This is a genomic window from Cellulophaga fucicola, assembly GCF_900119145.1.
Lineage (GTDB): Bacteria > Bacteroidota > Bacteroidia > Flavobacteriales > Flavobacteriaceae > Cellulophaga > Cellulophaga fucicola.
In genome coordinates, this window is record NZ_FPIY01000001.1 from 634,387 (window position 1) to 692,057 (window position 57,671).

The following is a 57,671-nucleotide window of genomic DNA, read 5'->3' on the forward strand; positions in this document are numbered from 1 at the left end:
GCTTATTATCTTTTAGAAGAAGGCCATCAAGTAACAATAATTGATAAATCTAATTTCTCAAGCGGTGCATCTTATGTTAATGCGGGCTATATAACACCTAGTCATTTTATTCCGTTAGCAGCTCCAGGAATGATTAATAAAGGGATTAAGTGGATGTTTAATCCAACTAGTCCTTTTTATATTAAACCGCGTTTAAATGCAGATTTTTTAAAATGGACTTGGGCATTTAAAAAATCGGCTACTGCGTCTAAAGTAGAAAAAGCAATTCCAGTAATTAAAGCTATTAATATTTTAAGTCGAGATTTATACGAAGCTATTAAAGCATCTAACGCGTTTAATTTTCATTATGAACGTAAAGGTTTATTAATGTGCTATCAATCTGATAAGGTTGGTGAAGCAGAATGGAAGATTGGTAAACGTGGAATTGAAGAAGGTTTAGGTGTTAAAAATTTAACTAAAAAAGAAGTCGATGTTCTAGAGCCAAATGCAAACCTGAATATTAAAGGCGCTATTTATTTTGATTCGGATGCACATATGACTCCAACAGATTTTATGCCAGAAATGGTAAAGTATTTAAAGACAAAAGGCGTTATTTTTTATGCTAATGAAGACGTAAAAGATATTGAAGTAACAAACGGAACAGTTTCAAAAATAATAACAAACAAACAAGAATTAAAAGCTGACGAAGTTGTTTTAGCAGCAGGAAGTTGGAGCCCATTATTGACTAAAAAACTAGGGTTACAAATTCCAATACAAGCAGGAAAAGGATACAGAATTAATGTAAACAGAGAAACAGGAATTACAATTCCCGCAATACTATGCGAAGCAAAAGTAGCAGTTACTCCAATGCAAGGATTTACACGTTTTGCTGGCACAATGGAAATCGCTGGAATCAATCATAATATTAATCCAATTAGAGTACAAACTATTGCCAATGCAGCAAAGAATTATTATACTAATTTGAATATTTCTGAAGTAGAAAAAGAAGCTGCAGATTGTGGTTTAAGACCTTGTTCTCCAGATGGATTACCTTACATTGGCAAATCATCTAAGTGTACTAATTTAACAATCGCAACAGGTCATGCAATGATGGGTTGGAGTTTAGGACCAGCAACAGGGAAGTTAGTTTCCGAAATAATTTCAGAAAAAAAGACTACTTTAGATTTAAGTCCATTTAATCCAGACAGAAAATTTTAATATGAGATACGACTCAATTCCGAATATTTTATTCCAAAACAATTCATGTTTGAACAATAGTTTTTTAAACACTAATTCTATATTTAAAAGTAATGTCGTGATGTTAGAGCATTTATCTAATTGAGAAATATATGTGTTTTAAAAAGTAATTCTTGAATTAAGTAAAAATGCTTTAGAGAATATGATTGACAAACTTTAATTGTTAGTTCTATATATTATGTAAAATAGAATTTCAGAAAAGCTTAATTGGAATTATAAATAGAACAAGTGTATGGAAATTTATTTTTCTTAAATTTTATACTCTTGTGGCAACTTAACGAGAATCTCGTGAAAAAAATTACAACTAACAATTTCCTCGAAAACGAGAATTTTAATAATAGTTAAAAGCTAGCTTTTTTTTGGCGCTGGCAATGCGGTTGAAAATTGTGTTTTAAAAAATTAATGCGATAGCATAATTATTTTAAAAAAGCAATCGAGCGCATTGGCAGAGGCAATTTTACATAGCGACTAATTATAGTACAAAACTTAGTAGTTCTAAACTTCCTCGTAAATCGCGTATTTAAAAATACTTCATTGTACAGAATATTCAATTTATACGATAAGTTAAATACAGATGTTTAATGACCCAAGTACAAACGTTTGTTATAAAACAACACATTGTGGGATATTTTACATAATATTGAATTATAGCTATCCAATTTTATTACATATAATTTGTATTATAATTTATATTATGTAAAATAGAATATTTAGAACCACTCTTACATTGTGGTTTCTTCTGTATTTATTTAAATTCTTCTGCGTAGTATGTTTCAGCATCTTTAAGTAACAACTGCATTTTTTCTCTTTCTAATACAACTCTAATAGTATCCCAATTTAAATACGAAACAAAATCATCTACAATACAATCTAGAAATGTAGAAATACTAGAGATATTAAAATACAAACGACCAGTTCTACGTACAAAGAAATCTGTAAGACTGTTTGTCATTTCAAAATGAATACAATACCAAAGTTCTGCCCTAATAAGATTCTCTAAAGCATTAGTACTTGTAAAAGATGCTGCTTTCTCTAAAATGGTTGATGCTTTTTTGCCATATGTAGTACACAAATACCAAGCATAATATGCATCTGTAATATGTAGTTTTTTCAATTCTATTTCTAATTCTTTTTGGTATGCAGCAACTTCTTCATCAGACGTCATTGCAGGTTCTACCAGTGGTAATTCTTCTGTAATAGAATCGCGCAAAGATTTTTTTTTATCGTCTGTAACAGTCTTTAATACAGTATCTATAACACGTTGCGCCATTTTTCTGTACCCTGTAAGTTTTCCGCCAGCAATAGAAATTAATCCGCTAGAAGAAACAAATATTTCATCTTTTCTAGATAATTCAGAAGGATCTTTATCTTCTTCGTGAATAAGTGGTCGTAAACCTGCCCAGTTAGATTCTATATCATCTACAGTTAAATTTAAGCCAGGAAATGTATGGTTTACGGCGTTTAATAAATAATCTGCATCATCTTCTGTAGCCACTACCCTTTCTAAATTACCAGAATAATTGGTGTCTGTTGTACCCACATAGGTAGATCTACCACGCGGTATAGCAAAGATCATACGGCCATCTTCTACATCAAAATAGACAGATTGCTTTATAGGTAATTTATCAAACGGAAAAACAAGATGTACACCCTTTGTTAAATGCAGGTGTTTTTTGCTCATAGACGCATCTTTTTTACGCAATGTATCTACCCAAGGTCCGGCTGCAGAAACATAGTTAATAGCGCTAATATTAAGCGTATTACCGGTGTTTTTATCTACACAATTAAGGCTTTCTATTATATGGTCTTTGTTGTATACAAAAGACTCCATTTCGCAATAGTTTACTATAGTAGCACCAAACTCCGTAGCTTTTTTAAGTATCTCTATGGTTAATCTAGCATCATCTGTCCTGTATTCTGCATAATAACCACTGCCAAGCACAACGGCATTATCTAACAAAGGTTCTTTATCTAAAGTTTCTTCTTTGTCTAACATTCTACGTCTGTCATCTCCCTCTACATTGGCAAGCATATCGTAGACTTTTAAACCAATGGCAGTCATCATTTTACCATACGTACCGCCTTCTATTAAAGGCAATAACATTTTTTCTGGAACCACTAAATGAGGCGCTAATTTGTGCACAATAGCACGCTCAGATCCAGATTCTCTAACCAATCCTATCTCTAATTGTTTTAAGTAACGTAAACCACCGTGTATTAACTTGGTTGACTTATTACTTGTGCCAGAGGCAAAATCTTTTTTCTCTACCAAACATACACTTAAGCCTCTAGAAGAAGCATCTAGCGCAATACCTGCACCAGTTACACCACCACCAATAATAATTAAATCGAATTTAGTAGATGCTATTTTTTTAAGTTGTTCTGGTCTGTCTAAAACAGAAAAACGAAGTGTGTTTGTATTAGAATTAGTGTTCTTATGCATAAAATTTTAACTTCTTTAATAATTATGAAAGAACAAATTACTTAATTGGTTTATTCTAACTACGGGTCTACAGCAAATAGTATACCTAACAATAAAGATACTTATTAGATTACTTAGAAAAACATAAACTTTAATTATTATGAAATACAATATTATGGGGTTCTAAAATTTTATTTTTCATAATTCTACTTTTTCCAAGATCCAAGAATTATATACAAAACGTAGATAGGATTTAACCCTTAAACAAAACAAAATGAGAACAATAAGTATTATATTATTTGCTTTAGCAACAGCCGTTGTATCTACATTTACAACAGAAACTTTTACAGGGAGCTACACTGGTTTAGAAAATGACATGTATGTTTTTACTACTGAAGAAGGAACAACTATGGAGTTTGATGATATTAGTCCGGAAGCATTAGAAAAATACAATATTATAGATGAGGCTTTGGTTGGCAAAACATTTACTGTTAGCTATGAGTCTTTAACCTATACAGATGAAGAAACTGAAGAGGATATTGTAAAGTATACCATAGTAGATTTAGAGTTATTAGAAGAATAGTTATAGGTATAACGCTCCAATTTTGCATATTAGCAATGCTACTACCTTATAATTAGCAATAATTTAAACATTTAACATAATTACATATAAAATACGCAATTCACTACTAATCAGTAAGTTATAAATCACAAATTGTTAAATTTGAAACAATTAAAGGTTAAAAATGCAAAAACTTAACTTTTTGTAACATCTAAAAAATTATTGGCTGCGTAGATATATCAGTTATTAACCCTAAATAAATTTGAACACTATGAAAACATTATCAATTGTATTATTCGCTTTAGCAACTGCAGTAACTTCTTTAGTTTCTACAGAAACAGTAACTGCTACTTATGCTGGTTTTGAAAACGAAGTTTATCAATTTACAGCAGAAGATGGTTCTACTTTAGAGTTTCAAGGCGCTAGCGCAGAAGCTTTAACACAGCACGATTTATCTGATGATTCTTTAAAAGGAAAAACATTTGTAATTACTTACGAAAGTGAGACTATTATAGATGAAGAAACAGAAGAGGAAATTACTACAAATATTATTGTAGGTCTAGAATTACAAGAAGAATAGATCTTATTTTTCTATTAAATTTTACGAGCGCAGCTGTTAAAGCTGCGCTTTTTTTGTTTTTCAATAAAAATGCAACCTATTAATTTAGAAAGTCTTAAATATGAACTTGGTAATAATGTTTTAACTTTAATATAATATTAGGTTTAAACATTTGATTTTTTCGTGTACTATATGTACCTTCAAACAAAGAAAACATTTGACCTATGAACATAAACTTTCACTACGACGGGGTTACAGCTAGTAACCGCTTAGAAATATTAATAGCTAAGAAAATTGACAAACTTTTTAATAAGTACGACTTTATTGTAAGTGCCGATGTGTTCTTTAAAAAAGAAAACACTAGCTCTCCAGAAAAAGGAAAAGTAATAGGTGTGCGTTTAAGTGCTCCTGGACCAAGATTGTTCTCGGAATCTAGTGAAGCATCATATGAAGCAGCTATTACATCTAGTGTAGATGATTTAAGCAGACAATTAGAAAAAAGAAAAGCTAAAATGAAAACGCATTAGTAATGTGTTTCCATTTTAGCTTTTAGCAACATTTAAATGTTGTTTAAAAAACTGTTAGTGTTTTAATACGCTAACAGTTTTTTTAGTTCTTGCTCAAATCGTTCTCTTGGTTGGTATTCTTTTTCTAAATCTTTAGCAAATGGTATTGGTGTTTCTATACTTGCTACACGCTTAACTGGTGCATCTAAATACTCAAAACAATTTTCCATAACCATTGCAGAAATATCACTTGCAATACCGCCAAACATACTATCTTCTTGCAAAATAATAAGTCGACCTGTTTTTTGCACAGATGCATATATAGCTTCTGTATCTAAAGGCGTTAATGATCTTAAATCTAAAAGGTCTGCACTAATCTCTATATTATTCTCTAAGGTTTCTAATGCCCAATGTACACCTGCACCATAGGTTACAATAGTAACTGCACTACCCTCTTTTAAAAGACTTGCTTTACCTAGGGGTAATGTATAGTAGTTTTCTGGTACATCTTGGTATATGCTTCTGTACAATGCTTTATGCTCAAAAAACAATACCGGATTTGGATCTTCTATTGCTGTTGCTAATAAACCTTTAGCGTCATAAGGAAAAGCAGGATAAACCACTTTTAAACCTGGTGTTTTTGTAAACCAAGCCTCATTTGTTTGCGAATGAAAAGGTCCTGCGCCAACGCCACCACCACAAGGCATACGAACTACAACGTCTGCATTTTCTGCCCAACGGTAATGAGATTTAGCAAGTAAATTTACAATGGGATTAAAACCACTACTTACAAAATCTGCAAATTGCATTTCCATAACAGCTTTGTACCCATTAATAGACAAGCCCATTGCGGTAGAAACTATAGCAGACTCACATATTGGTGTGTTACGCACACGTTCTGTACCAAATTCGGCCACAAAACCATCTGTAATTTTAAATACACCGCCATATTCGGCCACATCTTGTCCCATAATCACAAGATTTTCATACTTTTCCATAGCTTGTTTTAAGCCTTCAGAAATAGCATCAACCAAACGTATATTTTTTTCTATACCTACAGGTTTTATTTCTTCAAAATTAAATGGTTTAAAAACATCATATAACTCATTCTCTACAGTAGAGTTTATTTTAGGCTCATCAAAAGCAAGCTGTAAATTTTCGTTTATTTCGGTTTTAATAGCAGAGGTAATACTAGCAATTAAATCATCATCTAAAACTTTTTTACTTTTTAAAAAAGTTTCATAATTAGCTATAGGATCTTTTTTTGCCCATTCTTCTAATAAATTGTCTGGAACATAAGCTGTACCACTAGCCTCTTCATGACCACGCATTCTAAACGTTAAAAACTCTATTAATATAGGTCTAGGATTTTTTCTAATGCTCTCGCACAATTCATTTACCTTAGTATATACCTCTAAAATGTTATTACCGTCTATTTGGTAAGATTCTATACCGTAGCCAATACCTTTGTCTACCAAATGCTCGCAATAATATTGTTCTTTTGTAGGTGTAGACAAACCATAACCATTGTTTTCTATACAGAATAAAACAGGCAATTGCCATACTGCAGCAACGTTTAGTGCCTCGTGAAAATCGCCCTCACTAGTAGCGCCTTCACCAGTAAACACCGCTGTTACCTTACCATTGTCTTTTAATTTATTAGCCAAAGCAATACCGTCTGCAACTCCTAATTGCGGACCAAGGTGAGATATCATCCCAACAATATTAAACTCTTGCGTACCAAAATGAAAGCTACGGTCTCTACCTTTAGTAAATCCGTTTGCTTTTCCCTGCCATTGAGAAAACAATCTATATAAAGGAATGTCTCTTGTAGTAAAGACTCCTAAATTACGGTGCATTGGTAAAATATACTCATTATTTTGTAAAGCGCTAGTAACACCAACAGAAATAGCTTCTTGCCCTATGCCACTAAACCATTTAGAAATTTTGCCTTGACGTAATAAAATAAGCATTTTTTCTTCAATTAAACGTGGCTTTATCATACGTTTGTACAATAATAACTGCTCTTCTGAAGAAATAGTTTCGGTATTGAATTCCATTTAGCGGAAAATTTTATAAATTGAGAAATAAAAGTAACAAATAAGAAGAGATGTTGTTACAAAAATTAATAATTTATCAGAAAATGTTAGATTATTATTAAATTTGAACACGAAAAAAATATATTAAACGATGAGTTCTATTCCAAGTGTCAATTTGCAAGAATTTTTATCTAACGATAAAGATCAGAAGCAAAAATTTATTCAAGAAATAGGGAATGCTTTTGAAAACATAGGCTTTGTTGCCTTAAGTGGCCACTTTTTATCTGATGAGTTAGTGGCAGATTTATATGAAGAAATTAAAGTCTTTTTTAATCAGCCTCAAGAATTAAAAGATAGCTATGAGATTGAAGGTATTGGCGGACAACGCGGATATACTTCTTTTGGTAAAGAGCACGCAAAAGGTAAAAAAGAAGGAGATTTAAAAGAGTTTTGGCATTTTGGACAGTATGTAGAAAACGATCCAAAATTAGAAGCAGAATATCCTGATAATGTTTTAGTTAAAGAACAACCTAAGTTTAATGTTATTGGTGAAGAAACTTTTAAAATGTTAGAAAAAACGGCTAAGTATGTACTTAGAGCTTTAGCACTGCATTTAAATTTAGAAGAAACGTATTTTGATGATTATATTAAAAACGGAAACTCTATTTTAAGACCTATACATTACCCACCAATTAAAGATGAACCTAAAAATGCAGTACGTGCTGCTGCCCACGGAGATATTAACCTAATTACATTGTTAATGGGGGCACACGGTAAAGGTTTACAGGTTAAAAACCATAATGGTGACTGGGTAGATGCTATTGCACGTCCAGACCAACTTATGATTAATGTTGGTGATATGTTATCTAGATTAACAAACAACAAATTAAAATCTACGATACACCAAGTGGTTAACCCACCAAAAGAATTATGGGGAACTTCTCGTTATTCTATTCCGTTTTTTATGCATCCTGTTAGTGAGATGCCTCTAAATTGTTTAGAAAACTGTGTAGATGAAAATAACCCAAAACAGTTTGAAGATATTACAGCAGGTGAATTTTTACACGAAAGATTAATAGAATTAGGACTTATTAAAAAGTAATTCGTCTAAATACAATACATAAAAAACAACTAAATATATTGGTACAAATACATCAATAATTTAGTTGTTTTCTTTTTTTACAAAAGAGTTAAACATCATCCTAAATTAAAAGAACAACCAATACATATTAAAATGGATTTACAAGATCAGCTAAAAAACCTTTTTCCAGATCATGAACCTTCTAAAGAACAAGAGAAAAAAGCACCAAAAACTGACATTTGGCTGCAAGATGATCCTATAATTTGTAAGTACGAGAAAAGAAAAGGTAAACCAATTACCATATTAGAAGGGTACACTGGAGCAGACGCAGATTTTAAATTATTAGCCAAAGAATTAAAGCAAAAACTTAGTGTTGGCGGTAGTTTTAAAAATGATAGTATTATTATACAAGGAGACTATAGAGATCAAATAATGGCCATTTTAAAAGAGAAAGGTTTTAACGTAAAACGTGTTGGCGGTTAAAATTGTTAATTTCTTTTTGATTATTTAGATAAAAATGTAATTTTAAGAGTTCAAATCTAGAATACTACTATGGGTTCCATCTTACATATAACCAACGGAGATAGCTTTACAGATAGATTAAAAAACTTACCTATAAAAGGAGATATTATTACTTGGAATGAGATGTTGTGCGAAGGCCCAACATTAAACAACGTGGGTAGTGAGACTTTTTGGAAGACAAGGTTCGATTTTTTAAGCAAAAACTATAAAGTAACTAAAGCAAAATTTATAGATCGCACTTTAAAAGAGTACAGATCTTTATGTAACCACAAACAAGAAGATAAAATTGTTTTATGGTTCGAGTATGATTTGTTTTGTCAGATTAATATGCTTGCTGTAGTAAGTTGGTTAAAAATGCATCGCAGGTATGCAGAAATATCTATAGTCTGTAGCGGAAAAATTGACGGCGAAACAAAGTTGTATAGTTTAACTGAGTTAACAGACGAACAATTACTTGCCCATTATGAAGAACGTATATTTTTAAGGCAAGATGATATAGAATACGCAGATTACATTTGGCAGTTGTATTGTAGTGATAATCCTATTAGGTTAGAAAACTTAACAGATTTTTCTAAATACAGATTTCCATACTTAGAGCAAGCTATAGATCTTCATTTAAAACGCTTCCCTTCTATTAAAAATGGTTTAAATGCAGTAGAAAATAATCTTTTACAAGTTGCATCAACCAAAAAGCCAAAAACAAAAGACGAATTGTTAAGAGAGCTGCTTATAGCGAATAACAATTATGGTTTTGGCGATATACAATATAAAAAAATTATTACCTCTTTAAAACCTTTATTTGGCTCTTTTAATCCTGTTAAATTAACTAAAAAAGGAAAAGAAATATTAGACCAACAAACAAGTTATTATTCTTGTATACAGGATAATGACGTTTATTTAGGTGGTGCGTTAAAGTATAATTTTTTATACAATACTGCCACAGACAGAATCCTTAAATTATAATATGCAATTAAGTCCATCGGAGTTAATTTTAAATGCTGATAATAGCATTTATCACCTTAATATTTTACCAGAAGACATAGCAACTACCATTATTACTGTTGGTGATCCCGACCGTGTTGGCGAAGTTTCTAAATATTTTGATACCATTGAACTAAAGAAAGGCAAAAGAGAGTTTATTACGCATACTGGTGTACTAAACGGAAAACGCATTTCAGTAATTTCTACAGGTATTGGTACAGATAATATAGATATTGTTTTAAACGAGCTAGATGCTTTGGTAAACATAGATTTTACCACTAGAACAATTAAAGAAGAAAAAACAACTCTAGACATTATTAGAATTGGTACTTCTGGAGCAATACAAAAAGACATACCAATTAATACATTTTTATTAAGTGAGTATGCTATTGGTCTAGATAGTTTATTGCAATTTTACGATAGCAAGCACATACAAAATTCTGATTTACAAGATGCTTTTGTGGCACATACAGACTGGGCTAAAGACAAATCTACTCCTTATGTTGTTACTTGTGCTAAAAGTTTAGCAGACAAAGTGGCTTCAGATAAAATAAGAATGGGGTTTACAGCTACTAATGTTGGTTTTTATGGTCCTCAAGGAAGAATTTTGCGTTTAAATACACAAGATAATGCACTTAATAGCAAGTTGGCTTCTTTTAGATATAACGATTTAAAAATTACCAATTTAGAAATGGAAACTTCTGGAATTTATGGTTTAGCTAAGTTACTAGGACATAACGCTATTTCTTTAAATGCAATCTTAGCCAATAGAGCTACAGAAGAATTCTCTGTAACACCAGGAGAAACTGTAGAAGAGTTAATAAAATATACCCTTAACAAGCTAACATAATACTATTGAAAACAGTAAAAATTATTGGAGTTCCAGAACATTTTAATCTTCCTTGGCACTTAGCTTTAGAAGAAAATGCTTTTAAAGATCGTGGTATAGATTTAAAATGGTCAGACATTCCGGAAGGAACTGGCAGAATGTGCCAAATGTTAGCAGATAATGAAACAGATATTGCTATTATACTTACCGAGGGTTTGGTTAAAAGTATAACTGCTGGTACTAAAGCTAAAATAGTACAAGAATATATTGCTACTCCCCTTTTGTGGGGAATTCACGTTGGCGCCAATAGCAAACACCAAACCATTGAAGATCTAATAAATACCAAAGCTGCAATTAGTAGGTTTGGCAGTGGTAGTCATTTAATGGCTTATGTAAATGCACAAAATAATGGTTGGGATACAAACCAATTACAGTTTAAAATTATAAATAATTTAGATGGCGCAGTCACTGGTTTAACAGATGGTACTGCAGATTATTTTATGTGGGAACATTTTACAACAAAACCTTTAGTAGACAATGGGACTTTTAGACGAGTTGCAGATTGCCCTACGCCTTGGCCTTGTTTTGTAATTGCTGCTACAGATAATTTTATTGCAGAAAACCCAGGTACTTTAGAACATATTTTAGAAGTAATTAATTTATATTCTGAAGAGTTTAAAAGTATACCAAGCATAGACAGAACGTTAGCCAACAGATACGAGCAAAAGTTAGAAGATATACAAGAATGGTTGTCTAAAACACGCTGGAGTCAGTCGCAATTAAATACAACAACATTACATAAAGTACAAGACACTTTATTGTCTTTAGACTTAATTGATAAAAAACTAGATAGTAAGTCTATTTTATTATAAACAATACTATACAATTACCATTCTATTTCTTTACTATTGTTATTTTTTAGAATGGTATTTGTTTTACTAAAATGTTTGTTACCAAACCAATAACCTCTATTTGCACTTAAAGGTGATGGGTGTCCGGATGTTAAGATATGATGTTTTTTAGTATCAATTAATTTTGATTTTTTCTTAGCGTAACCACCCCAAAGTAAAAAGACAATACCTTCCTTTTCTTCAGATATTTTTTTAATTAATACATCTGTAAAAGTTTCCCATCCTTTTTTTTGATGACTACCAGCTTCGTGCGCTCTTACAGTTAAAGTAGCGTTTAAGAGTAGTACCCCTTGTTTTGCCCATCGTTCTAAATTACCACTTTCTGGATATGGTATAGCTACATCGGTTTCAATTTCTTTAAATATATTTAGTAATGATGGCGGATGTTTAATACCGTCTTTAACAGAAAAACACAATCCGTTAGCTTGGTTTGGGCCGTGATACGGGTCTTGCCCAAGTATTACCACCTTAATATCTTTAAAAGAACACCAGTCTAAAGCAGCGTAAATTTCGTTTTCAGCAGGATAACAAGTTTGTGTAGCATATTCTTTGGTAACAAAAGAAGTTAGTTCTTTAAAATATTCTTTTTTAAATTCTGGCTCAACTACAGGAGCCCAACTTTTGGGTATACTTGCTTTCATTCTATACTAAGGCTAATTAATCCACTAAAATAATACTATCTTTAAACCCTTGAAAAAATATACGCATTGAAAAAAATAAAATTCCCATCTGCTCAAACTATTTTATTAGTAATTGCTGCTGCTGTAGCCATACTTACATACCTGGTTCCTGCAGGAAAATATGATACTTTAACGTATAATACAACAGAAAATACGTTTACAAGAAGTAGTAACGAGACCACTACAACCATACCAGCTACACAAGAAGCGCTTACCACATTACATATTAATATTCCGTTAGAAAAATTTAAAAACGGAGATATTAGAAAGCCTATTGGTATACCAGATACTTATAAAGAAATTGAAGCACAGCCACAAGGTGTAATGGCTTTTTTTAAATCACCTATAAAAGGAATTATTGAAGCCGCAGATATTATTTTTTTGGTATTAATTATTGGTGGTTTAATAGCAATTATGAATGTTACTGGTGCTTTTGATGCCGGAATTGCTTGGTTAGCCAATAAATTACAAGGAAAGGAATATATTTTAATAATTTTAGTAACCTGTTTAATTGCTTTAGGCGGGACTACTTTTGGATTAGAAGAAGAAATTATAGCCTTCTACCCTATTTTAATTCCAATATTTTTAGCTGCTAAGTATGATGCAATGGTTGCGCTAGCATCTATATATATAGGTTCTTCTATAGGGACTTTGGCATCTACTATAAACCCGTTTAGTGTTATAATAGCATCTAATGCCGCAGGTATAAATTGGACATCTGGGATAGACGGAAGAATTATTACATTAGTATTGGGTCTGGTTATATGTATAGCCTACATTATAAGATATGCACAACGTGTTAAAAAAGATCCTACAAAGTCTATTTTATACGATCAAAAAGCAGAAATAGAACATTTATTTGGATCAGATTCTGCTAAAACAAACTTAAAACTAACAGGAAGATTACGTTTAATACTCCTTGTATTTACAGCGTGTTTTGTTGTTATGGTATATGGTGTATCTAGTTTAGATTGGTGGTTTATAGAAATGACAACTGTATTTTTAGTAGGGTCAATTGTTATTGCAATTATCGCAAAAATTAAGGAAACTCAGTTTATAGATACTTTTGTAAGAGGAGCCGGTGATCTTTTAGGTGTTGCTTTTATTATTGGTATAGCTAAAGGTGTAACGGTAATTATGCAAGATGGTGCCATTAGTGATACACTTCTTTATTACGCCTCTAGCGTAACTAATGGTATGGAAAAGGGAATATTTATTAATGCTGTAATGCTGGTCTATAGCGGACTTTCATTCTTTATTCCGTCTTCATCTGGTATGGCTGTTTTAAGTATGCCTATTATGTCGCCTTTAGCAGATACGGCTGGTATTGGTAGAGAAATGATTGTAAATGCCTATTTATACGGAATGGGATTATTTAAGTTTATAAACCCTACAGGTTTAATTTTAGCTTCTTTAGCTATTGTTAGAGTTGGATATAATAAATGGTTAAAATTTGTTTGGCCTTTAGTGGCTATTTTAACTGTGTTTGTTATGGTAGTACTTACAGTGTCGGTTTATATATAAGTTATTAAATAATTTTATGTAGAGATCTATTTTTTGAGATGTATACAAGAATCACTATTCATTTTTCTTATTTATAAAAAACACTCGAGATGGTAATTTATCTTAAAGAAGAATTATTTTTAATAGACAATGTTTATTACTGAAGCATCCAATTTATTAAACCAACGGGGTCTACTATAGACCAACTATGCGGATGTCTATCACCGTTTGTACGGTAACCTCTATTTTCAGTGGCTATATACTCAACAAACTTAAATTCAGATTTCTTTAACTTATCTGATAATTGTTTAATGTAATAGGCATTTGTCTGCTTTAAATCAGTTTTTCTATTCTCTTTCCACCACAACACATCTGGCTCAGTATAGAATCAGATCTTAGTGTTTTTAAGGCTACTTATATTTTTAAAGTACTTAGTACTATTTGTATAGATTGAAAAATTTTGGTAATTGGTAATATTTGTATTAGGGTTCCCAAATCTTTCTTCTAGAGATTTAATTAACCAAGTACTTTCTAGTACAGCATCTTTAGAAAAATTTACTTTTAAATTTGTTTCAGCAGTAGTAAATAAAGCACTTAAGTCTATAGGAGAATCTACTATAAAAACACCCTTAGGTTTTAAATTATATTTTTTTGTTTCTGTAATATAACTACTAATTAATAGCGCTACATTTCCTCCGCTTGAAAAGCCACCAACATATATATTGTCTGTTGGTAACTTATTGTTTAAAATAGCAGTCTGTAAGACTTCTGCTAACTGTACTTTTTCTTTATCCTCTAACCACAGTTTTTGATTTAAATTAGCATAAAGAATAGCAACTTCACTTTCTTTAGCAACTTCTAAAATCTTAAACTCTCGCTGAATATCTATTGCTGTTTCTGGGTAACCACCAAATAAAATTAAAACAGATTTAGGAGGTGTGTTGGGTCTAAATAGCTCATATTCAGGAGTAGTAAGCTTACTGTATTCTACTTTAACGTTAGTTTTTTCTTTACGAATCTTTTTACAAGAAATAGTAAAAATTAAACACCCTAAAAAAAGAAAAATATGGTTTTTCAAAATTAGAGATTTATAGTTTGATAAAAAAGTTGAAATTACAACTTCACAATCTGTGCAGAAGCCATAAATGAATCTTGCATACGTTGCATGCGATCATCAAACTTAGTCCCAAAAACTAAATACTGACATTTATCTATACTCTCTGGTGTTCTAATTACTTCAGAAAACAAGCTAGGCTTTATTAAAAACTCAGCATCTTCAACTATAAACAATTCTAGTCTGTTTAGGTTTATTCCGTTTGTATAAAAAATTCTATTTAATCTTTTAGGTGTAGCAATAACAACATCAACACCGTCATAAATATCATCTCTTTGGTCGTCCATACCTTGTTCTTCATAAGCACAATACGTACGTACAGACATTCTAAACGTAAACCTATCAAATTCAGCCTTTAAATCTAATGCAGCCTGTTTGTCTTTTACAAAGATTAAAGCTCGTGGTGCGTCTTCAAACTCCTCACAATTCAGTTTTTGCAACGTACTCATAACCAAAGCTGTTGACTTTCCAGAACCAGCTGGCGCTAAAGCAAAAAGGCTAGCTCCTCCTTTTATTTTAGAGAGAATTGTTTTTTGAAAAGGTAATGGTTCTGTAATTTTTAAGCGTTCTAATGCTTCTTTTAATTCTGGATGTATTTTTTTAAACGACATCTTATATTTTTTTAGCTGATTTCTCTTTTTTAAAATAGCCTTACAACTTAATTGCAAAGCTACACAACAATAAAAGTTATGTTAACAACATACATTTTATAAAAAGGCAAAGGTACTATACTTTAGCTGTGTTGTTAAAGAGTAAAAAATTTTCATTTTCATATAGTGTTCTCAAAAAAAGAGTCTTAGCTTAATTGGTAAGACTCTTTTTTATTTTACACACTTAAACCTTATTTTAAGGAATCCATTTATTTTTTCCGAAGTCTGGCTTACGTTTTTCTAAAAACGCATTACGTCCTTCTTTTGCTTCTTCTGTCATATATGCCAAACGTGTAGCTTCACCAGCAAATACTTGTTGGCCAACCATACCATCATCTGTTAAGTTCATTGCAAACTTTAGCATTTTTATAGATGTTGGCGACTTTTCTAATATTTCCTGAGCCCACTCGTAAGCAGTATCTTCTAATTCGTCATGAGGTATAACTGCATTTACCATACCCATATCTAGAGCTTCTTGAGCTGAATAATTACGACCTAAAAAGAAAATTTCTCTGGCCTTTTTTTGTCCAACCATTTTTGCCAAATAAGCAGAACCATAACCGCCGTCAAAACTAGTTACATCTGCATCTGTTTGCTTAAAAATTGCGTGTTCTTTACTAGCTAAAGTTAAATCGCACACCACGTGTAAACTATGACCACCACCAACAGCCCAACCAGGAACTACGGCTATAACCACTTTAGTCATAAAACGTATTAAACGTTGTACTTCTAAAATATTAAGTCTGTGCATACCATCTTCACCAACATAGCCTTGGTGTCCTCTTGCTTTTTGGTCTCCACCACTACAAAAAGAAAATACACCATCTTTAGTAGAAGGTCCTTCACCAGATAATAAAACAACACCTATAGATGTGTCTTCTTGTGCATCGTAAAATGCTTTGTATAATTCACTTGTAGTTTTAGGTCTAAATGCGTTACGTACATTTGGCCTATTAAACGCAATACGCGCTACTCCATTGCATTTTTTATACGTAATATCCTCAAACTCCTGAGCTACTTTCCACTCAATATTTTTCATCTTGTTCTTTTTTATTTAGGATTACACACCTTAAAATAGAATTTAAAAATGTGATAGATATCTTATTTGTTCTTTTCTTTTTCAGCTATCCATTTAGATAAATACTTTGTACTCGTCATACTATGGTGCTGTAACAAACTACCAATAAAGTTGGTATTTCTATGCTTTTCTAAATCTTTTTGCAAAGTACTAATTTTATTAGATAATTCTGTTTCTAAATTAGACTTAGCGTAATATGTTTTTAGAATTTCTTCTCCATTTTTTTGTGCTTGTAGCCATTTAGTTTCATTGGTGTACAAATCTACTGCTGCAGCTACAAGATTGGCAACAGTATCCGTAATTTCTCCGTTCCAAGGCAAATTACCGTGCATACCCTCTGCTCCTATTTTTGTGGTAACATTAGGAGTGCCGTTATACATTGCATCTATTAATTTACCTTTTATACCGGCTCCAAAACGCAAAGGTGCTAAGTTTACTTTAGCTTGTTGCATAATTTGGTTTACATCTTCTCCCCAACCCTGAACCAGAAATCCGGTTTTAGGATTGTGCTTTTCTGTAATTTGTTGTGGTAAATAGGCGCCGTAAATATGTAAGTTAGCATTAGGCAATGCTTTGTGTAATAATGGCCAAATCTCTTTGTGTAGCCATAAAACAGCGTCTATATTGGGTTTGTGTTTGCCATTACCTATACACACAAAGTCTTGTCTGTCTTTAAACTGCGGTAAATTAGTAGCAGTGTAATCTTCTAACATAAAAGGCAAACGAAGGAGTAAGTTATTATCTATCTTAAAGGTTTCTTTTAACAACTTTTCTTCATACATAGAAATTAGTAAAGAAAAGTCGCATCTGTAGATACTTGCTATTTCTCTTTTTGTTATTTCTTGTGATTTTAAATCTGATTCCGAAACCTGAATTGTACCATTCTTAAATGCTAATTCTCTTGCTTTGCGTAAAAAATGAAGATCCTCTGTATCTAATATGCGGATGGCATTAGGGATATTTTGCGCCACACGCCAGCCAAATTGTTCCTCGGTTAAAAACCGATCAAAAACTACAATATCTGGGTTTAATTCTGTTATAAAATCATCAAAACTAGTACTGTTTAATACTATTTGTTCTTCTAAAACATCAATCTCTTTAAAATTTACAGAGTAGATAGACTTTGCCGCTGTACTTGCAAATGTTACTTTGTAGTGTTGTTGCTTAAAAAAGTTTATTAATTGCATAATTCTGCTACCAGCAGCTGTGGTAGTAGGCTCTGGCCAAACAAAACCAATAAATAAAACATTTTTCACGCTTGAAGAATTTACATTTTAGAAGAGAATTTCTGCGAGATACTTAATCGTAATTTACGCTCATAATCTTCTTCTAACCACTCTTTATAGTTCTTTGTGTTATTCATGATGCAATACGAATATTGCCTAACACGGTATTGTATTTCTTCTTTTAGTTTTTTAGCTAAAATACGAGCATCAAAAACATCTTCGCTATTCTCTACACAAATTTTAGCGTGTTGCTCTATACTCTTTTCTAAGACCGATTTTGATTTTAATCCTTTAGCAAAAGCTATTTTGTATTCTTCTTTTATATCAAAAAATATATTTTCAGATTTAGAAAATTCATCTCGTAAGGACTGAGGCATTTCGTAAACAAAATCGCGCTCTATTTCTTCATCATTCTTAATATTCTCTAAGTAAAAATCAGGGAAATGAAAAATTTCTTGCCAGTCTATTGGTTCACTCCATAAACCAAATCTCTTGGCATTATTACCAAGATCTATAACTGTAAATTCGTTTTTATTCTCTGTAAAACGAGAACCACGACCAATCATCTGAAAATACAAGGTTAAAGATCGTGTTGCTCTGTTTAGAATAATTGTTTCTACCGTAGGCTCATCAAAACCAGTAGTTAATATACTTACAGAGGTTAAAATTGCATCTGGAGTAATAGAAAACCACTCTAGAATTTCTTTACGCTCTGCTGCTGAATTTTTATTGTCTAAATGACGTACGTTGTAACCTGCTTTTTTAAAGGTTTCATACACATAATAAGAGGTGCTAATACCATTATTAAATATTAAGGTTTTAGTACCTTTAGATAATTCCTCGTATGATGACAATAGCTTGCCTTGCATAGTTTGGTTGCTATACAGCTCATCTGATGACTTCACTGTATAATCGCCATTAATACCTAGTTTTAAGGTTTTAAGGCCAACATCATAACTATATTGCTTTGCTTTAGATAAAAATTTACGCTTAATTAAAGATTTTATAGACTCGCCAATAATTAACTTTTTGTAATTATCTTTCATTGGCAACTTAATATTAGAACTAAGCGGTGTAGCTGTAACTCCTAATATATACGAATCTTTAAAGTACTTAAATAGCTTACGAAAAGAGTTGTAATGTGCTTCATCTATAATAACCAAGCCAATATCTTCTAGCTCTACGCTATCTTCTTGTAGTCTGTTATTAAGAGTTTCTACCATAGCTACAAAACACTTGTACCCATTTTGGTCGTTAAGATCCTTAACACTGCTATTAATTACTTTATTTTTTACACCAAAACCATCTAACATTCTAGATGTTTGTGCACTTAATTCTATTCTGTGTGTAAGTACAACAACCTTTTTATTTTTTTCTTCTATAAACCTACGAGCAATTTCAGAAAAAACTACAGTTTTTCCGCCACCAGTAGGTAATTGATATAGTAAATTGATACCATCCGGATTCTTTTCAAAATAGGTGAATATTTTATTAAGATCTTCTTCTTGATAGTCGTATAATGTTTTTTCTGTAGTTGTTTTATGCTCTTCCAAATGAGATAACCTATTTTGTAATTAATCGTAGAAAACGACTTTAAGTTTAAAAATAAACCTTGCTAAATTAGGAGATTTTTGTGCCTTAATAAAACTTATAGCCATAAAATTGATAAAAAAAGCGGACAAAATAATTGTTAGTAGATTAATCTATACTATCCAAAGCTCTAGAGAAACCATCTGCATACATCCAGTTTTTATCTTGTGTTTCGGTATAAATTACCACAATTCTGTTTTTAAACTCTGGTAAAATAGAGTTTACTGCAATGTATTGTACAGCCTGCTCAAAAGAGTTAAGCATACTTTTATAAAAAGCATCTGGAACATTTTTATGCTGTGCAAATTCTTGAGCAATTTCTATATTATATAGCATAACATCTGCAACCAAAGGAGCATCTACGCCCAATAATAAAAAGTTTTTTATGTATTTCTGAGCTACGGATCTACGCGCTCTTGGTCTTTTGCGTTTTACAGGAAAATATTCGTTCCCTATTTTTAGTTTAGCTTCTTGCACAAGCTTTTCTTCTTTAGGATTAAAAACAAAGCTATAATATGCCTTAACAGCTGGGAATTTCTCGTACAAACCCAACAATTGGTCTTCTAGCTCTCCCTTTTTTAATTCTGATAAATACTTTTTTAAAGCTCTTTTACTCATACAAACATCTATAATTCTCGAAAGTTACCAAATAAAATAAAAACGAAAGGTATTATTTATATAGATGTGTAATAGGTAGTTAAATATTGATCTTAAAAAAAAGTAAGTAATTTATTCATAAGTAATGTATAAACATAATGTTAAATGTTTGGAAAATAACATTTTAAAATGTATACTGTACTTTTAAACTTTAAATTAACGGAACAGATATATGAGGCAACTAAAGATTATCAAGCAGGTTACAAATAGAGAATCAAAATCACTAGACAAATACCTGCAAGATATCAGCAAAATAGATCTAATTACTGCAAATGAGGAAGTAGAGTTAGCTCAAAAAATACGTGCAGGCGACGAAGCTGCATTAGAAAAATTAACAACAGCAAATTTAAGATTTGTTGTTTCTGTTGCTAAACAATATCAAAATCAAGGTCTAAAATTACCAGATTTAATTAACGAAGGTAATGTTGGTTTGGTAAAAGCCGCTAAAAGATTTGATGAAACTAGAGGTTTTAAGTTTATATCTTATGCCGTTTGGTGGATTAGACAATCTATTTTACAAGCTTTAGCAGAACAATCTAGAATTGTACGTTTACCTTTAAACAAAATTGGTTCTATAAATAAAATTAAGAAAGCATTTTCTTATTTAGAGCAAACACACGAGAGACCACCTTCTGCAGAAGAGATTGCAAAAGAATTAGAATTGTCTGTAAGCGAGGTTAAACAGTCTATGAAAAATTCTGGGAGACACGTTTCTATGGATGCTCCTTTTAAAGAGGGTGAAGACTCTAACTTATATGACGTAATTAAATACGGCGAGTCTCCTAATCCTGACGAAAAATTAATGCATCAATCTTTAAATACAGAGATTAACAGAGCATTAGAAACATTATCACCAAGAGAAGCAGATGTTGTTAAGCTATACTATGGTATAGGAGATAAACATTCTATGACCCTAGAAGAAATAGGTCAGATTTTTGATTTAACACGTGAGCGTGTTAGACAAATTAGAGAAAAAGCAATTCGTAAATTAAAACATAATTCTAGAAGTAAAATCTTAAAAACCTATTTAGGATAATTTATTTTTCTAGCATAAAAAAAGGAGCAACTTGTATGTTGCTCCTTTTTTTATGCTTTTTTTTCAGTAATGTAGTAAATACTAAGAATAATTTAGCTTGGTTACATTAATTTCTGATAAAATTTGATTCAGGCTCTCTACAAATGATAAATAAGCCGAGTTGTTTGGGTTTGCCATAACAAAAGATTTTGGGTTTAACTTAAATAAATAACTAGAAACTTATATATAATCTAATTCTATTAACTGGTTTAGACTTAAAATTTCATTTAAATCATGTAAGAAGTTTAGGTATTCTTCTCCGTATGTATCGTATAGCATAATAAGTAGGTTATTTGGGTTTCTAATCTTTTATAAAACTAAAGAAACACTACTTATGTTACAACTAAATGTGGTGAACTTATTCTTTTTTGTTGTGAAACGATATGTTTGATATAGTTACCAATTAAATTGATATTTAAGACCTCCAGTAACTGCTAAATAAACTTGTTTGGTGTAAAAAAAAAGAGACTGTCAATCTTTAATATTCTATGCTTCTTGTGCTAATCTTAGCAGTTCATCATCTAATTGTTGATCTATTATTGGATATTCTTCTACAAAACAGTTGTAAAGAAAGTTTAGATGTTTTACATCTATATCATCTTTAATGGCATTTTCTATTTGAAGAACTGTATCATGTAAAGCTTCGGTTTTCATCATTTTTAAACCAGCTTTTATTTTATGAGTAGAAAATTTTAATCCCTCATAATCCTCATTTCTAATGTGTACAATAGCTTTACCAATAAACTCTAATGCATTATTTTTAAACAACCTAATTAGTTCTTGTAACATTCCTATGTCTCCCATACACTCGTTTAAAACTGGTGTTAGATTTATTTTAGGAACATCTCCTTTGTCGTTTATATGATTACTTGTTAATGTTTCCATATTTGCATTATTTTCAATTTGTTCTAACAAAGTACTAAGCAACTCGTCAGAAGTGTAGGGTTTAAGTAAAAATTCGGTAAAATTTAAGATATTAAATTCGGTACTAGTTCTTATGTCGTGATCTGCTGTAACAGCAATTATAGGCGTATTTTTTACTCTTAGATCATTGTTGTTTCTAATTTCCTCAGCTATTACGTCTCCATTTTTACCTGGCATTCTAAGATCCATTAAAATAATATCTATGGGGTTGTTTTCTAAAATTTCTAGACCAACATTACAATTGTCTGTAATAAAGGTTTTACAATTCCATTTCTTAAGTTTAAGTTCTATTAATTTTTGATTTAACTTATTATCTTCAAAAATTAAAACTTTTATATCTGCAATACCTTTAGATAGTGAAGCTCTTGTAGGCTCTACTGGCTTTTTAAAAGGTAATATAAATGTAAATTTTGTGCCTGTATCTACTTTACTAGATACAGAGATAGTACCGTCTATTGATTCTATTAATTGTTTAGCAACATTTAACCCAAGCCCTAAACTAGAATTATCTTGACTATAAAAATCAAAAACAGCATCTAATTTATCATCAGAAATTCCAAAACTAGTATCTGTAACTGTAAACTCTATAAATACTTTATCATTAGTTTCTTCTATTAGCTTAGAAACAACCAAAATTTCTCCTTTTTGTGTGGTTTGCACTGCGTTACCAACTAGGTTTAAAAGTATCTGAGATAACTTAGAAGGATCTCCTATAAGGTCATTTGGTATTGTGTTAGTTGCAGTATAATTTAGCTTTAAAGATTTATTTAAAATTAAAGCATTACACAAAAACAATACATCCTTAACTATATTATGGAACTTAATGGTTGTGCACTCGTTAGTACCTATTGCATCATTACCAGTGTAGTCTATAATATCTTTAGATACAGTTAAAATATTATTAGATGATGCCTGAATCTCTTTTACTATTCTTTCTTGTTCCATAGTTAAGTTGCTTTTTAATAGTTTCTCAGAAAATTTTAGAATGCCATTTAGGGGAACGTTTATTTCTTTATTTGCTGCAGTAACCAGTAGACTTTGTAATGTTTGCTGTTTCTCTTCTAGTGTAGTTTTGTTAACAAGGTTATTGTTTGCTGTACAAAGATTGTTTAAGTTACCTTGTATGGTATTTTTATCTTCTAGTAAAGATTTAAAACTGTTTAATGCATTCCTGAATTTATCTGCTTCTTTTGCAGATAATTCGTCAAAAGAAAAACGAGTAAGTTTTTCTTGCAAATTAGATAATGAAGTATGTAGGTCGTTCAATTTCAATTTGGGGAAATTTTACATTAATATTTTCTGCAAACCATTAATATATTGGTTTATACTATCGTAAAACTCACTAATTATAGAAGTAACAACAATTAAATGTTATATATCTTTTTATGTTGTGAAACAGCCTTATTTGTAAGTATACATTTTAGCACCTACATCAATTAGCCGTTTTTATTGACTTTTTATCTATTTATTATACGAAAAATTGAAGTTTTAATTTCAATTTAAGTTAATTTTACTAACTATCTTAAAACTAGGTTTTTAAATAAAAAATGCCTCTATGAAAAAATCACAAAGGCATTTAAAAGGTTAAGTGGTCTTATTTACTGTGCCAATCTATCTTTTACATATTCAATTTTTGTTTTTCCGTGTGGTTTTGGTTTACCGTCTGGACCTAGATTAACCATAATGATATTGTCTACCGTTAAAATAGTTTCTCTTGTCATTTTATTACGCACTTCGCAATTTAATGTTAACGAAGAAACGCCAAATTTTTCAACTTCAATACCTATTTCTACAATATCACCTTCGGTTGCAGAGCTCATAAAATTAATCTCTGACATATACTTAGTAACCACTTTTTTATTTTCTAACTGTATAATAGTATACAATGCTGCTTCTTCATCTACCCACGCCAAAACCTTACCACCAAAAAGTGTTTTGTTAGCATTTAAATCCCCTGGTTTGACCCATTTTCTACTGTGAAATCTCATAATATTACGATTTAGAATACAAAATTAACTATTAAAATAAAGTTAGACTATTATCTAACAAAGTTTTAGGAATTTTTAAATTAGAGTCAACTTTTTTGTTTAAACTGTTAATAAAACTAGCCGATAATAACGGTGACTCTAATTCCATATTCTGATGCACAAAAAAATGAATGTTTTTAAGTCCTTTCTCTTTCCAAGATTGTAGTCTACTTGCCCAGTCCTCTAGCCTATCATAATCACTTTTATGGTTAGCACCAACATAACGTACAAAAGCTTCATTATTTGTTAAACGCATATGCAACAAATCTCTTCTGCCTGCAGTATCTACTATAGTGTTTGCTATATTGTTTTCTTGTAATAAATAGTATAATTCTTGGGCTGTATTTTCATCATTAAACCAGTCTGTATGCCTAAACTCTATTGCAAGTTTAACTTCTTTAGGCCAATACTTTACAAATTGCACAACCTTATTCCAGTTTTTGGGATCAAAATTAGAATGTAATTGTAAAAATATAGTTCCAAGTTTTTCTTTTAAGGTTGATGTAGCTTCTAAATAACGATCTAAAATAGGATATACATTAGTGTCTAATTTATATAGGTGACTTACTTCACTAGTTATTTTTGGAAAGAATGTAAAGTTAGAAGGTGTTTTATCATACCATTTTTGATATTGCTCCGCCGGAAAAAGCCTGTAAAAAGTAGCATTTAATTCAATTGAGTTAAATTGTGATGCATAGTAAACCAATTCGTCTTTTGTTCCTCTTGGGTAAAAGTTTTTTAAATCTTGTTTGTTCCACTTAGCGCAACCAACAGAAATTTGCAATGCTGCATTTGTTGTTGTTTTTTCTAGCACACTAGCGGTATCTAGATGATCTACCGGCAACTTAAAATCTATTAATTCGGGATTAATTACTTTACCAAATTTCATAATTTAAATATATAATACTAAATGTTCATAAACACGTTAAAAACTAATTTAAACCTAAAAGCTATGTCATAATAGATATTGTATCTTTAGTAAAACACTAGTTATGAACCAAAGATCTAAAGACCTCTTGCGTATTAGACCAGAAATTAAGGCTACTAAAATAGTAGACGGAATTAGTACTAATGAGCTTTTTCAGAACAAAACTATTAGGCCTATTCTAAAATTACAGAACGATTTACTTTTGCTTGTTTTTAAAAACTACATTAAAAAACACAAGAACAAATTTTATACACTAGTTTTAGATAAAAGACTGGAATATATAGACAATGCCGTACAAAAAGACATTAAGTTTAGAAACGCTTTAAAAGGTATTATTATAGGTCAATTTACGGTGGAAGAATATCAAATTTACATTCAAAATTCATCTGCCTTAAATAAACGTATGATGTCTATGGCAGTTACAAGGTTAAAAGATCAACTTCAGTTTTTTGAAGAGTCAACTTTAGTCTAAAGTAGATTCGCCGTTTAAGTTTGTTGTTAATACGTCGCTCATCAAATCAAAAAATGGTCTAACCGTAGCAAACGACTTGTTCACTGTACTTAAGAAGTTAGGAGACAATACCTCTTTATCTGTAAATTTACGGGTAAAAATGTATTGTTTTTTGCGTATTAGATCAATGTCTTTATGTTCTACATCAAAACCTTTTGGCGCTCTTTTTAACTCATCGCCTTCTAACTCTCCCCAAATAGCTTTAAATTCTTTATTAGAAATGGCTTCTCTAAACTCAGATGCATCTAATTCTAACTCTTTTCTAATTCTAAATAAATCTTCTTTATTTGGATCCCAAAAACCAATTGCTATAAAGCTACTACCAGACTCTATATGTACATAATAACCACCTCTAAGTCTAGCTCCTGCCCTAGTAAAAGATCCGCTTAAATGTGTTTTGTATGGTGTTTTGTTTTTAGAGAAACGTACATCTCTGTAGATTCTAAATACTTTAGATTTTTCAATATCATCATATAAGTTTAATTCTTCCAACAAAGCCAAAATAAAATCTTTAAATGATTTTTCTTCAACTTTAAACTCATCTTTATGCTCTAAAAACCATTCTCTTGTGTTGTTTTCTTTCAACTTATTTAAAAAATCGAATGTATTTTTAGATATAACTTCATTTTTCATAAAAATCCTACTAATATATTATTTATGCTAAAGTTAACGGTTTTTAGAAGTTTTTTTATAGAAATAATGGTTAATTTTGATAGTTGAATTCATTATATATGACACTAAAATCTGTAATTGACGAAATTGAGTTGCATAAAAAACAACCCAATTTAAACTTTAGTCTAAAAGAAAAAACAGAGGCTTTTACTCAAAAGCTTTTTTATACTTTGTTTGATACACAGACTCCTGTTAAAGAAAACTTAGAGTTATTAGAGAAACAATTTGATGAATTGGTTAATCTTGCTTGCTGGCAAGTAGATAAACCTTGTAAAAAAATATGGGAGCGTTACGTTGTAACATTACCTAACATATTAGAAAAACTAAATCTAGATGCAGAAGCTATTGTAAATTGTGATCCTGCATCTTTATCTATAGAAGAAGTGTATATGGCCTACCCTGGTTTTTATGCTATTGCTATATATAGATTAGCACACGAATTACACATTATTGGTTTTCCTTTAATGCCGCGTTTAATGACAGAGTATGCACATAGATTAACAGGTGTAGATATTAATCCTGGTGCACAGATAGGAAATTCTTTCTTTATAGACCATGCTACAGGTGTTGTAATTGGTGAAACTGCTATTATAGAAGATCACGTAAAAATATACCAAGGAGTTACTTTAGGAGCTTTATTTGTTGCTAAAAATTTACAACAAACAAAAAGACACCCTACCATAAAGAACAATGTTACAATTTATGCTAACGCTACTATTTTAGGTGGAGATACCATTATTGGAGAAAACACAATAATTGGCGGAAATGCCTGGGTTACAAGCTCTATACCTGCTAATTCTAAAGTGTTTCATAAAACAGAAATTAAAATTAAAACTACAAATAATGTCTCATAGTATTCTAGATTTAATAGGTAATACACCTTTAGTTGAATCTAAAGTTTTAAACACCAACCCTAATGTTAAACTTTTATTTAAGTTAGAAGGTCAAAACCCTGGTGGTAGTGTTAAAGACCGTGCTGCCTATAATATGATTAAAAGTGCGTTAGATAGAGGCGATATAAATAAAAATACAAAGCTTGTAGAGGCAACTAGTGGTAACACAGGTATTGCTTTAGCAATGATTGCTGGTATTTTTGATTTGGATATAGAGATTGTATTATCTGAGAGTTCTACCATAGAACGCATACAAACAATGCGTGCTTATGGGGCAAAGGTAACTTTAACCCCTGCAGATATTGGTATTTTAGGAGCTAGAGATTATGCAGAAAGTCAAGTTGAAAAAGGAGCTGTAATGCTTAATCAGTTTGGTAATAACGATAATTGGAAAGCACATTATAAAACTACAGGTCCAGAGATATGGAAAGATACAGACCATAAAATAACTCATTTTGTATCTGCTATGGGTACAACGGGAACTATTATGGGGACTTCTACATATTTAAAAGAACAAAATAAGGACATACAAATTGTAGGTGTACAACCAAAAGATGGAGCAAAAATACCTGGAATTCGTAAATGGCCACAAGAGTATTTGCCAAAAATATTTAATGCTTCTAAAGTAGATAACATAATAGATGTTAGTCAAGAAGAAGCAGAACAAACCACATTATTACTAGCTAAAAAAGAAGGTATATTTGCAGGTATTAGTAGCGGTGGAGCAGCTTTTGCTGCTATAAAATTAGCGAGTACATTAGAAAGTGGTACTATTGTATCTATTGTTTGCGATAGAGGTGATAGATACTTGTCTTCTGGCTTATTTGATTAAGATTTTAATGATGATGCTTAACATATTAAACATCATCATTAAAATCTAAACTATGTAACATTAAACCAGATCCTGGTGCTACAAAAGAAAATTTTGTTGTACTATCTATTTTAAGAGCATTTTCTATTTCTGTAATAGCTATTTCTCCTTTCCCAAGCTGAATTAAAGCGCCCATTAACATACGTACTTGGTAGCGCATAAACCCTTCTCCTTTTATATGAAAAGCATATGATTTCTCTGGGAAGAAATTAGCAGTAAGAATAGTATTTTCTTTTATTTTGGACGATTTTATTGTTCTAATAAACTTACCGTTTTCTTTAGGCTTTGCTGTAAAACTTTTAAAGTTATGCGTGCCAACAAATAACTTTGCTGCAGTTTTCATTAATTCTAAATCTAGTTTTTCTTGTACGTTAGCCATAAATGGTGCTGTATACGGATGATTTTTTTCACCATAAGAAAACAAATACACATATTCTTTTTCTTTGCTATGCTGAATTATATTAAACTTTTCTTTTACGTGTTTTACAGATATTATTCTAATATCTGAAGGCAAGTTTTTATTAAAGTCTTTTTTAAAGAACACTAAATCTTCTAAGGGTTCTCCTTCTAAAAAAAGCTCAAAAGCTGCGTCTAAAGCAGATACTTTAGCATCTGTACGTCCCGCTCCTAATATTTTACATTGTCTTTCTGGCAATATAAATTTTAGTGTTTTAGTTAACATACCTTCTACCGTCTTGTATCCAGGTTGTTTTTGCCACCCACTAAATCTGTAGCCTAGAAATTGTAATCTAATTAAGTAATATTGTTTTTGTTTCTTCACATTAGCAAAAATATACAATTAAACAAAAACAGGCTACAACTTATTTTTTTTGTATTTTTCCATTTAATTACCAATTTAAACCAACCAAAATGACAAATCTAACATCACATAAAATACCTGTTTGGTTCTGGCTTATAGCTGTACTAGCTTTAGTTTGGAATTGTATGGGAGTTATGGCATATTTAGCTGAAGCCTATATGTCTGACGAAGTATTTGCTAATTATTCTCCAGAAATACAAAAACTTTATAATAAAAGGCCTTCTTGGGTTACTGGCGCATATGCTATAGCTGTTTTTGGAGGTGTATTGGCTAGTATGTTATTGCTAATACGTAAAAAAGCAGCCAAAACAGTATTTTTAATTTCATTAGCAGGAGTTTTAGCTAATGATGTTTATACTTTTTTTATGAGTAAAACTTTAAAAGTATTAGGGACCAACGCTATTATTTTTCCGGTAATAGTACTTGTAATAGCAGCATTACTTGTTCTTTTCTCTAATTATGCTACAAAAAGAGAATGGTTGGCCTAAAAAAAAGCTTTTTTCGGTTATTTAGTTTACCAATTATCGGGTCAAAAATGCTTTTTATCTATGCTAATACACTTACCCTTATATTCTTGTTTTTTAGCGATTATATTCACATAATTTTAACACTACTCATATTTTTGTGTAAAATTGAAGCGTAGAGCCCCCTAGCTTTTATACTCTATATATTATATGAAAATTCCGTCTTTAAAAAAATCTTGGAAAGTACCTGTGGTTATTTCTGTTGTTTTATTAGTATTAGTTACTTTTTCTAACTTTTATGGTTTATTAACAGATAAATTTCATTTTGATAATCCCAGTAGTTACTTCTTTATGTTACTAGCAACAGTACACGTTGTGTATTTATATGCTTTTTGGTTTAAACTTACAGAAAATGAGTATCCTGATAAGGAAATGAGAAACTTAGAATATGGTTTCTATGCCGTAGTAGCTTTTTATGTTTACAAATTAGTAGACATTACTAGTGTTGTTTTTGGATATAGTACTTATGATGATTTAATACTTGCAGATCACTTTTTAATTGTTGGTATTGCAATAATATTAGGTTATTTATCTTTATGTTTAATTACATTATATGTGTTTTCTATTCGTAAAGCTAAAATTGGTAATTATACAACAGATTGCTACGTAGAAGAAGATTTAGATACGTGGCCATAAACAAGACCAAATTAAATTAAACATAATAAAAAGAGCTTCTAAATTTCTAGAAGCTCTTTTTTTGACTAAAACAAATTATCTTTTAACCCAACCTGTTGGAAAAGAATCGCTGTTTAAACTTAATGTGTGAGTTGTTGGTGCAGTTTCTTGACCAGATACACCTACTAATGGTTTTAGTAAAAATGGATTAGGGCTGTTATCCGGAGAAGGTTCTATAGATATAACTACAGTTTTACCTCTAATATCTAAAGGAAAAGTAAATCCTGTTGGTGCATTTTCAAAGAAATCTTCACCTGGAATTGGAGGCCCTGGATTAGCTCCACTAAAAGGATTTCCCGAATCTTCCATTTGTACTGTAGGATCAGAGAATGTACCTGTAGTTATTGGTCCTTCTGTACCTACTACCCATCCTTCGTAAACCCATCCGTCAGGTAAAACCGGTAATTCTAAACCTGTTGCTGGTGGTGTACCAGGTATTCCAAACCAAATACCAAATTGGTCATTACCATTATTCATTCCGTCTGCTTCATCAGTTGGTGTTCTTAAAAAGAATTCTCCGCTTGCGCTAGAAAAATCACCTACTAAATCGGTAATACTAACAGTTGCTGTTTCTGCTGCAAATGCACCAGATAATAATTTAGTTGCTGCCGGTGCAGGATCAGTATCTACTGCTGGCTCTATAGAAAGCACGTAAGCTGTTGCTTGGTTTAAGATATCTGTATCTACTGTAAAAGCTGTTTTAGATGGTGTACCACTAGCATCTACGGTAAAAATACCTGTAGAAACTGGAGCTCCGTTTACAATTATCCATCCTTCATATACAAAGTCAGATCCAAGGTCTTCTAGACCATCTATACCCATTGTTAAATTGGTTGTTTGTGGTTCATTAGTGTCGTCATCACTATCACAACTAACTACAAGAGCTGTTGCCATAAATAATAAAAGTAATTTTTTCATAATATTAGAGTTTTAGATTATGAGACAAATTAAGTGTATGTTTTTGACGATAAAATCACAGAATAGTAAACTTTACGGCCAATTTTGTAAGGTATTTGTGATAACTTCTACCTTTAAATAGAAATAACGCAGCTAAAAGCTTAATTTCATTGGCCTTAACAAACTTTTATTGTTTGTGATAGCTTTGTGATATTATATTAACTTCTTTGTAACCATATTATGAAACAGATTTTAATTATTGAAGACGATCCAGAAATTATACAATTACTGGAGATACATTTAACAGATATGGTGTATAGTACAACTAAAGCTATGGACGGGGAAACTGGTCTTAATTTAGCTTTAGAAAACAATTATGACCTTATTTTACTGGATCTTACTTTACCTGTTATGGATGGTATAGAAGTTTGTAAAAAATTACGAACTAAAAAAAACACACCTATTATAATGCTTACTGCTAAGTCAGAAGAAATAGATCGTGTATTAGGTTTAGAAATTGGTGCAGATGATTACTTAACCAAACCTTTTAGTATTCGTGAGTTATTAGCTAGAATTAAAGCTGTATTACGTAGATCTGATACTCCTGAACCTGAGAAAAATAACTCTACAACTTTAAATTTTGAAGGTCTTTTTATAGATATTGATAAACGTAAAGTATTACACAATAAACAAAAGATAGATTTATCTCCAAAAGAGTTTGAGCTATTGGTTTTAATGGCTTCTAACCCTGGAAGAAACTATTCTAGAACAGAACTGCTTAATATTATTTGGGGCTATAATTTTGAAGGGTATGAGCATACTGTAAACTCTCATATAAACAGATTACGTGCTAAAATAGAGTCTAATATGGCTCAGCCAATGTACATTCTTACTTCTTGGGGAGTTGGCTATAAATTTAATGAAGAAATTTAATTATGGGAGCATCAAAAAAAGTCTTAGGGACCAAGCTTATTAAAAAATTATGGATTGCCTTTATATTAATTATTTTGTTAATGGGTGCCTGTTACATTCTAATAACAGGATATTTTGCTAATAAATATAATGAAGCTACTATACAAAAGGTAAATGCAAAAGTAGCAAACCATCTAATTGAAGAAAAGTTTCAAAATGCATCACCATTCCTTGAAGATGGTAGTGTTAATAAGCCTCTTTTTGGTGATTTAATGCATGATATGATGGCTGTTAATCGCAGTATAGAAGTGTATTTACTAGATAATACTGGTTCTGTTTTATATTCTGTAGTTTTAGAACACGGAGCTAATGAACCAATTAAACACGTATCTCTTGCTCCAATAAAAGAATTTATAAAAGTAGATGGACAAAACTATATTTTAGGTGATGATCCTAGAAATACAGATGAACAAAAAATATTTTCTGCTGCTCCATATAAAGCTGGCGATAAAGAAGGTTACATATATATAATTCTTGCTGGCCAAGAGTTTCAGGCTATTAGTAGCGGTTTATTATCTCAGTATTTTGCTAAACTTGGTATTGGCGCTACCCTACTAACTATGGTTTTTGCTGCATTACTAGGACTATTAAGTATTTGGTTTTTAACGAAGAACTTACGTGTAATGATTAGTACTGTGAACAAGTTTCAAGAAGGCGACCGTACTGCACGTATAAAAAACCCGGAAGAATCTGATATCGAGGTTTTTGCTAATTCTTTTAATGATATGGCAGACACAATTGTTAGTAATATTGATAAAATACAGTCTGTAGACACCTTACGTAGAGAGTTAATAGCAAATGTATCTCATGATCTAAGAACGCCCTTAGCTATCTTAAAAGGATACGTAGAGACACTCCAAATAAAGAAAGACACACTTACTGAGGAACAAAAAGAAGAGTATTTAGAGATTACGCATAATAATATAGACCGTTTATCAAACCTAATAAACCAATTATTTGAGTATTCTAAATTAGAGTCTGAGCAAGTAGTACCTGTAAAAGAACCATTTTCTATTACAGAACTATCTTATGATTTAATTGAAAAATTTAAAGTAATAGCAGAGAAAAAACAAATTACATTAGAAATGGATGTTTCTAATGAAAACAGCTTTGTTTATGCAGATGTAAGTATGGTAGAGCGTGCTTTGCAAAACTTAATAGAGAACGCTATTAAGTATACAGAACCAAACGGAAAAGTTACATTAGCTATAAAAAAAGAAGCTAAAAAAGTAGAGATTAATATTACGGATACTGGTGCCGGTATTCCTATAAACGAGCAACCTTATATTTTTGACAGATACAAGCAACTAGATAAATCTGAAAAGAAAAGAGGTGCTGGCTTAGGTTTAGCCATAGTGAAGAAAATAATGGAATTACATGATACCACTATAACTGTACTTAGCAAACCTAAAGAAGGCAGCACCTTTACTTTTACATTACCTGTACATTAATTTCTGGTTTTTAGTACCGTAACAATATCGTTTAATTTATAACCTTTAGCTTGTAAAAGAATTAAGTAGTGAAACAATAAATCTGCACTTTCTTCTTTGAATAGATGATCGTTACTATCCATTGCTTCAATTACTACTTCAACTGCCTCTTCACCAACTTTTTGGGCAACTTTGTTAATTCCGTCTCTGTATAAAGATGCAACATAGCTGTCCTTATTTTCTGGGTTATCTTTACGATCTGTAATTATATCTTCTAACTTAGATAAGAATCCGTAGCTATTTGTATTGTCTTCTTTCCAACAAGTATCTGTACCTGTATGACAAGTAGGTCCAACAGGGTTTACAGTAATTAATAAAGAATCGTTATCGCAATCAACTTTTATATCAACTAAATTTAAAAAGTTACCACTCTCCTCTCCTTTGGTCCATAAACGGTTTTTACTTCTGCTATAAAACGTAACCTTTTTAGTTTCGTTAGTTTTATCTACAGCCTCTTGGTTCATATACCCTAGCATTAACACATTTTTAGTTATTGCATCTTGTATAATTGCAGGTATTAAACCGTCTGTACTCTTTGTAAAATCTATTGTCATTTTATATATATTATAATCTAACAGGTATGCCGTTAGTTTTTAATTCTTCTTTTAAATCTTTTATTTCTATTTCTTTAAAGTGAAAAACACTCGCTGCTAATGCTGCATCTGCTTTACCCTCTTTAAAAGTATCTGTAAAATGTTGCATTGTACCTGCGCCACCAGAAGCTATAATTGGAATATTTAACTCAGTTGATAACCTAGCCAAGGCTTCATTAGCAAAACCATCTTTTGTACCATCATTATCCATAGAAGTAAATAGAATTTCTCCTGCTCCTCTTTCTTCTACTTCTTTAGCCCAATCAAACAAATTAAGCTCTGTTGGTACTTTACCCCCAACCAAGTGTACAACCCAAGTACCATCTATGCTTTTAGCATCTATAGCAACAACAACACATTGCGAACCAAATTTGGCTGCTAAATCGTTTATTAATTGCGGATTTTTAACTGCAGATGAATTTATAGATACCTTATCTGCACCGTTTTGCAGCAATATATCTACATCTTCAATAGAAGATATGCCACCACCAACAGTAAACGGAATATTTACTTTCTCTGCAACACGCAATACTAAATCTGCTAAGGTTTTTCTACGTTCTTCAGTTGCAGATATGTCTAAAAAAACAAGTTCGTCTGCTCCTGTTCTTGCATAAATCTCTGCCAGTTCTACCGGATCACCAGCATCACGTAAATCAACAAAATTGATTCCTTTTACTGTACGGCCGTTTTTAATATCTAAACAGGGTATTATTCTTTTTGTTAACATAATATTTATGGATCATAGAAAAAAGAGAAAAGAAATAGATGCCTATTTTCTATACTCTCTATTCTAAGTTCTTATTTATTTAATATAAATTCTTCTAATTGTTTCATAGAAATTCTATTTTCATAAATAGCTTTCCCAATTATAGTTCCTTCACAGCCAATTTCGGCTAATTCAGGAAGTTCATCATAAGTAGAGATTCCTCCACTTGCTATTAGTTTCAACCCTTTGTCAGAAGAGGCTAATATCTTTGAATATAAATCAAAAGAAGGACCTTCTAACATACCATCTTTACTTATATCTGTACAAATTACATAGCTCACGCCTTGTTTTTGGTATTCTTGTATAAATGGCACTAATTCTTCTTTAGATTCTTCTAACCAACCAGATACGGCTACTTTTTCATCCAAAGCATCTGCACCTAAGATAATTTTATCCGCACCAAATTTCTGAAGCCAAGAACCAAATACCTCTCTATCCTTAACAGCAATACTGCCACCAGTAATTTGGTTAGCTCCGCTCTCAAAGGCTATACGTAAGTCTTCATCTGACTTTAATCCGCCACCAAAATCTATTTTTAGGTTTGTTTTAGAAGCTATTTGCTCTAAAATCTTATGGTTTACTATGTGTTTAGACTTTGCCCCGTCAAGGTCTACTAAATGTAAATACTCTATACCGTGAGCCTCAAATTCTTTTGCAACTTCTAGAGGGTTCTCGTTATATATTTTTTTAGTGTTGTAATCTCCTTTAGACAAGCGTACACATTTGCCATCTATAATATCTATTGCTGGTATTATTCTCATTTTTGTTTTTTTGTAAAAAAATATAAAGACTTAATTGCTTGTTAACTTTGGACTTAATTAAACTTCTACATTTCCAGAAAATTCCTCAAAATCTGCTCTCCTACTTCACTACTTTTTTCTGGGTGAAATTGAGTTCCGTAAAAATTATTTTTTTGTAATGCCGCACTGTAATCTATATCATAATTAGATGTTGCGATGGTCTCATTAGTAACTGGAGCATAAAAACTATGAACCATATAAATATGGGCGTTTTCTTTTATAGTATTAAATAAATTAGTTTTTAAGTTTGATATCTCATTCCATCCAATCTGTGGCACCTTTACCTTGTTTGAAAACTTTACAACATCAACATTAAAAATTCCTAACCCAGTTGTGTTTCCTTCTTCAGATGCGTTACACATTAATTGCATACCCAAACAAATACCCAAAACAGGTTGTTTTAAAGTGGGAATTAGAGCATCTAAACCACTAGCACGTAACTTACTCATTGCACTACTAGCTTCACCTACGCCAGGAAAAATTACTTTATCTGCAGCAAGAATTTCGTTTACATTATCTGTTAAAACTGCCTCAAAACCAAGTCGTTTTATAGCAAATTTAATGCTCTGTATATTTCCTGCTCCGTAATTTATAATTACTATTTTCATCTTAAACTTTAAGTATTATAACTATTTATAGCATTCCCTTTGTACTAGGTAAAACCATTTTTTCTACATCTCTTTTTACAGCCATTTTTATTGCTTTTGCAAATGCTTTAAAAATAGCTTCAATTTTATGATGTTCGTTTACACCTTCTGCTTTTACATTCAAGTTTGCTTTTGCTCCGTCTGAAAACGATTTAAAAAAGTGTAAAAACATTTCCGTTGGCATATCTCCTACCATTTCACGCTTAAAATCAGCATCCCAAACCAACCAGTTTCTACCTCCAAAATCTATAGCTACTTGTGCTAAGCAGTCGTCCATTGGCAAACAAAAACCATAACGTTCTATTCCTAATTTTGTTCCTAATGCCTTAGCAAACACTTCACCTAAAGCAATAGCGGTATCTTCTATAGTGTGGTGTTCATCTACTTCTAAATCGCCATTTACTTTAATTTCTAAGTCCATTTGACCGTGACGTGCCAATTGGTCTAGCATATGATCAAAGAAAGATAATCCTGTTTTTATGTCACTCTTACCAGTACCATCTAAATTTACGTTAATGTAAATATCTGTTTCGTTGGTTTTACGTGTAACTTCAGAAACTCTATCTTTTAGCTTTAAAAACTCGTATATTTTTTCCCAATCATTACTTTCTAAAGCAATAACATCGTTTAACTCTTCTCTTTTTACAGTAATTTCACCTGTACCAAGATTGGTTTCATCGTTAATAAAAACACCCTTAGATCCTAAGTTTTTAGCTAGTTCTATATCCGTTAAACGATCTCCAATTACAAAAGAATTGGCCAAATCATAATCAGCTGAAAAATATTCTGTTAGCAAGCCAGTTCCTGGTTTACGTGTATTGGCATTTTCGTGTGGAAAAGTTCTGTCTAAAAAAACCTTATCAAAAACAACACCTTCATTTTCAAAAGACTTTAAAATAAAATTTTGTACTGGCCAAAATGTATCTTCCGGAAAAACGTCTGTACCTAAACCATCTTGATTGGTAATCATAACCAATTCGTAATCTAGCTCCTTAGCTATTTTTCCTAAAAAAGTAAATGCTTTTGGGTAAAAAATCATTTTTTCAAATGCATCTATTTGTTCGTCTACCGTTTCTTTAATTATGGTACCGTCTCTATCTATAAATAATACTTTTTTCATTTTCTAAAGTTCGTTGCAATTCAATTTCACAAAAGAATTACGGTTAGTTATTAATTTGGTTTAGTGCGTTTATTAATTTACTATTTTCTTCTGCTGTACCTACTGTAAAGCGCAACGTATTTTTACACAAAGGTTGCGTTGTTCTGTTCCGTATTACAATACCTTTTTCTAAAAGCTGATTGTATCTTTTTGTAGCATCGTCAACTTTAGCAAGAATAAAATTAGCGTCAGAAGCATATACTTTTTCAACATAATTAACCTGAAGTAAAACTTTAGATAAACAATCCTTTTCAGTCATTATATCAGATACTTCTCTTTTTACAGATTCTATATCTAAAACTCGTTCTTTTGCTCTTTGCTGAGTTAATTCATTTACATTATATGGTGGTTTTATTTTGTTTAAAACTGATATAATTTCTTTTGATGCAATACAGATTCCTAATCTTATACCTGCCAAACCATAAGCTTTAGATAAGGTTTGAGTAACAATTAAATTAGGATATTTATCTAGTTGCGAAACCCAACTTTTTTGAGCTGAAAAGTCAATATAAGCTTCGTCTACAACCACCAAACCTTTAAAATCTTTTAGCAACTGATGCATTTTTTCTGCTGCAAAGCTATTACCAGTTGGATTATTAGGTGAGCATAAAAACAAAATTTTACTATTCTTATTTGCTACAGCTAAAATTTCATCAACATTAGGTTCAAAATCAGTCGTAAGTAATACTTCTTTATTCTCTACATTATTAATACCAGATAATACTTTATACATACCGTAAGTTGGTGGTAATGTTATAATATTATCTTCCTTTGGCTCGCAAAATGCTCTGTAGATTAAATCTAAAACTTCATCACTACCATTACCCAAAAGTAAATTTTCTGATGCAATTCCTTTTTGATTCGCTAAAATAGATTTTAAGCTACGTTGTTGCGGATCTGGATATCTATTTACACCATTTTGGTATGGATTCTCATTGGCATCTAAAAATACCATTTCTGCACCATCAGAAACATACTCATCCCTAGCAGAAGAATACGGACTAAGTCCTTTTACATTTTCCCTAGTTAATTTATCTAAGTTAAAATCCTTCATTATTTTAAGCTATTTAAACGTAAAGTAACTGCATTTTTGTGTGCTTGTAAACCTTCTGCATCTGCCATTAGTTCTATTGCCTCTCCTATTTTTTGTATACCTTGTTTAGATATTTTTTGAAATGTAATACTCTTAGTAAAACTGTCTAAGTTAACACCACTATATTGCTTAGCATAGCCGTTTGTTGGTAATGTGTGGTTGGTGCCAGAAGCGTAATCACCAGCACTTTCTGGCGTATAGTTGCCAATAAATACAGAACCAGCATTTTCAATTGTGTTTAAAACGTAATCTTCATTTTCTACACAAACAATAAAGTGTTCTGGAGCGTATTCATTAATTAATTGCATAGCAATTTCTATTGTTTCTATATAAATGAGCTTACTATTTTCAATGGCTTTTGTAGCTATTTCTACACGTGGTAAAACGGCTAATTGTTTTTCAACTTCAGTTTCTACCGCAGCAATCATTTTTTTAGAAGTAGATACTAATATAACTTGACTATCTGTGCCGTGTTCTGCCTGACTTAATAAGTCTGATGCTACAAATGCCGCGTTTGCTGTATCATCTGCTAAAACTAAAAGTTCACTTGGACCTGCAGGCATATCTATTGCTACACCGTATTTAGTTGCTATTTGTTTCGCTACAGTAACAAATTGGTTGCCAGGGCCAAATATTTTATATACTTGTGGTATTGTTTCTGTACCAAACGTCATAGCTGCAATGGCTTGTATGCCACCAACTTTGTATATTTTGGTAACACCACATAAATTTGCTGCGTACAAAATAGCCGGATTTATTTTTCCTTCTTTATTAGGAGGAGAGCACAATACAATCTCTTTACAACCTGCAATATTAGCGGGTGTAGCCAGCATTAAAATGGTAGAAAATAAGGGTGCTGTACCGCCAGGAATATATAAACCAACTTTTTGAATTGGTCTTTTTTCTTGCCAACAGTCTACTCCGTTTGCAGTTTGTACACTTACCTTTTCTGTTTTCTGTGCTTTGTGAAAAGTTTCAACATTACTCTTAGCTAATTGTATCGCTTTTTTTAGTTCTTCTGATACTAACTCTTCAGCTTCATTAATCTCTGCTGTAGAAACGATGCTAGAATCTAAAGAAACACTATCAAACTTCTCTGTGTACTTTTTTATAGCACTATCGCCATCTTGTTTTACTTCAGTAAAAACAGAAACCACAGTACTTTCTATATCTGCAACAGTTTGTGTTGGCCTTTCTAAAACTTGTTTCCAATCTACAATAGGTGGATTATCAATTTTATTCATTACAATACCATTTTTTCAATTGGACAAACCAAAATTCCTTCTGCGCCTTCTTTTTTTAATTCCTGAATTACTTCCCAGAATTTATCCTTGTTTATAACAGTGTGTACAGAACTCCATCCTTCTTCTGCTAATGGTAATACAGTAGGACTACGCATTCCTGGTAATAATGATATAATGGTATCTAATTTTTCATTAGGTGCGTTTAAAAGCACATATTTAGATTGTCTAGCTCTTAAAACAGATTCAATTCTAAACTCTAACTGACTTAATATTTCTTTACGTTCTTCTGATATTTTAGGAGAAACAGCTAAAACTGCTTCGCTAGTTAGCATTACTTCTACTTCCTTAAGGTTGTTCTTAAACAAAGTACTACCACTAGAAACGATATCGCAAATACCATCTGCTAAACCAATATTTGGCGCAATTTCTACAGAACCATTAATAATGTGTAAATCTGCAGTAACACCTTTAGTTGCTAAATAGTTTTTTACTGTATTAGGGTATGATGTTGCTATGCGTTTTCCTTGAAAATCTTGAACAGAGGTATATTTAAACGATTTTGGAACCGCTAATGATACTTTACATTTAGAGAAACCTAATCTTTCTGAAAACGTAAGATCTTCTCCTTTTTCAATTAAAACATTTTCTCCAATAATAGCAATATCTACTACACCATCTCTTAAATACTGAGGAATATCACCATTTCTAAGGTAAAAAACTTCCATTGGAAAATTTCTTGAAGACGCTTTTAATTGGTCTTTACCGTTGTCTATAGATATACCACAGTCTTTTAAAAGGGCTATGGAATCTTCATTTAAACGTCCACTTTTCTGAATTGCAATTCTAATTTTAGTCATTCTTTTTTTTAGTATGTGTTCAAGAAATCAAAATGGATTAAAAACAAAAAACCCGTTTGATTTCTCAAACGGGTTAGATTTATGTTTAAACACTGCAAAACACTTCTAGCTCGCTTGATAGCAAGGTGTAAAGTGATGATGATGTGTGTTATTGTTTCTCATTATGCTGTAAAAGTAAAACTTATTTCTATTATATAAAAGAGAATTTATATTTTTAGTTCACTATTAATAATTTCTTAACAAACAAGCGTTAATTTATTGGTTTCCTAAAATTAATGGCAAACCAGAGTCACCACTACCAATTACTATTACTTTAGAGTTAGGAGACTCAGATAATTTAATAGTAGCTTCTATACCTTTATCTTGCAAAATTTTATCCGTTAAAGATGCACTTAATATTTTGTTTGCATCTGCTTTACCTTGTGCTTCTATAGTTACCTTTTCTGCTTCTTTCTTAGCCGTAACTAGTCTAAACTCGTATTCTAAAGACTCTTGCTCTTGCTTTAATTTACCTTCAATTGCATTTTTAATTGTAACAGGTAATTTTACATCTTCTACTAATACTCTTTTTACTGTTAAGTATTGATCCTTTAAAAGTAATGTCACTTCTTCTAAAATTTCTTGCTCAATAACATCACGCTTACTAGAATATAGTTGTTCTGGAGTGTAACGACCTACTACGCTTCTTGCAGCAGCATTTACGGCAGGGTCTAAAAGTTCTTGTTCATAATCCTCTCCTTTAGTTTTTATCAGTTTACCTAAATTGTCATATTCAGGTTCGTACCAAATTGTTCCGTTTACTTTAACTTCTAAACCGTTTACAGAAAGCACATTCATTTCATCAGAAATAGACTGTTGTCTAACGATACGAATAATCATACTGTTCCAAGGAGCAATGATATGTAGCCCTTCACTATAAGTTTTATCTGTAACTATACCCTCACCAAATTGCTCAAAAAGAACTCCTCCTTCACCAGGACCAATAGTCACTGACGATTTAAATATTAAAACAATAATTAATACTGCAATAAACATCACAGGCAATGCAATCTTAGGTAATCTTTCCATAGTTATTTTTAAGTTAAACCGTTATATTTTCTAACAAACCATTCTACTGCAAACACCAGTAAAATAAAGCTTAATAGAAATTTAAATTCTACCAAAGGTACGATATTTTCTTTGCTCTTCTGTACTGGTTTGTACTCTTGTTTAGATAATAATTGTTGCTTTAAACTTCCTGTATTATTGGCATAAAATAATGCTCCGTTTGTACTTTTTGCTAGTCTGTTCAATTTTTTATAATTACTAGAAGAAAATTGTTGTTCTAAATCATAATCTAATATGGAAAAAGTTCCTGACTTAGAGCTATTAATTCCAGTAACAGTTGCCGTAAAATTGTAATCTCCAGAAGGTAGATCACTTAAATCTGCTACATAGTTTAGTTGGTTTAATAACATTGGAACTATTTTGTTTATTGTTTTTTCTTTATTCTGTATTTTTAATGATACCGTAGCATTGGTATCAAACTCAAAGGCTTCATCAAAAATAGAAGCTCTAATAACAGCTTCATTACTTCCTAAATAAATCTGTTTGTAATCTAAAATAAACCTATTTTTAGGAGTGTTAGATGATAAATACAACACAAGCTTTCCTATGAAATCATCAAAAGTCTTAAAGTCTTTTTCGTTTCTATAGGTTTGCATTCTCCACTTCCAAATATCTTCTCCAAACAAAAATGCTTGTTTATTATTTTCACCCTCGTTTATAGAAAGTAATGGCGTCTCTATAGAAACACCTCTTATTTTTGTTTTTAATATAGTTTGATTTAAACTTTTTGGAAATAACGGGCTAACATTGCTTCTCAACGGAGGAAAATCGTTTATTGAAAATTCTGAAACATCAAACTTAGAAAACGAAGCATTTAAAACAGGTATCACTTCTTGCACAGGATATCCGTTTTCAAAAACATACGTATTTTGCACCTTGTTTAAAAAATTCCAATCGGTTTGTAAACCGCTAATTATTAATGAGTTTCTGTTAGAATTTGTAGCGTAGCTAAAGACACTCTTAAAAGCTTCTGTTGGTTGATATAGAATAAATAAATCTATATTTTTCCAATCATTACTAGTGGTTGTTGGCTTTAAAATAGTAACAGAGCGTTGCTCGTTACTTTCTATTGCTTTTTTTAAAGCTCCTAAATCCGGGTGTTCTACTGCAGAAATAATTGCGATGTTAGTTTTCTCATCTATAACCTCTATAGCAACAGTTTTTGTGTTATTTACTATGTTTTTTTCATTTGGAATTGATCCAATGGTAGTTGTAATTTTTTTTACTCCAATGGTTTTAGCATCAACATTTGTGGTTACAACTTTAGTGTTGTCATTTTTAGAGAAAGTTAAGTTTTCTCTATATACATTTTTACCATTTTCTGATATGGTAAATACTTTTGTAACAGTCTTATCTCCAGTATAAGAAACATAAACCTCTAAAGGGTATTTGTTCTTTAAAAAAGCGTAATTATTTTTATTTACCTGAGTTATTTTTAAATCTTCATAACTTGTGGTATCACCAATAACCACAGGGTATACTGCTATTTTAGAGGAAGTTCCAAAAAACTCATAATCCTGACCTAAAGTCTGGTTGCCATCAGACAATAAAATAACGGTTGTATTGTTGTTTCTGTAAACTTCTTTAATTGATTGTAAAGCTGCACCTATATTTGTGTTTTTATCGTTAAAAGAAAGGGAGTCGGTTACTGAGTTTAGTTCAGATCCAAAAGAATAAGAGGTTACTCTAAAACGATCCTTAAGCTCCTTATCAGCTGTAAAATTTTCTACTATTTTTTTGACAGAAGAGATAGACTTGCTATTTTTTATAGAAGCAGAATTATCTGTTAAAACTACAAGGTTTGATTTTTCTAAATCGTACGTAGTTTTGGTTACTTTTGGATTAATTAGCAATAAAAGAACGCCAAAAACACCTAAAAATCGTAAAAAGGAGAGAAAAACAATAAGTTTTCCTCTCCTTTTGGTTTTATAATAATTTTGAAATAAGACTATAAGCAGCGAAAAAACTACTGCTACTAAAATCCACACTACAGTTGTAATTTGCATGTATTAATTGTCTCTATTTTTCAATATAAATTTATTTAACTAGTTCCTAAGTTAGCATTCCGCCATCTACGTTTAGTACCTGGCCAGTAACGTAAGCAGACATATCTGAAGCAAAGAACAAACAAGCGTTGGCCACATCATCTGGAGAACCACCTCTTTTTAAAGGAATACCATCTCTCCATCCTTGAACAACTTTTTCATCTAACTTATCTGTCATTTCAGTTTCTATAAAACCTGGTGCAATTGCATTACATCTTATGTTTCTAGAACCTAATTCTAAAGCTACAGACTTGGTAAAACCAATCATTCCGGCTTTGGACGCTGCATAATTTGTTTGTCCGGCATTACCTTTAACACCAACAACGCTACTCATATTTACAATAGAACCTTTACGTTGCTTTAAAAAAGTACGTTGTACAGCCTTTGTCATATTAAAAACCGACTTTAAGTTAATCTCTATTACAGAGTCAAAATCGTCTTCTCCCATACGCATTAGTAAATTATCTTTAGTTATACCAGCGTTGTTAATTAACACATCTATACCGCCAAAATCTTCTAATACATTAGCCACTAATTCTTCAGCTTGTGTAAAACTAGCTGCATTACTTTTGTATGCTTTAGCTTTTACGCCTTTAGCTGTTAATTCTTTTTCTAATTCTAAAGCAGGAGCTTCACTAGAACTATATGTAAACGCTACATTTGCGCCATTATCTGCAAATACCTTTGCTATTCCCATACCAATACCTCTACTGGCACCAGTAATAATTACGTTTTTTCCTTCTAACAATTTCATGTAATAAAATTTTGCGTTGTTGCAAGTCAAATATAGGATATGTTTTACACCTTTAAAAGGCATACCTCTATTTTTTAAGATTGAAAAACAAAAAGGTATAGGCTTTACAATTTATAGCCTCTTTATTTTTTTTCTAAACCCCAAATTGTTTTAAATGATGATCTAAATGTTTATAGAACATTGTATTCCATTCTACATCGGTTAACTTTCCAAATGAATGTGACTCTCTACCATTGTAATGTGTTGCCCCCAATTGTTCAGTATTATCTAAATAAGCAAATAAGCGACTCTTTTCTTCGTCAAAATCTCTTTCATCTGCAATTATAAACTCAGTTGCCGTTCTGCCATTCTTTGGGTAAGGCTTAGGTCCTGCTACTGCGTTTTTTACAAAAGTTTTCAGTATAAATTTTTTAAATGCATTTGGCTTAGGGTGCTTGTTCTCATAAGTCATCTCATAGATAACATTGCAATGTGCTAACATTTGGTCAACTCGCATTTTGCCCCATAGTGGCTTAGTACATGGAGTTAGCTTAGCTATTCTTTTTTTAGTAAAAAGAACATCCTCTTTAGTGAATAAGTTTTTCATAACGAGTTAGTTATTTATACTTCTAATTTACATTAAAATATAAAACAAAAAAAGTGTCTACTAAGAAGTAGACACTTTTTTATATAATTTATATAATGGCTTACAATTAACCCATTACTTCTTTAACTTTTTTACCAATTTCTGCTGGAGAATCTACAACGTGAATACCACATTCTCTCATAATTGCTTTTTTAGCTTGAGCAGTATCATCAGACCCTCCTACAATTGCACCTGCATGACCCATTGTACGTCCTGCTGGAGCAGTTTCACCCGCTATAAAACCAACGATTGGCTTTTTGCTACCAGAAGCTTTGTACCAGTTAGCAGCATCTGCTTCTAATTGACCTCCAATTTCACCAATCATAACAACACATTCAGTTTCTGGATCGTTAATTAATAACTCAACAGCTTCTTTCGTAGTTGTTCCAATAATAGGATCTCCACCAATACCAATTGCAGTTGTAATACCTAAACCTTGTTTTACTACTTGATCAGCAGCTTCGTACGTTAATGTACCAGATTTAGAAACAATACCTACTTTTCCTTTTTTGAAAACGAAACCTGGCATAATACCAACTTTAGCTTCGCCTGGAGTAATGACACCTGGACAGTTAGGGCCTATTAAACGACAATCTTTATCTTTAATATAATCAGCAGCTTTTACCATATCTGCAACAGGAATACCTTCTGTAATCGTAATAATTACTTTGATACCTGCGTTAGCAGCTTCCATAATTGCATCTGCAGCAAATGCTGGCGGAACAAATATAATAGTAGTATCTGCACCTACTTTTTCTACAGCTTCTAAAACCGTATTAAAAACTGGTCTTCCTAAATGCTCTTGACCACCTTTACCTGGTGTAACACCACCAACTACGTTGGTACCGTATTCAATCATTTGTTCAGCGTGAAAAGTACCTTCACTACCTGTAAAACCTTGTACAATTATTTTGGAATCTTTATTTACTAAAACACTCATTATATCGTTTGTTATTTTTTCGCCTCACAAAAATATAGCTTTGTTTGCGATTATTAAAGTATTCTTTGTTTATTTATTTTTAATATTTTCTAAAATAGATGGTATTTTTTTAACATTGGCTAATTGCCTCAGTTTTTCCCTAGACTCTTCTATTGGTGTACCAAAATAACTTTTACCACCTAGAATAGATTTTGTAACTCCTGTTTGCCCCATTACAACTGCTTTTTTACCAATTGTAATACCGCTGGTTGTACCAACTTGCCCCCATAAAGTAACTTCGTCTTCTATAATTACACAGCCTGCAATACCTGTTTGCGATGCTATTAAGCACTTTTTACCAATTATGGTATCATGACCAACATGTACTTGGTTGTCTAGCTTTGTGCCTTCACCAATGGTTGTATCTCCTGTAACACCTTTATCTATAGTGCACAATGCTCCTATATCTACATTGTTTTCTACTACAACTCTACCTCCAGATAATAACTTATCAAAACCCTGGGGTCTGTTCTTGTAATAAAAAGCATCTGCACCTAACACAGAACCTGCGTGTATAGTAACATTGTCACCTATAACACAATTGTCATAAATAGCAACATTAGAGTGTATTACGCAGTTTTTTCCAATTTTTACGTTGTTGCCAACAAAAGAATTTGGTTGTACTATTGTATTTTCTCCTAATACTGCTGTTTCAGAAATTGTAGAAACAGATTTTTGAAAAGGCTTAAAATAAGCTGTTAGTTTATTAAAATCCCTAAAAGGATCATCAGAAATTAGCAATGCTTTCCCTTCTGGGCAATCTACTTCTTTATTAATTAAAATAATAGTAGCTTTAGATTGCAATGCCTTGTCATAGTACTTTGGGTGATCAACAAAAACAATATCTCCGGCAGTAACTACATGTATCTCGTTCATTCCTAGAACAGAGAAACTATCTTCACCAACAAATGTACAGTCTATAATAGCTGCAATTTGCTTTAATGTATGTGGAATAGGAAATTTCAAATCTCTAAACTATCTATTTATATAAATCCAAAAAGTTAAGAATTACTCCTTAACACGTTCCATATAAGAACCTTTTTCTGTATCAACTTTAATTTTGTCGCCTTCATTAATAAAAAGAGGAACATTAACTTCTGCACCCGTCTCTACTTTTGCTGGTTTAGTTGCATTTGTTGCTGTATTACCTTTTACTCCAGGTTCTGTATAAGTAACCTCTAAAATAACACTAGCAGGCATATCTACAGATAATGGTAAACTATCTTCTGTGTTAAACAAAATAGTTACCACTTCTCCTTCTTTTAATAAACCAGGAGAATCTAAACTACTTTCTTCTAAAGTGATTTGATTGTAATCGTCCGTATTCATAAAATTATAGGTAGTACCTTCTGCATATAAAAATTGGTACGAACGTGTTTCTACACGAACATCTTCAATTTTATGACCAGAAGAAAAAGTATTATCTATTACCTTACCAGTAGTAACACTTTTTAACTTGGTTCTTACAAAAGCTGGACCTTTACCAGGTTTAACGTGTAAAAATTCAATAATTTTAAAAATATCGTGATTGTATCTAATACACAATCCTTTTCTAATGTCTGATGTTGATGCCATACTTTTATTTAATTTGAACTAAAATAACCTTTCATAATTCCTCTTTGAGAATCCCTGATAAACTGAAGAATTTCATCACGTTCTGGAGTTGCTTCCATTTCCGCTTCAATAATCTCTACAGCTTGGCTATTGTTATAATTTTTTTGATATAATATTCTATATATATTCTGAACTTCTCTAATTTTTTCTGCTGATATGCCTCTTCTACGTAAACCAACAGAATTGATACCCACATAAGATAAAGGTTCTCTAGCTGCTTTTACAAAAGGAGGAACATCTTTACGTACTAAAGAACCACCCGTTACAAACGCATGATTACCTATAGATACAAATTGATGCACTGCTACCAAACCAGCTAATACAACATTATCTCCCACTGTTACGTGGCCTGCTAAAGTAGAATTGTTAGAAAAGATACAATTATCACCAACAAAACAGTCATGCGCAATGTGGCAATATGCCATAATTAAGCAGTTTTTTCCAATTTTAGTTTTTTGTCTATCAGATGTACCTCTGTTAATTGTAGCACATTCTCTAATTGTGGTGTTGTCTCCTATTTCTACAATAGTTTCTTCTCCTGCATATTTTAGATCTTGTGGTGTAGCTGAAATAATTGCTCCTGGAAAAATATTACAATTTTTTCCAATTCTTGCACCTTCCATAATAGTTACGTTAGATCCTATCCAAGTACCTTCTCCTATTACTACATTATTATGTATTGTTGTAAAAGGCTCTACAACAACGTTTTTTGCAATTTTAGCACCTGGGTGTATATACGCTAAAGGTTGATTCATTCTATTGTTTTTTTGCTATTTGTGCCATCATTTCGGCTTCACAAACTAATTTATCATTTGCATAAGCATACGCTTGCATATGACATATTCCTCTGCGTATTGGTGTTATTAGGCTACAGTGAAATATTAATGTATCTCCTGGTAAAACCTTTTGTTTAAACTTAACTTTATCAATCTTCATAAAGAAAGTTAAGTAATTTTCTGGATCTGGAACAGTGCTTAAAACTAAAACTCCTCCTGTTTGCGCCATTGCCTCTACTTGTAAAACTCCTGGCATTACAGGTGCTCCTGGGAAATGTCCAACAAAGAAAGGTTCGTTCATAGTAACATTCTTCATTCCAACAACATGGGAATCAGACAACTCCAGTATCCTATCTATTAATAAGAATGGTGGCCTATGTGGAAGCATATCCATAATTTGATGAATATCCATCAATGGAGGTAAGCTTAAATCGTACTTAGGAACACTATTTCTTTTTTCTAATTTTATAATCTTAGCTAGTTTTTTTGCAAACTGTGTGTTTACAAAATGACCTGGCTTATTAGCTATTACTTTACCACGGATTCTTATTCCTGTTAAAGACAAATCACCAATAACATCTAACAATTTATGTCTTGCAGCCTCATTAGGTTGGTGCAAAGTTAAGTTGTCTAAAATTCCGTTTGGTTTAACAGATAATTTATCCTTTCCAAAAGCTTTTTCAAGCTTTGTCATTGTTTCTTCAGAAATTTCTTTATCTACATAAACTATAGCATTATTAAGGTCACCTCCTTTGATAAGTCCGTGTTCTAATAACATTTCTAGTTCATGCAAAAAACTAAAAGTCCTTGCACTTGCAATTTCCTCTTTAAAGTCGGCTAGCTTTAGTAAAGTAGCATTCTGAGTGCCCAACACCTTTGTTCCAAAATCTACCATTGTAGTTACTTGGTAGTCGTCAGAAGGTATTATAGTAATTTCACTACCTGTAGCTTCATCTTTATAAGAAATAACATCTTTTACAATATATTCTTCCCTATCTGCCTTTTGTTCTACTACACCAGCACTTTCTAATGCTTCTACAAAGTATTTAGAAGAACCGTCCATAATAGGAAGTTCCGGAGAATTTAACTCTATTAAAACATTGTCTATTTCCAAACCAACCAATGCAGCCAAGACGTGTTCTGGAGTTTGGATTTTTACACCTCTCTTTTCTAAATTAGTACCACGTTGTGTATTTTCTACGTAATTTGCGTCTGCCTCTATAACTGGTTCTCCTTCTAAGTCTATACGTTTAAATGCATAGCCATGGTTCTCTGGAGCAGGTAAAAACTTCATTGTTACTTTTTCACCTGTGTGTAAACCAACACCCGTAAGTGTTGCTTCTTTTGCTATAGTTCTCTGTTTTACATTGGGTTTATTTGCCATCAAACTTTTTTTCAATGTTATTTATTCCGTTTACTATTTTAGGTAAGTTTCTAAAATGAACGTACGACTTATTAAAATCACCATAATTCATAGCTGGGGACCCTTGTAATACTTCATTATCTTTTATGTTTTTTCCTATGCCAGATTGTGCTTGTATGCGTACATTGTTGCCAATAACAATATGGCCAACAATACCAACTTGACCACCAATCATACAATTTTTACCAATTTTTGTAGAGCCTGCAATACCCGTTTGCGCTGCAATAACGGTATTTTCACCTATTTCTACATTGTGTGCTATTTGTATTTGGTTGTCTAGTTTAACACCTTTTCTAATTATAGTAGAACCCATTGTTGCTCTATCTATAGTGGTGCCAGCACCAACATCTACACTATCTTCTAATATAACATTCCCTATCTGAGGAATTTTTGTAAATGTACCATCTGTATTGGGAGAAAAACCAAATCCGTCTGATCCTATAATAACCCCTGTGTGTATTACACAGTTATTGCCTATTATAGAGTCTGAACATATTTTTGCTCCAGAAAAAATAGAGACATTATCACCTATTGTAACATTATCTGAAATATAAGCGTTTGGATATATTTTGGCATTTTTACCAATGGTTACATTTTTGCCGATATAAGAAAATGCTCCTAAGTAAATATCCTCTCCATAAACTGAAGATTTATCTACATAAACAGGCTGCTCTATTCCGCTTTTATCATTTTTAACCTGATCGTAATAAGATAATAATTTGGCAAAAGCTTGATAAGCATCTTCTACTTTAATTAAAGTAGTTGTATATTTCTTTTCAGGTACAAAATCATTATTAACGATGGTAATAGATGCTTTTGTAGTATATAAATGTGGTGTATATTTTGGATTAGCTAAAAAAGTAAGCGAGCCCGCTTCACCTTCTTCTATTTTAGCAAGTGTATGTACAGAAATTTCAGGGTCGCCCTGAACTTCTCCTTCTAAAATACCTGCAATTTGACTAGCTGTAAACTTCACGTGTTGTTAATTAATTTTAAAGGTATTTTATCCTTATTATAAATTTGTAACTATTTAAGGTTTTGTATAAAACCATAATTAACGGCCACAAAAGTAAGAAAAATAGTGAAATGATTATACTTTACTTGCCTTCTGTTGCAATAAAACAGTGTAAAACGCTGTGTTTTACACTATATAACGGTGTAATGTTTATTAAATTACTTTACAAAAAAAATACATTACACCCATTATATTTTAGGATAGCAAGCATAATACTTTGTAACCGTTTTAGATAATGTTTTACTATTTAACTGGTCAGATGCTTTTAAAACATCTGTAATTTTACCATTATCTCTTAAAACCTTAATAGGTTGTGTGTTTTGCACATAAGCAGTGTTTTTAATTTCTCCACTAAAAACAAAATAAGCTGTTTCTTCATCAGATAAATTGTGTTTCTCCTTAAAAGCAGTAAACTCTTTTTTTAGCTTAATTACAGATATTGGTTTTTTCTTCATTTTAATATGAAGTAAATCTCTGTGTAATATCATTTTACTTAAAGTAGAAAGTACAAAATCGTCTTGATATTGCCACTCCTTAATAGCTGCCATAATATCTACATCATCTAACTCAGCAAATTTTGCTATTACATCAGCTTTAAAATCCTTTAATTCAATCTTGTTTTTCATAAAAAAAGACAAAATAGAACTACACGGCAAATCGTGTCCATTATTTATTAATGCTTTAGCTCTGTGCAAAGTTTTAATTAATAATTGCTCTGCTACTAAGCCAGTTTTGTGTAAATATACTTGCCAGTACATAAACCTGCGAGCCATTAAAAATTTCTCTACCGAGTAGATACCTTTTTCTTCTACAACCAAATCACCATCTGCTACGTTAAGCATTGTAATTAGGCGTTCTGCATTAATATTACCCTCTGCAACACCTGTGTAAAAGCTATCTCTTTTTAAATAATCTAACCTATCCATATCTAGTTGACTAGACACTAAATCGTTTAAAAATTTCTTTGGATGTTCTTTTTTAAAAATAGCAATTGCGGTATCTAAGGCGCCATTAAATTCCTTATTTAATTGTTGCATAAAAACCAGTGATATAGCTTCATGATCTACACCTTCTACAATTGTATGTTCCATTGCATGGGAAAATGGTCCGTGACCAATATCGTGCAACAAAATAACACATAAAAGCCCCTCCTCTTCTTTAGTAGATATTTCCACATCTTTAAGACGAAGTATTTGCACTGCTTGTTGCATTAAATGCATACATCCAACTGCATGCTGAAACCTAGTGTGCTGTGCACCAGGATAAACCAAATAAGTTAATCCTGTTTGAGATATTCTGCGAAGCCTTTGAAAATAAGGGTGCGCAATAATATTAAAAATTAGAGTGCTAGGTATGCCAATAAATCCGTAAATTGGATCATTGAATATTTTAAGTTTGTTAGATATAATCAAAATCTTCTTTCTTTACAATTACAAATATAGACACTAAATGAACAAGATTACAATACTTTGGGTAGATGATGAAATAGATTTACTTAAACCACACATTATTTTTTTAGAAAAGAAAAATTATGAGGTAGTAACCTGCCAAAGCGGAAGAGAAGCTTTAGAAGAGTTAGAAACAACCAAAGTTGATATTGTTTTTTTGGATGAAAATATGCCTGGAATTAGTGGCTTAGAAACACTTACTGAAATAAAAAAAGTGCACACTACGCTACCTGTTGTAATGATTACTAAGAGTGAAGAAGAGCTTATAATGGAAGAGGCAATTGGCTCTAAAATAGCAGATTACCTTATTAAGCCTGTTAACCCTCATCAAATACTTTTAAGTCTTAAAAAGAGTTTAGATCACTCTAGGTTGATCTCAGAAAAAACAACATCTAACTACCAACAAGAATTTCGTAAAATAGCTATGGGTTTGTCTATGGTAAATTCTTTTGAAGAATGGGCAGATTTGTATAAAAATCTTATCCATTGGGAGTTGCAGTTAGAGGAGATTGAAGATACTGGAATGTTTGAAATTTTAGAATCTCAAAAGATAGAAGCTAATAATCAGTTTGGGAAATTTATTGAAAAAAACTACCCTGAATGGTTTTCTGGCGGTGATGCTCCTGTTTTATCACACAACTTATTTAAAAAATTAATTTCACCAGAATTAAAAGGAAAATCTACCTTATTAGTTGTTGTAGATAACTTAAGGTACGATCAATGGCTTGCTTTTGAAAACACTGTAAACTCGTTTTATAAAAAAACAAAAGAAACTCCTTATTATAGCATACTACCTACTGCCACTCAATATGCACGTAACGCTATTTTTTCTGGTTTAACTCCTTTAGAAATGGAGAAAAGACATCCAGAATGGTGGAAAAACGATACAGAAGAAGGTGGTAAAAATTTACACGAGGCAGATTTTCTTGGAGCACAGTTAAAAAGACTTGGTTTAGATTTAAAATGGGATTACCATAAAATTAGTAGCCTTAAGCAAGGAAAACATTTATCTCAAAATTACAAGTCGCAAAAAGAGAACGACTTAACTGTTATTGTCTATAATTTTGTTGATATGCTTTCTCACTCTAAAACAGAAATGGAAGTAATAAAAGAGCTTGCTAGTAATGACAAAGCCTACAGATCTTTAACTGTAAGTTGGTTTAAAAATTCTCCTTTGTTAGAGATTATTCAGCAGGCACAAGCAATGGGTCAAAAATTAATTATTACTACAGATCACGGTACAATTAACGTTAAGCAACCATCTAAGGTTGTTGGAGATAAAGACACTAGTTTAAACTTAAGGTATAAGACAGGTAGAAGTTTATCTTATGAAGATAAAGATGTATTATCGGCTAAAAAACCAGCTTCTTTGCAGTTGCCTACTATTAATATGAGTAGCTCTTATATTTTTGCTAAAAACGATTTATTCTTTGCTTATCCAAATAACTACAATCACTATGTAAGTTATTACAGAAACACTTACCAACACGGAGGTGTTTCACTAGAAGAAATGATTATTCCGTTTGTAGTTTTAGAGCCTAGATAATTGCTTTTAATACAGTACCGTTTTATATTTGCAGACCGTATTTTACAAAAATGAACAAAACTTTTTCCACAGAAGAAATTCAGCTAATTGCTGAGGAAATAATAAAGAAAGCGCCAACTAAGACATTATGTTTTTATGGCGAAATGGGTGCAGGTAAAACCACACTAATAAAAGCAATTGTTAAGCAATTGGGCTGCATTGGCGACACATCTAGCCCTACTTTTGGTATTGTTAATGAATATCAAAATACAGCTAACGAAACACTAGCTTATCATTTTGATTTTTATAGGCTTGAAGATGAAATGGAAGCTTTAGATATTGGTGTAGAAGACTATTTCTACGCAAATAAATGGGTATTTATAGAGTGGCCGGAGAAAATAAGTTCTTTTTTACCAGAAGACGCTACTAACATAAAGCTAGAGGTAATAAGCCCTACAGTGCGAAAAATCAGTTTTTAACAATAGCTTAGTAAATCCCATTTATACCCACAATTTTCAAAAATAAAATTGTAATTTTGATGGTCAGACTAATAAACTCTAACGGATATGAATCAGCCTTCTTCGCCATTTAGCAAATACCAATTAATACCACAGGAAGAAAAGCTAGAAATACTTAGAAAAAAAGGCGAGATATTTATTGGCATCCTTAAAGAGAACCAATACCAAGAAAAAAGAATTTGTTTAACTCCAGACGCTGTAAATGCTTTAACAAGTAATGGTCATAGAGTTTTAATTGAATCTGGAGCTGGTGAAAGTGCAAGTTTTTCTGATTTAGACTATACAAACGCTGGTGCAGAAGTTACAAAGGACACAAAAAAGGTTTTCTCTTGTCCTCTTATTTTAAAGGTAGAACCACCTACGCTATCGGAAATACAAATGCTAAATCCGCAGACTACAATTATATCTGCACTTCAAATTAAAACACAATCTAAAAAGTATTTTGAAGAATTAGCTAAAAAACGAATTACAGCTATTGCTTTTGAATACATACAAGATGAAGATGGTAAATACCCTGCTGTTCGTTCTTTAAGTGAAATTGCAGGCATCTCATCAGTCTTAATAGCATCAGAACTAATGGCAACAACCAATGATGGTAACGGCTTAATGTTTGGTAACATAAGCGGTGTACCACCTGTAGAGGTTGTTATTATTGGAGCTGGAACTGTAGGCGAATTTGCTGCAAGATCTGCAATTGGACTAGGTGCAAATGTTAAGATATTTGATAATTCTATTACCAAATTAAGACAAATACAAACCAACCTTAAGCAAACAGTTTATACATCTACCATACAACCAAAAAACCTTTTAAAATCTTTAAAAAGATGCGATGTTGCAATTGGTGCTATTCGTGGTAAAGACCGTTGCCCTGTTGTTGTTACAGAAACAATGGTAGAAAGTATGAAAAAAGATGCTGTAATTATAGATGTTAGTATAGATATGGGGGGGTGTTTTGAAACGTCTGAACTAACAACACACAACAAGCCAACAATAACCAAACACGGTGTTGTGCACTATTGCGTACCTAACATACCATCTAGATACCCTAAAACATCTTCTATTTCTATTAGTAACATTTTTACACCTTACCTTTTAAAGATTGGTGAAGATGGCGGAATGGAAAATGCCTTGCGTTTTGATAAAGGTTTGCGTAACGGATTATATATGTACCACGGAATTTTAACAAACAAATCTGTAGGAGAATGGTACGACTTGCAGTATAGTGATATCAATTTTTTAATTTTTTAATTTATGGCTTTTATAAAACGATTGGGATGGTATTTAGTCGGACTATCAATCGGTATTGTATTTTTAACTTTTTTCCTTAAAAAGAAATCAGAAGATACAGGAACAGAATTTTGCTACTTTCCTAATTGTAGAGTTCTAAAAGATCTAAGATCTAAACCTTTATCATATTCAGATGAAATTAAAGTGCTTTTTACAAATAAAAGCCTAGATTCTACTGCGGTAGCTCACTTCTTAACAGATGGAGAAATAGATTTTGGTAGTAGTGATACAAAGTCTACACCTTGCAAAACTTATAAAATTGAAGGCCTAGTAAAAGAAAAGGAAGCAGTTTTAACGGTTGTTAACTGCACAAACAAAGTACTTGTAGATAAAATTAAAATAGAAAAATAACTATTTTGGTATAGGACATAAAAAAAAAGGTGAGTTTTAAAAACTCACCTTTTTTTTATGCAATAATTATAGTTATTTTATTTTTCTTCGCTTACGTTCTTCTTTTAATAAAGATAGCTCCCTAGTAGTTTGCCCAGCAACAGAAGTATTTTCCTCCGCCCTACGTATTAAGTACGGCATAACATCTCTAACAGGTCCAAAAGGTAGGTATTTTGCCACATTGTAACCTTTATCCGCGAGGTTAAAAGAGATATGATCACTCATACCATATAATTGCCCAAACCAAATACGAGGATCAGAATGTGCAATGTTTTTTTCTTTCATTATTCGCACTAAATCATAACAACTATTCTCATTATGGGTTCCCATAAAAATAGACATTGTATCTAAATTATCTACCATATAAGCAACAGCAGAATCAAAATTGTCATCAGTAGCTTTTTTACTAGCACAAATTGGGGTTGGATAGCCTTTTTTCTCAGCTCTGTCGTTTTCCTTTTCCATATAAGCACCACGAACCACCTTCATCCCTATTTTAAAGCCTTCTTCTTTAGCTTCTACATGTAGTTTTTTAAGATAATTTAGTCTATCCCATCTGTACATTTGTAGTGTATTATACACTACAACTTTTTCTTTATTGTATTTACGCATCATTTGCGCACATAAATCGTCTGCTGCATCCTGCATCCAACTTTCTTCTCCATCAACTAAAAGAGCTACATCTAAATCGTGAGCTTTTTTGCAGACTTTATCAAATCTAGAGACAATTCTATCCCATTCTAATTGCTCTGCATCTGTAAGTGTAATACCTGCACCTACCTTTTCAAAAAGAATGAACCTTCCAAAACCTGTTGGCTTAAATACCGCTAGCGGTATAGATTCTTTTTCTTTAACAAAATCTAATACATGCAAAATTTTCTCGTAAGCATCATCAAAATGACTCTCATCCTCTTTGCCTTCTACAGAATAATCTAAAATAGTACTTACTTTCTTATCGTACATTTTATCTGCAACAGGCATACAATCTTCTTCATTAACACCTCCACAAAAATGATCAAAAACCGTGGCCCTTATTAAACCCTCTACGGGCAAATGGGCTTTAATAGCAAAATTAGTAACAGCAGTACCAATACGTACCAACGGTTCATTCGCTATTAGTTTAAACAAAAAATACGCTCTCTCTAATTCAGAATCCGACTTTAGAGCAAAAGCAGTTGCCGTATTTTCAAAAATATGTTCCATTTTTATCAATTTCGTAAAGGAGCAAATATAAATACAGATTTTGTATTCTAATAACTAAAATATGTCTTTATTTTGCGGTAAGTAAAATAAAAATTATGCAGTCAGTTTCAGCCAATACATATTCAGTTCATTTTAATGATAAAGCGTATACAGAATTAAATACTCACCTAGAAAAAGCTAACTATTCCAAGGTGTTTATTTTAGTTGATGAAAACACACATCAGCACTGTTTACCAAGCTTTATGTCTCAGATTTTTGGAGATTATAATTATGAAATTATAGAGATTGAAGAAGGTGAAATTAACAAGACCATAGAAACCTGCGTACAGGTTTGGCACGTACTATCTGAGTTAGATGCAGATCGTAAAAGTGTAATGA

59 protein-coding genes (2 of these 59 only partly in view) are annotated in these 57,671 nt (G+C 31.7%); 23 read left to right on the plus strand and 36 right to left on the minus strand.

Features of this window, described 5'->3' with window-relative positions; all coding sequences use genetic code 11:
- On the plus strand, positions 1–1,197 hold the 3' portion of the coding sequence (locus BT107_RS02765; protein WP_072302225.1) for an NAD(P)/FAD-dependent oxidoreductase. The gene continues 51 nt to the left of window position 1, outside the view; only the last 1,197 of its 1,248 coding nucleotides appear in the window; its start codon lies off the left edge, out of view; it ends in the stop codon at positions 1,195–1,197.
- A gap of 784 nt (positions 1,198–1,981) precedes the next feature.
- Here BT107_RS02765 and BT107_RS02770 read toward each other — a convergent pair.
- Positions 1,982–3,679 carry a glycerol-3-phosphate dehydrogenase/oxidase gene (locus BT107_RS02770; protein WP_072302226.1) on the minus strand — a complete coding sequence of 566 codons (1,698 nt, stop codon included), beginning with the start codon at positions 3,677–3,679 and terminating at the stop codon, positions 1,982–1,984.
- A gap of 253 nt (positions 3,680–3,932) precedes the next feature.
- On the opposite strand from BT107_RS02770, the gene BT107_RS02775 reads away from it, so the two are divergent.
- The 3 genes from BT107_RS02775 (at position 3,933) to BT107_RS02785 (ending at position 5,306) form a co-directional block, all read left to right on the plus strand.
- Complete coding sequence (locus BT107_RS02775; protein ID WP_072302227.1) at positions 3,933–4,241, plus strand: hypothetical protein; 309 nt, start codon at positions 3,933–3,935, stop codon at positions 4,239–4,241.
- Positions 4,242–4,491: 250 nt separating this feature from the next.
- On the plus strand, positions 4,492–4,800 hold the full coding sequence (locus BT107_RS02780) for a hypothetical protein (protein ID WP_072302228.1): 309 nt from the start codon (positions 4,492–4,494) through the stop codon (positions 4,798–4,800).
- 203 nt (positions 4,801–5,003) lie between these two features.
- Positions 5,004–5,306, plus strand: coding sequence for an HPF/RaiA family ribosome-associated protein (locus BT107_RS02785; protein ID WP_072302229.1), 303 nt, complete (start codon positions 5,004–5,006; stop codon positions 5,304–5,306).
- A gap of 62 nt (positions 5,307–5,368) precedes the next feature.
- On the opposite strand, the gene BT107_RS02790 is transcribed toward BT107_RS02785, so the two are convergent.
- The gene (locus BT107_RS02790; protein ID WP_072302230.1) at positions 5,369–7,345 is read right to left on the minus strand and encodes an alpha-ketoacid dehydrogenase subunit alpha/beta; all 1,977 of its coding nucleotides are present in this window, start codon (positions 7,343–7,345) and stop codon (positions 5,369–5,371) included.
- Between the two features lie 130 nt (positions 7,346–7,475).
- Between BT107_RS02790 and BT107_RS02795 the strand changes: the two genes are divergently transcribed.
- From BT107_RS02795 to BT107_RS02815, 5 genes are all read left to right on the plus strand, one after another.
- Positions 7,476–8,426, plus strand: coding sequence for an isopenicillin N synthase family dioxygenase (locus BT107_RS02795; RefSeq protein WP_072302231.1), 951 nt, complete (start codon positions 7,476–7,478; stop codon positions 8,424–8,426).
- A gap of 132 nt (positions 8,427–8,558) precedes the next feature.
- Positions 8,559–8,888, plus strand: a complete 330-nt coding sequence (locus tag BT107_RS02800) for a translation initiation factor (RefSeq protein ID WP_072302232.1) — start codon at positions 8,559–8,561, stop codon at positions 8,886–8,888.
- A 69-nt stretch (positions 8,889–8,957) separates the two neighbouring features.
- Complete coding sequence (locus BT107_RS02805; protein WP_072302233.1) at positions 8,958–9,890, plus strand: DUF1835 domain-containing protein; 933 nt, start codon at positions 8,958–8,960, stop codon at positions 9,888–9,890.
- A gap of 1 nt (position 9,891) precedes the next feature.
- Positions 9,892–10,758: a nucleoside phosphorylase gene (locus tag BT107_RS02810; RefSeq protein ID WP_072302234.1), complete on the plus strand. Its 867-nt coding sequence runs from the start codon at positions 9,892–9,894 to the stop codon at positions 10,756–10,758.
- Between the two features lie 5 nt (positions 10,759–10,763).
- Entirely contained in the window at positions 10,764–11,609 is an 846-nt protein-coding gene (locus tag BT107_RS02815; RefSeq protein ID WP_072302235.1) for a substrate-binding domain-containing protein, read from the plus strand.
- 14 nt (positions 11,610–11,623) lie between these two features.
- Here the strand turns inward: BT107_RS02815 and BT107_RS02820 are convergent, their stop codons facing one another.
- Positions 11,624–12,289 carry a uracil-DNA glycosylase gene (locus BT107_RS02820; protein WP_072302236.1) on the minus strand — a complete coding sequence of 222 codons (666 nt, stop codon included), beginning with the start codon at positions 12,287–12,289 and terminating at the stop codon, positions 11,624–11,626.
- Positions 12,290–12,355: 66 nt separating this feature from the next.
- Between BT107_RS02820 and BT107_RS02825 the strand changes: the two genes are divergently transcribed.
- Positions 12,356–13,852, plus strand: a complete 1,497-nt coding sequence (locus BT107_RS02825; protein WP_072302237.1) for a YfcC family protein — start codon at positions 12,356–12,358, stop codon at positions 13,850–13,852.
- A gap of 136 nt (positions 13,853–13,988) precedes the next feature.
- Here BT107_RS02825 and BT107_RS02830 read toward each other — a convergent pair whose 3' ends face one another.
- The 7 genes from BT107_RS02830 to BT107_RS02860 form a co-directional block, all read right to left on the minus strand.
- Positions 13,989–14,201, minus strand: coding sequence for a hypothetical protein (locus tag BT107_RS02830; RefSeq protein ID WP_072302238.1), 213 nt, complete (start codon positions 14,199–14,201; stop codon positions 13,989–13,991).
- Positions 14,202–14,219: 18 nt separating this feature from the next.
- Complete coding sequence (locus tag BT107_RS02835) at positions 14,220–14,909, minus strand: hypothetical protein (protein WP_084639086.1); 690 nt, start codon at positions 14,907–14,909, stop codon at positions 14,220–14,222.
- Positions 14,910–14,944: 35 nt separating this feature from the next.
- Positions 14,945–15,556 carry a DEAD/DEAH box helicase gene (locus BT107_RS02840; RefSeq protein ID WP_072302240.1) on the minus strand — a complete coding sequence of 204 codons (612 nt, stop codon included), beginning with the start codon at positions 15,554–15,556 and terminating at the stop codon, positions 14,945–14,947.
- A gap of 235 nt (positions 15,557–15,791) precedes the next feature.
- A complete protein-coding gene (locus tag BT107_RS02845) occupies positions 15,792–16,634 on the minus strand; it encodes a 1,4-dihydroxy-2-naphthoyl-CoA synthase (RefSeq protein WP_170854691.1) in 843 nt (280 codons plus the stop codon).
- A gap of 62 nt (positions 16,635–16,696) precedes the next feature.
- Positions 16,697–17,929: a glycosyltransferase gene (locus tag BT107_RS02850; protein WP_072302241.1), complete on the minus strand. Its 1,233-nt coding sequence runs from the start codon at positions 17,927–17,929 to the stop codon at positions 16,697–16,699.
- Positions 17,930–17,940: 11 nt separating this feature from the next.
- Complete coding sequence (locus BT107_RS02855) at positions 17,941–19,452, minus strand: DEAD/DEAH box helicase (RefSeq protein ID WP_072302242.1); 1,512 nt, start codon at positions 19,450–19,452, stop codon at positions 17,941–17,943.
- A 145-nt stretch (positions 19,453–19,597) separates the two neighbouring features.
- Entirely contained in the window at positions 19,598–20,107 is a 510-nt protein-coding gene (locus BT107_RS02860) for a DUF6155 family protein (RefSeq protein WP_072302243.1), read from the minus strand.
- A 211-nt stretch (positions 20,108–20,318) separates the two neighbouring features.
- On the opposite strand from BT107_RS02860, the gene BT107_RS02865 reads away from it, so the two are divergent.
- Positions 20,319–21,182 (plus strand): sigma-70 family RNA polymerase sigma factor, encoded by an 864-nt coding sequence (locus BT107_RS02865; RefSeq protein WP_072302244.1) that lies wholly within the window; start codon positions 20,319–20,321, stop codon positions 21,180–21,182.
- Positions 21,183–21,707: 525 nt separating this feature from the next.
- On the opposite strand, the gene BT107_RS02870 is transcribed toward BT107_RS02865, so the two are convergent.
- The 3 genes from BT107_RS02870 to BT107_RS02880 all read right to left on the minus strand — a co-directional run bounded on the left by BT107_RS02870 (position 21,708) and on the right by BT107_RS02880 (position 25,061).
- The gene (locus BT107_RS02870; RefSeq protein WP_072302245.1) at positions 21,708–23,417 is read right to left on the minus strand and encodes an ATP-binding protein; all 1,710 of its coding nucleotides are present in this window, start codon (positions 23,415–23,417) and stop codon (positions 21,708–21,710) included.
- Positions 23,418–23,743: 326 nt separating this feature from the next.
- Positions 23,744–24,133 (minus strand): acyl-CoA thioesterase, encoded by a 390-nt coding sequence (locus tag BT107_RS02875; protein WP_072302246.1) that lies wholly within the window; start codon positions 24,131–24,133, stop codon positions 23,744–23,746.
- Positions 24,134–24,164: 31 nt separating this feature from the next.
- Positions 24,165–25,061 (minus strand): DUF72 domain-containing protein, encoded by an 897-nt coding sequence (locus tag BT107_RS02880; protein ID WP_072302247.1) that lies wholly within the window; start codon positions 25,059–25,061, stop codon positions 24,165–24,167.
- A 103-nt stretch (positions 25,062–25,164) separates the two neighbouring features.
- Here BT107_RS02880 and BT107_RS02885 point away from each other — a divergent pair, with 103 nt between their 5' ends.
- Entirely contained in the window at positions 25,165–25,572 is a 408-nt protein-coding gene (locus BT107_RS02885) for a glyoxalase (RefSeq protein ID WP_072302248.1), read from the plus strand.
- On the opposite strand, the gene BT107_RS02890 is transcribed toward BT107_RS02885, so the two are convergent.
- Entirely contained in the window at positions 25,564–26,244 is a 681-nt protein-coding gene (locus tag BT107_RS02890) for a DUF2461 domain-containing protein (protein ID WP_072302249.1), read from the minus strand. The genes BT107_RS02885 and BT107_RS02890 overlap by 9 nt on opposite strands.
- A gap of 98 nt (positions 26,245–26,342) precedes the next feature.
- Here BT107_RS02890 and BT107_RS02895 point away from each other — a divergent pair, with 98 nt between their 5' ends.
- Positions 26,343–27,137, plus strand: coding sequence for a serine O-acetyltransferase (locus BT107_RS02895; protein ID WP_072302250.1), 795 nt, complete (start codon positions 26,343–26,345; stop codon positions 27,135–27,137).
- Complete coding sequence (gene cysM, locus BT107_RS02900) at positions 27,127–28,008, plus strand: cysteine synthase CysM (protein WP_072302251.1); 882 nt, start codon at positions 27,127–27,129, stop codon at positions 28,006–28,008. Before BT107_RS02895 ends, cysM begins: the two co-directional genes overlap by 11 nt.
- 25 nt (positions 28,009–28,033) lie before the next feature.
- Here cysM and truA read toward each other — a convergent pair whose 3' ends face one another.
- Entirely contained in the window at positions 28,034–28,828 is a 795-nt protein-coding gene (truA, locus tag BT107_RS02905; RefSeq protein WP_072302252.1) for a tRNA pseudouridine(38-40) synthase TruA, read from the minus strand.
- Between the two features lie 89 nt (positions 28,829–28,917).
- Between truA and BT107_RS02910 the strand changes: the two genes are divergently transcribed.
- Both BT107_RS02910 and BT107_RS02915 read left to right on the plus strand, forming a co-directional pair.
- Positions 28,918–29,355, plus strand: coding sequence for a hypothetical protein (locus tag BT107_RS02910; RefSeq protein ID WP_072302253.1), 438 nt, complete (start codon positions 28,918–28,920; stop codon positions 29,353–29,355).
- Between the two features lie 186 nt (positions 29,356–29,541).
- Positions 29,542–30,027 carry a hypothetical protein gene (locus tag BT107_RS02915; RefSeq protein WP_072302254.1) on the plus strand — a complete coding sequence of 162 codons (486 nt, stop codon included), beginning with the start codon at positions 29,542–29,544 and terminating at the stop codon, positions 30,025–30,027.
- Between the two features lie 75 nt (positions 30,028–30,102).
- Here the strand turns inward: BT107_RS02915 and BT107_RS02920 are convergent, their stop codons facing one another.
- The gene (locus tag BT107_RS02920) at positions 30,103–30,984 is read right to left on the minus strand and encodes an anti-sigma factor (RefSeq protein WP_072302255.1); all 882 of its coding nucleotides are present in this window, start codon (positions 30,982–30,984) and stop codon (positions 30,103–30,105) included.
- 219 nt (positions 30,985–31,203) lie between these two features.
- Here BT107_RS02920 and BT107_RS02925 point away from each other — a divergent pair, with 219 nt between their 5' ends.
- A complete protein-coding gene (locus BT107_RS02925) occupies positions 31,204–31,896 on the plus strand; it encodes a response regulator transcription factor (protein WP_072302256.1) in 693 nt (230 codons plus the stop codon).
- Positions 31,897–31,898: 2 nt separating this feature from the next.
- Complete coding sequence (locus BT107_RS02930; protein ID WP_072302257.1) at positions 31,899–33,386, plus strand: sensor histidine kinase; 1,488 nt, start codon at positions 31,899–31,901, stop codon at positions 33,384–33,386.
- Here BT107_RS02930 and hisIE read toward each other — a convergent pair.
- From hisIE to BT107_RS03025, 19 genes are all read right to left on the minus strand, one after another.
- A complete protein-coding gene (gene hisIE / locus BT107_RS02935; RefSeq protein WP_072302258.1) occupies positions 33,383–33,979 on the minus strand; it encodes a bifunctional phosphoribosyl-AMP cyclohydrolase/phosphoribosyl-ATP diphosphatase HisIE in 597 nt (198 codons plus the stop codon). The two genes, BT107_RS02930 and hisIE, sit on opposite strands and share 4 nt — an antisense overlap.
- A gap of 10 nt (positions 33,980–33,989) precedes the next feature.
- Entirely contained in the window at positions 33,990–34,745 is a 756-nt protein-coding gene (gene hisF, locus BT107_RS02940; protein ID WP_072302259.1) for an imidazole glycerol phosphate synthase subunit HisF, read from the minus strand.
- 71 nt (positions 34,746–34,816) lie between these two features.
- Entirely contained in the window at positions 34,817–35,545 is a 729-nt protein-coding gene (gene hisA / locus BT107_RS02945) for a 1-(5-phosphoribosyl)-5-[(5-phosphoribosylamino)methylideneamino]imidazole-4-carboxamide isomerase (RefSeq protein ID WP_072302260.1), read from the minus strand.
- A 65-nt stretch (positions 35,546–35,610) separates the two neighbouring features.
- The gene (gene hisH / locus BT107_RS02950) at positions 35,611–36,192 is read right to left on the minus strand and encodes an imidazole glycerol phosphate synthase subunit HisH (RefSeq protein ID WP_072302261.1); all 582 of its coding nucleotides are present in this window, start codon (positions 36,190–36,192) and stop codon (positions 35,611–35,613) included.
- 25 nt (positions 36,193–36,217) lie between these two features.
- Positions 36,218–37,351, minus strand: coding sequence for a bifunctional histidinol-phosphatase/imidazoleglycerol-phosphate dehydratase HisB (gene hisB, locus BT107_RS02955; RefSeq protein WP_072302262.1), 1,134 nt, complete (start codon positions 37,349–37,351; stop codon positions 36,218–36,220).
- Positions 37,352–37,394: 43 nt separating this feature from the next.
- On the minus strand, positions 37,395–38,444 hold the full coding sequence (gene hisC, locus BT107_RS02960) for a histidinol-phosphate transaminase (RefSeq protein WP_072302263.1): 1,050 nt from the start codon (positions 38,442–38,444) through the stop codon (positions 37,395–37,397).
- On the minus strand, positions 38,444–39,727 hold the full coding sequence (gene hisD / locus BT107_RS02965; RefSeq protein WP_072302264.1) for a histidinol dehydrogenase: 1,284 nt from the start codon (positions 39,725–39,727) through the stop codon (positions 38,444–38,446). The genes hisC and hisD overlap by 1 nt, the downstream gene beginning before the upstream one ends.
- Positions 39,727–40,584, minus strand: a complete 858-nt coding sequence (gene hisG / locus BT107_RS02970; protein ID WP_072302265.1) for an ATP phosphoribosyltransferase — start codon at positions 40,582–40,584, stop codon at positions 39,727–39,729. The genes hisD and hisG overlap by 1 nt, the downstream gene beginning before the upstream one ends.
- Positions 40,585–40,839: 255 nt before the next feature.
- Entirely contained in the window at positions 40,840–41,652 is an 813-nt protein-coding gene (locus BT107_RS02975; RefSeq protein ID WP_072302266.1) for a prohibitin family protein, read from the minus strand.
- Between the two features lie 8 nt (positions 41,653–41,660).
- Entirely contained in the window at positions 41,661–43,697 is a 2,037-nt protein-coding gene (locus tag BT107_RS02980) for a vWA domain-containing protein (RefSeq protein WP_072302267.1), read from the minus strand.
- A 46-nt stretch (positions 43,698–43,743) separates the two neighbouring features.
- Positions 43,744–44,490 (minus strand): 3-oxoacyl-[acyl-carrier-protein] reductase, encoded by a 747-nt coding sequence (gene fabG / locus BT107_RS02985; protein ID WP_072302896.1) that lies wholly within the window; start codon positions 44,488–44,490, stop codon positions 43,744–43,746.
- Positions 44,491–44,623: 133 nt separating this feature from the next.
- The gene (locus BT107_RS02990; RefSeq protein WP_072302268.1) at positions 44,624–45,076 is read right to left on the minus strand and encodes a DUF1569 domain-containing protein; all 453 of its coding nucleotides are present in this window, start codon (positions 45,074–45,076) and stop codon (positions 44,624–44,626) included.
- Between the two features lie 106 nt (positions 45,077–45,182).
- Positions 45,183–46,055, minus strand: coding sequence for a succinate--CoA ligase subunit alpha (gene sucD, locus BT107_RS02995; protein WP_072302269.1), 873 nt, complete (start codon positions 46,053–46,055; stop codon positions 45,183–45,185).
- A gap of 69 nt (positions 46,056–46,124) precedes the next feature.
- Positions 46,125–47,060, minus strand: coding sequence for a UDP-3-O-(3-hydroxymyristoyl)glucosamine N-acyltransferase (locus tag BT107_RS03000; protein WP_072302270.1), 936 nt, complete (start codon positions 47,058–47,060; stop codon positions 46,125–46,127).
- Positions 47,061–47,102: 42 nt separating this feature from the next.
- Positions 47,103–47,669 carry an elongation factor P gene (gene efp, locus BT107_RS03005; RefSeq protein ID WP_072302271.1) on the minus strand — a complete coding sequence of 189 codons (567 nt, stop codon included), beginning with the start codon at positions 47,667–47,669 and terminating at the stop codon, positions 47,103–47,105.
- Positions 47,670–47,677: 8 nt separating this feature from the next.
- Positions 47,678–48,463, minus strand: coding sequence for an acyl-ACP--UDP-N-acetylglucosamine O-acyltransferase (gene lpxA, locus BT107_RS03010; protein ID WP_072302272.1), 786 nt, complete (start codon positions 48,461–48,463; stop codon positions 47,678–47,680).
- A gap of 1 nt (position 48,464) precedes the next feature.
- Positions 48,465–49,868 (minus strand): bifunctional UDP-3-O-[3-hydroxymyristoyl] N-acetylglucosamine deacetylase/3-hydroxyacyl-ACP dehydratase, encoded by a 1,404-nt coding sequence (locus tag BT107_RS03015; protein WP_072302897.1) that lies wholly within the window; start codon positions 49,866–49,868, stop codon positions 48,465–48,467.
- Positions 49,858–50,883 (minus strand): UDP-3-O-(3-hydroxymyristoyl)glucosamine N-acyltransferase, encoded by a 1,026-nt coding sequence (gene lpxD / locus BT107_RS03020; RefSeq protein WP_072302273.1) that lies wholly within the window; start codon positions 50,881–50,883, stop codon positions 49,858–49,860. Before lpxD ends, BT107_RS03015 begins: the two co-directional genes overlap by 11 nt.
- A 227-nt stretch (positions 50,884–51,110) precedes the next feature.
- Entirely contained in the window at positions 51,111–52,334 is a 1,224-nt protein-coding gene (locus BT107_RS03025; RefSeq protein WP_072302274.1) for an HD domain-containing protein, read from the minus strand.
- A gap of 37 nt (positions 52,335–52,371) precedes the next feature.
- Here BT107_RS03025 and porX point away from each other — a divergent pair, with 37 nt between their 5' ends.
- The 4 genes from porX to BT107_RS03045 all read left to right on the plus strand — a co-directional run bounded on the left by porX (position 52,372) and on the right by BT107_RS03045 (position 56,051).
- Positions 52,372–53,916 carry a T9SS response regulator signal transducer PorX gene (porX, locus tag BT107_RS03030; protein ID WP_072302275.1) on the plus strand — a complete coding sequence of 515 codons (1,545 nt, stop codon included), beginning with the start codon at positions 52,372–52,374 and terminating at the stop codon, positions 53,914–53,916.
- Positions 53,917–53,966: 50 nt separating this feature from the next.
- The gene (gene tsaE, locus BT107_RS03035) at positions 53,967–54,374 is read left to right on the plus strand and encodes a tRNA (adenosine(37)-N6)-threonylcarbamoyltransferase complex ATPase subunit type 1 TsaE (protein ID WP_072302276.1); all 408 of its coding nucleotides are present in this window, start codon (positions 53,967–53,969) and stop codon (positions 54,372–54,374) included.
- Positions 54,375–54,461: 87 nt separating this feature from the next.
- A complete protein-coding gene (locus BT107_RS03040; protein ID WP_072302277.1) occupies positions 54,462–55,661 on the plus strand; it encodes an alanine dehydrogenase in 1,200 nt (399 codons plus the stop codon).
- A 3-nt stretch (positions 55,662–55,664) separates the two neighbouring features.
- Complete coding sequence (locus BT107_RS03045) at positions 55,665–56,051, plus strand: hypothetical protein (RefSeq protein ID WP_072302278.1); 387 nt, start codon at positions 55,665–55,667, stop codon at positions 56,049–56,051.
- Between the two features lie 72 nt (positions 56,052–56,123).
- Here BT107_RS03045 and BT107_RS03050 read toward each other — a convergent pair whose 3' ends face one another.
- Positions 56,124–57,293 carry a proline dehydrogenase family protein gene (locus tag BT107_RS03050; protein ID WP_072302279.1) on the minus strand — a complete coding sequence of 390 codons (1,170 nt, stop codon included), beginning with the start codon at positions 57,291–57,293 and terminating at the stop codon, positions 56,124–56,126.
- Positions 57,294–57,388: 95 nt separating this feature from the next.
- Here BT107_RS03050 and aroB point away from each other — a divergent pair, with 95 nt between their 5' ends.
- Positions 57,389–57,671: the 5' portion of a 3-dehydroquinate synthase gene (aroB, locus tag BT107_RS03055; protein ID WP_072302280.1), read on the plus strand. 779 nt of this gene lie beyond the right edge of the window; 283 of the gene's 1,062 nt are visible here — the first part of the coding sequence; its start codon is at positions 57,389–57,391; its stop codon lies off the right edge, out of view.

Coding starts and splice junctions, on each gene's coding strand:
- BT107_RS02770 (WP_072302226.1), bottom strand. CDS start 3,679: ATGCATAAGAACACTAATTCTAATACAAACACACTTCGTTTTTCTGTT.
- BT107_RS02775 (WP_072302227.1), top strand. CDS start 3,933: ATGAGAACAATAAGTATTATATTATTTGCTTTAGCAACAGCCGTTGTA.
- BT107_RS02780 (WP_072302228.1), top strand. CDS start 4,492: ATGAAAACATTATCAATTGTATTATTCGCTTTAGCAACTGCAGTAACT.
- BT107_RS02785 (WP_072302229.1), top strand. CDS start 5,004: ATGAACATAAACTTTCACTACGACGGGGTTACAGCTAGTAACCGCTTA.
- BT107_RS02790 (WP_072302230.1), bottom strand. CDS start 7,345: ATGGAATTCAATACCGAAACTATTTCTTCAGAAGAGCAGTTATTATTG.
- BT107_RS02795 (WP_072302231.1), top strand. CDS start 7,476: ATGAGTTCTATTCCAAGTGTCAATTTGCAAGAATTTTTATCTAACGAT.
- BT107_RS02800 (WP_072302232.1), top strand. CDS start 8,559: ATGGATTTACAAGATCAGCTAAAAAACCTTTTTCCAGATCATGAACCT.
- BT107_RS02805 (WP_072302233.1), top strand. CDS start 8,958: ATGGGTTCCATCTTACATATAACCAACGGAGATAGCTTTACAGATAGA.
- BT107_RS02810 (WP_072302234.1), top strand. CDS start 9,892: ATGCAATTAAGTCCATCGGAGTTAATTTTAAATGCTGATAATAGCATT.
- BT107_RS02820 (WP_072302236.1), bottom strand. CDS start 12,289: ATGAAAGCAAGTATACCCAAAAGTTGGGCTCCTGTAGTTGAGCCAGAA.
- BT107_RS02840 (WP_072302240.1), bottom strand. CDS start 15,556: ATGTCGTTTAAAAAAATACATCCAGAATTAAAAGAAGCATTAGAACGC.
- BT107_RS02845 (WP_170854691.1), bottom strand. CDS start 16,634: ATGAAAAATATTGAGTGGAAAGTAGCTCAGGAGTTTGAGGATATTACG.
- BT107_RS02860 (WP_072302243.1), bottom strand. CDS start 20,107: ATGAGTAAAAGAGCTTTAAAAAAGTATTTATCAGAATTAAAAAAGGGA.
- BT107_RS02865 (WP_072302244.1), top strand. CDS start 20,319: ATGAGGCAACTAAAGATTATCAAGCAGGTTACAAATAGAGAATCAAAA.
- BT107_RS02875 (WP_072302246.1), bottom strand. CDS start 24,133: ATGAGATTTCACAGTAGAAAATGGGTCAAACCAGGGGATTTAAATGCT.
- BT107_RS02880 (WP_072302247.1), bottom strand. CDS start 25,061: ATGAAATTTGGTAAAGTAATTAATCCCGAATTAATAGATTTTAAGTTG.
- BT107_RS02885 (WP_072302248.1), top strand. CDS start 25,165: ATGAACCAAAGATCTAAAGACCTCTTGCGTATTAGACCAGAAATTAAG.
- BT107_RS02890 (WP_072302249.1), bottom strand. CDS start 26,244: ATGAAAAATGAAGTTATATCTAAAAATACATTCGATTTTTTAAATAAG.
- BT107_RS02895 (WP_072302250.1), top strand. CDS start 26,343: ATGACACTAAAATCTGTAATTGACGAAATTGAGTTGCATAAAAAACAA.
- cysM (WP_072302251.1), top strand. CDS start 27,127: ATGTCTCATAGTATTCTAGATTTAATAGGTAATACACCTTTAGTTGAA.
- BT107_RS02910 (WP_072302253.1), top strand. CDS start 28,918: ATGACAAATCTAACATCACATAAAATACCTGTTTGGTTCTGGCTTATA.
- BT107_RS02915 (WP_072302254.1), top strand. CDS start 29,542: ATGAAAATTCCGTCTTTAAAAAAATCTTGGAAAGTACCTGTGGTTATT.
- BT107_RS02920 (WP_072302255.1), bottom strand. CDS start 30,984: ATGAAAAAATTACTTTTATTATTTATGGCAACAGCTCTTGTAGTTAGT.
- BT107_RS02925 (WP_072302256.1), top strand. CDS start 31,204: ATGAAACAGATTTTAATTATTGAAGACGATCCAGAAATTATACAATTA.
- BT107_RS02930 (WP_072302257.1), top strand. CDS start 31,899: ATGGGAGCATCAAAAAAAGTCTTAGGGACCAAGCTTATTAAAAAATTA.
- hisIE (WP_072302258.1), bottom strand. CDS start 33,979: ATGACAATAGATTTTACAAAGAGTACAGACGGTTTAATACCTGCAATT.
- hisF (WP_072302259.1), bottom strand. CDS start 34,745: ATGTTAACAAAAAGAATAATACCCTGTTTAGATATTAAAAACGGCCGT.
- hisA (WP_072302260.1), bottom strand. CDS start 35,545: ATGAGAATAATACCAGCAATAGATATTATAGATGGCAAATGTGTACGC.
- hisH (WP_072302261.1), bottom strand. CDS start 36,192: ATGAAAATAGTAATTATAAATTACGGAGCAGGAAATATACAGAGCATT.
- hisB (WP_072302262.1), bottom strand. CDS start 37,351: ATGAAAAAAGTATTATTTATAGATAGAGACGGTACCATAATTAAAGAA.
- hisC (WP_072302263.1), bottom strand. CDS start 38,444: ATGAAGGATTTTAACTTAGATAAATTAACTAGGGAAAATGTAAAAGGA.
- hisD (WP_072302264.1), bottom strand. CDS start 39,727: ATGAATAAAATTGATAATCCACCTATTGTAGATTGGAAACAAGTTTTA.
- hisG (WP_072302265.1), bottom strand. CDS start 40,584: ATGACTAAAATTAGAATTGCAATTCAGAAAAGTGGACGTTTAAATGAA.
- BT107_RS02975 (WP_072302266.1), bottom strand. CDS start 41,652: ATGGAAAGATTACCTAAGATTGCATTGCCTGTGATGTTTATTGCAGTA.
- BT107_RS02980 (WP_072302267.1), bottom strand. CDS start 43,697: ATGCAAATTACAACTGTAGTGTGGATTTTAGTAGCAGTAGTTTTTTCG.
- fabG (WP_072302896.1), bottom strand. CDS start 44,490: ATGAAATTGTTAGAAGGAAAAAACGTAATTATTACTGGTGCCAGTAGA.
- BT107_RS02990 (WP_072302268.1), bottom strand. CDS start 45,076: ATGAAAAACTTATTCACTAAAGAGGATGTTCTTTTTACTAAAAAAAGA.
- sucD (WP_072302269.1), bottom strand. CDS start 46,055: ATGAGTGTTTTAGTAAATAAAGATTCCAAAATAATTGTACAAGGTTTT.
- efp (WP_072302271.1), bottom strand. CDS start 47,669: ATGGCATCAACATCAGACATTAGAAAAGGATTGTGTATTAGATACAAT.
- lpxA (WP_072302272.1), bottom strand. CDS start 48,463: ATGAATCAACCTTTAGCGTATATACACCCAGGTGCTAAAATTGCAAAA.
- BT107_RS03015 (WP_072302897.1), bottom strand. CDS start 49,868: ATGGCAAATAAACCCAATGTAAAACAGAGAACTATAGCAAAAGAAGCA.
- porX (WP_072302275.1), top strand. CDS start 52,372: ATGAACAAGATTACAATACTTTGGGTAGATGATGAAATAGATTTACTT.
- tsaE (WP_072302276.1), top strand. CDS start 53,967: ATGAACAAAACTTTTTCCACAGAAGAAATTCAGCTAATTGCTGAGGAA.
- BT107_RS03040 (WP_072302277.1), top strand. CDS start 54,462: ATGAATCAGCCTTCTTCGCCATTTAGCAAATACCAATTAATACCACAG.
- BT107_RS03045 (WP_072302278.1), top strand. CDS start 55,665: ATGGCTTTTATAAAACGATTGGGATGGTATTTAGTCGGACTATCAATC.
- BT107_RS03050 (WP_072302279.1), bottom strand. CDS start 57,293: ATGGAACATATTTTTGAAAATACGGCAACTGCTTTTGCTCTAAAGTCG.